Annotated in this window: 53 protein-coding genes and 2 pseudogenes (1 of these 55 only partly in view); 32 read left to right on the forward strand and 23 right to left on the reverse strand. The window is 59.9% G+C overall.

The window, feature by feature from the left end; all coding sequences use genetic code 11:
- Positions 1-885: 885 nt before the first annotated feature.
- From NKJ77_RS28110 to tnpC, 3 genes and pseudogenes are all read left to right on the forward strand, one after another.
- A complete protein-coding gene (locus tag NKJ77_RS28110) occupies positions 886-1,182 on the forward strand; it encodes a transposase (protein WP_352536081.1) in 297 nt (98 codons plus the stop codon).
- Between the two features lie 151 nt (positions 1,183-1,333).
- Positions 1,334-1,690 carry an IS66 family insertion sequence element accessory protein TnpB gene (tnpB, locus tag NKJ77_RS28115; protein ID WP_023709031.1) on the forward strand — a complete coding sequence of 119 codons (357 nt, stop codon included), beginning with the start codon at positions 1,334-1,336 and terminating at the stop codon, positions 1,688-1,690.
- A 69-nt stretch (positions 1,691-1,759) separates the two neighbouring features.
- Positions 1,760-3,292: pseudogene (gene tnpC, locus NKJ77_RS28120) on the forward strand (IS66 family transposase).
- Positions 3,293-3,677: 385 nt separating this feature from the next.
- Here tnpC and NKJ77_RS28125 read toward each other — a convergent pair.
- From NKJ77_RS28125 to NKJ77_RS28170, 10 genes are all read right to left on the reverse strand, one after another.
- Positions 3,678-3,893, reverse strand: a complete 216-nt coding sequence (locus tag NKJ77_RS28125) for a hypothetical protein (RefSeq protein ID WP_352536082.1) — start codon at positions 3,891-3,893, stop codon at positions 3,678-3,680.
- An 887-nt stretch (positions 3,894-4,780) separates the two neighbouring features.
- Positions 4,781-5,185: a phosphatase PAP2 family protein gene (locus tag NKJ77_RS28130; protein ID WP_352536083.1), complete on the reverse strand. Its 405-nt coding sequence runs from the start codon at positions 5,183-5,185 to the stop codon at positions 4,781-4,783.
- Positions 5,067-5,705 carry a phosphatase PAP2 family protein gene (locus NKJ77_RS28135; protein WP_352536084.1) on the reverse strand — a complete coding sequence of 213 codons (639 nt, stop codon included), beginning with the start codon at positions 5,703-5,705 and terminating at the stop codon, positions 5,067-5,069. Before NKJ77_RS28135 ends, NKJ77_RS28130 begins: the two co-directional genes overlap by 119 nt.
- A 69-nt stretch (positions 5,706-5,774) precedes the next feature.
- Entirely contained in the window at positions 5,775-6,461 is a 687-nt protein-coding gene (locus tag NKJ77_RS28140) for a methyltransferase family protein (protein WP_352536085.1), read from the reverse strand.
- Positions 6,433-7,230 carry a sterol desaturase family protein gene (locus NKJ77_RS28145; RefSeq protein WP_352536086.1) on the reverse strand — a complete coding sequence of 266 codons (798 nt, stop codon included), beginning with the start codon at positions 7,228-7,230 and terminating at the stop codon, positions 6,433-6,435. The genes NKJ77_RS28140 and NKJ77_RS28145 overlap by 29 nt, the downstream gene beginning before the upstream one ends.
- Before the next feature lie 143 nt (positions 7,231-7,373).
- Positions 7,374-7,898, reverse strand: a complete 525-nt coding sequence (locus NKJ77_RS28150; RefSeq protein ID WP_352536087.1) for a prepilin peptidase — start codon at positions 7,896-7,898, stop codon at positions 7,374-7,376.
- A 6-nt stretch (positions 7,899-7,904) separates the two neighbouring features.
- Entirely contained in the window at positions 7,905-8,450 is a 546-nt protein-coding gene (locus NKJ77_RS28155; protein WP_352536088.1) for a tetratricopeptide repeat protein, read from the reverse strand.
- Positions 8,451-8,502: 52 nt separating this feature from the next.
- Positions 8,503-9,459: a type II secretion system F family protein gene (locus tag NKJ77_RS28160; protein WP_352536089.1), complete on the reverse strand. Its 957-nt coding sequence runs from the start codon at positions 9,457-9,459 to the stop codon at positions 8,503-8,505.
- Positions 9,460-9,470: 11 nt separating this feature from the next.
- Entirely contained in the window at positions 9,471-10,442 is a 972-nt protein-coding gene (locus NKJ77_RS28165; protein ID WP_352536090.1) for a type II secretion system F family protein, read from the reverse strand.
- On the reverse strand, positions 10,442-11,827 hold the full coding sequence (locus tag NKJ77_RS28170) for a TadA family conjugal transfer-associated ATPase (protein WP_352536091.1): 1,386 nt from the start codon (positions 11,825-11,827) through the stop codon (positions 10,442-10,444). The genes NKJ77_RS28165 and NKJ77_RS28170 overlap by 1 nt, the downstream gene beginning before the upstream one ends.
- Before the next feature lie 519 nt (positions 11,828-12,346).
- On the opposite strand from NKJ77_RS28170, the gene NKJ77_RS28175 reads away from it, so the two are divergent.
- From NKJ77_RS28175 to NKJ77_RS28225, 11 genes are all read left to right on the forward strand, one after another.
- Entirely contained in the window at positions 12,347-12,520 is a 174-nt protein-coding gene (locus NKJ77_RS28175; protein ID WP_352536092.1) for a Flp family type IVb pilin, read from the forward strand.
- Positions 12,521-12,731: 211 nt separating this feature from the next.
- A complete protein-coding gene (locus NKJ77_RS28180; protein WP_352536093.1) occupies positions 12,732-12,905 on the forward strand; it encodes a Flp family type IVb pilin in 174 nt (57 codons plus the stop codon).
- Positions 12,906-12,976: 71 nt separating this feature from the next.
- A complete protein-coding gene (gene cpaB, locus NKJ77_RS28185) occupies positions 12,977-14,032 on the forward strand; it encodes a Flp pilus assembly protein CpaB (RefSeq protein WP_352536094.1) in 1,056 nt (351 codons plus the stop codon).
- Between the two features lie 54 nt (positions 14,033-14,086).
- Entirely contained in the window at positions 14,087-15,532 is a 1,446-nt protein-coding gene (locus NKJ77_RS28190) for a type II and III secretion system protein family protein (RefSeq protein WP_352536095.1), read from the forward strand.
- Positions 15,519-15,818 (forward strand): hypothetical protein, encoded by a 300-nt coding sequence (locus NKJ77_RS28195; protein ID WP_352536096.1) that lies wholly within the window; start codon positions 15,519-15,521, stop codon positions 15,816-15,818. The genes NKJ77_RS28190 and NKJ77_RS28195 overlap by 14 nt, the downstream gene beginning before the upstream one ends.
- 72 nt (positions 15,819-15,890) lie before the next feature.
- A complete protein-coding gene (locus NKJ77_RS28200) occupies positions 15,891-17,363 on the forward strand; it encodes a pilus assembly protein TadG-related protein (protein WP_352536097.1) in 1,473 nt (490 codons plus the stop codon).
- Between the two features lie 5 nt (positions 17,364-17,368).
- Complete coding sequence (locus NKJ77_RS28205) at positions 17,369-17,899, forward strand: TadE/TadG family type IV pilus assembly protein (protein WP_352536098.1); 531 nt, start codon at positions 17,369-17,371, stop codon at positions 17,897-17,899.
- 40 nt (positions 17,900-17,939) lie between these two features.
- The gene (locus NKJ77_RS28210) at positions 17,940-18,536 is read left to right on the forward strand and encodes a TadE/TadG family type IV pilus assembly protein (protein ID WP_352536099.1); all 597 of its coding nucleotides are present in this window, start codon (positions 17,940-17,942) and stop codon (positions 18,534-18,536) included.
- Positions 18,533-19,696 carry a CpaE/TadZ family protein gene (locus tag NKJ77_RS28215; RefSeq protein WP_352536100.1) on the forward strand — a complete coding sequence of 388 codons (1,164 nt, stop codon included), beginning with the start codon at positions 18,533-18,535 and terminating at the stop codon, positions 19,694-19,696. The genes NKJ77_RS28210 and NKJ77_RS28215 overlap by 4 nt, the downstream gene beginning before the upstream one ends.
- The gene (locus NKJ77_RS28220; RefSeq protein ID WP_352536101.1) at positions 19,680-20,279 is read left to right on the forward strand and encodes a L,D-transpeptidase; all 600 of its coding nucleotides are present in this window, start codon (positions 19,680-19,682) and stop codon (positions 20,277-20,279) included. The genes NKJ77_RS28215 and NKJ77_RS28220 overlap by 17 nt, the downstream gene beginning before the upstream one ends.
- Positions 20,276-20,869, forward strand: coding sequence for a hypothetical protein (locus tag NKJ77_RS28225; RefSeq protein WP_352536102.1), 594 nt, complete (start codon positions 20,276-20,278; stop codon positions 20,867-20,869). The genes NKJ77_RS28220 and NKJ77_RS28225 overlap by 4 nt, the downstream gene beginning before the upstream one ends.
- Before the next feature lie 20 nt (positions 20,870-20,889).
- Here the strand turns inward: NKJ77_RS28225 and NKJ77_RS28230 are convergent, their stop codons facing one another.
- Together NKJ77_RS28230 and NKJ77_RS28235 are read right to left on the reverse strand one after the other, a co-directional pair.
- Complete coding sequence (locus NKJ77_RS28230; RefSeq protein ID WP_352536103.1) at positions 20,890-21,429, reverse strand: hypothetical protein; 540 nt, start codon at positions 21,427-21,429, stop codon at positions 20,890-20,892.
- 128 nt (positions 21,430-21,557) lie between these two features.
- The gene (locus tag NKJ77_RS28235) at positions 21,558-22,034 is read right to left on the reverse strand and encodes a hypothetical protein (RefSeq protein ID WP_352536104.1); all 477 of its coding nucleotides are present in this window, start codon (positions 22,032-22,034) and stop codon (positions 21,558-21,560) included.
- A 264-nt stretch (positions 22,035-22,298) separates the two neighbouring features.
- On the opposite strand from NKJ77_RS28235, the gene NKJ77_RS28240 reads away from it, so the two are divergent.
- Entirely contained in the window at positions 22,299-22,673 is a 375-nt protein-coding gene (locus NKJ77_RS28240) for a hypothetical protein (protein WP_352536105.1), read from the forward strand.
- Between the two features lie 113 nt (positions 22,674-22,786).
- On the opposite strand, the gene NKJ77_RS28245 is transcribed toward NKJ77_RS28240, so the two are convergent.
- Positions 22,787-23,032 (reverse strand): hypothetical protein, encoded by a 246-nt coding sequence (locus tag NKJ77_RS28245; RefSeq protein ID WP_352536106.1) that lies wholly within the window; start codon positions 23,030-23,032, stop codon positions 22,787-22,789.
- A gap of 56 nt (positions 23,033-23,088) precedes the next feature.
- Here NKJ77_RS28245 and NKJ77_RS28250 point away from each other — a divergent pair, with 56 nt between their 5' ends.
- Both NKJ77_RS28250 and NKJ77_RS28255 read left to right on the forward strand, forming a co-directional pair.
- Positions 23,089-23,241 carry a hypothetical protein gene (locus NKJ77_RS28250; RefSeq protein ID WP_352536107.1) on the forward strand — a complete coding sequence of 51 codons (153 nt, stop codon included), beginning with the start codon at positions 23,089-23,091 and terminating at the stop codon, positions 23,239-23,241.
- A 306-nt stretch (positions 23,242-23,547) separates the two neighbouring features.
- The gene (locus tag NKJ77_RS28255) at positions 23,548-23,679 is read left to right on the forward strand and encodes a hypothetical protein (RefSeq protein ID WP_352536108.1); all 132 of its coding nucleotides are present in this window, start codon (positions 23,548-23,550) and stop codon (positions 23,677-23,679) included.
- A gap of 617 nt (positions 23,680-24,296) precedes the next feature.
- Here NKJ77_RS28255 and NKJ77_RS28260 read toward each other — a convergent pair.
- Both NKJ77_RS28260 and NKJ77_RS28265 read right to left on the reverse strand, forming a co-directional pair.
- Positions 24,297-24,503, reverse strand: coding sequence for a KTSC domain-containing protein (locus tag NKJ77_RS28260; protein WP_023697380.1), 207 nt, complete (start codon positions 24,501-24,503; stop codon positions 24,297-24,299).
- 23 nt (positions 24,504-24,526) lie between these two features.
- Entirely contained in the window at positions 24,527-24,727 is a 201-nt protein-coding gene (locus NKJ77_RS28265; protein WP_155923316.1) for a hypothetical protein, read from the reverse strand.
- A gap of 355 nt (positions 24,728-25,082) precedes the next feature.
- Between NKJ77_RS28265 and NKJ77_RS28270 the strand changes: the two genes are divergently transcribed.
- Positions 25,083-25,265, forward strand: coding sequence for a hypothetical protein (locus NKJ77_RS28270; protein WP_352536109.1), 183 nt, complete (start codon positions 25,083-25,085; stop codon positions 25,263-25,265).
- 75 nt (positions 25,266-25,340) lie between these two features.
- On the opposite strand, the gene NKJ77_RS28275 is transcribed toward NKJ77_RS28270, so the two are convergent.
- A complete protein-coding gene (locus NKJ77_RS28275) occupies positions 25,341-25,508 on the reverse strand; it encodes a hypothetical protein (RefSeq protein WP_352536110.1) in 168 nt (55 codons plus the stop codon).
- 284 nt (positions 25,509-25,792) lie between these two features.
- Between NKJ77_RS28275 and NKJ77_RS28280 the strand changes: the two are divergent.
- Positions 25,793-26,945, forward strand: a pseudogene (locus NKJ77_RS28280) (IS256 family transposase).
- Positions 26,946-27,480: 535 nt separating this feature from the next.
- On the opposite strand, the gene NKJ77_RS28285 reads toward NKJ77_RS28280, so the two are convergent.
- The 3 genes from NKJ77_RS28285 to NKJ77_RS28295 all read right to left on the reverse strand — a co-directional run bounded on the left by NKJ77_RS28285 (position 27,481) and on the right by NKJ77_RS28295 (position 31,331).
- The gene (locus tag NKJ77_RS28285) at positions 27,481-28,197 is read right to left on the reverse strand and encodes a Crp/Fnr family transcriptional regulator (RefSeq protein WP_023730090.1); all 717 of its coding nucleotides are present in this window, start codon (positions 28,195-28,197) and stop codon (positions 27,481-27,483) included.
- Between the two features lie 148 nt (positions 28,198-28,345).
- Positions 28,346-28,627, reverse strand: a complete 282-nt coding sequence (locus NKJ77_RS28290) for a hypothetical protein (RefSeq protein ID WP_352536111.1) — start codon at positions 28,625-28,627, stop codon at positions 28,346-28,348.
- Positions 28,628-29,063: 436 nt separating this feature from the next.
- Positions 29,064-31,331, reverse strand: a complete 2,268-nt coding sequence (locus NKJ77_RS28295) for an AGE family epimerase/isomerase (protein WP_502902128.1) — start codon at positions 31,329-31,331, stop codon at positions 29,064-29,066.
- Between the two features lie 725 nt (positions 31,332-32,056).
- On the opposite strand from NKJ77_RS28295, the gene NKJ77_RS28300 reads away from it, so the two are divergent.
- The 3 genes from NKJ77_RS28300 (at position 32,057) to NKJ77_RS28310 (ending at position 35,384) form a co-directional block, all read left to right on the forward strand.
- Positions 32,057-32,395 (forward strand): hypothetical protein, encoded by a 339-nt coding sequence (locus NKJ77_RS28300; protein WP_352536113.1) that lies wholly within the window; start codon positions 32,057-32,059, stop codon positions 32,393-32,395.
- Positions 32,396-32,573: 178 nt separating this feature from the next.
- Positions 32,574-34,430, forward strand: a complete 1,857-nt coding sequence (locus NKJ77_RS28305; protein WP_352536114.1) for a GumC family protein — start codon at positions 32,574-32,576, stop codon at positions 34,428-34,430.
- Positions 34,431-34,580: 150 nt separating this feature from the next.
- The gene (locus tag NKJ77_RS28310; protein ID WP_352536115.1) at positions 34,581-35,384 is read left to right on the forward strand and encodes a sugar transferase; all 804 of its coding nucleotides are present in this window, start codon (positions 34,581-34,583) and stop codon (positions 35,382-35,384) included.
- 568 nt (positions 35,385-35,952) lie between these two features.
- Here the strand turns inward: NKJ77_RS28310 and NKJ77_RS28315 are convergent.
- On the reverse strand, positions 35,953-37,263 hold the full coding sequence (locus NKJ77_RS28315; RefSeq protein ID WP_084569915.1) for a polysaccharide biosynthesis/export family protein: 1,311 nt from the start codon (positions 37,261-37,263) through the stop codon (positions 35,953-35,955).
- 14 nt (positions 37,264-37,277) lie between these two features.
- On the reverse strand, positions 37,278-38,150 hold the full coding sequence (locus NKJ77_RS28320) for a glycosyltransferase family 2 protein (RefSeq protein WP_352536116.1): 873 nt from the start codon (positions 38,148-38,150) through the stop codon (positions 37,278-37,280).
- A 246-nt stretch (positions 38,151-38,396) separates the two neighbouring features.
- Between NKJ77_RS28320 and NKJ77_RS28325 the strand changes: the two genes are divergently transcribed.
- The gene (locus NKJ77_RS28325) at positions 38,397-39,629 is read left to right on the forward strand and encodes a glycosyltransferase (protein ID WP_502902126.1); all 1,233 of its coding nucleotides are present in this window, start codon (positions 38,397-38,399) and stop codon (positions 39,627-39,629) included.
- On the opposite strand, the gene NKJ77_RS28330 is transcribed toward NKJ77_RS28325, so the two are convergent.
- Entirely contained in the window at positions 39,622-40,752 is a 1,131-nt protein-coding gene (locus tag NKJ77_RS28330) for a glycosyltransferase family 4 protein (RefSeq protein WP_352536117.1), read from the reverse strand. The genes NKJ77_RS28325 and NKJ77_RS28330 overlap by 8 nt on opposite strands.
- A gap of 409 nt (positions 40,753-41,161) precedes the next feature.
- On the opposite strand from NKJ77_RS28330, the gene NKJ77_RS28335 reads away from it, so the two are divergent.
- Positions 41,162-42,226, forward strand: coding sequence for a glycosyltransferase family 4 protein (locus NKJ77_RS28335; RefSeq protein ID WP_352536118.1), 1,065 nt, complete (start codon positions 41,162-41,164; stop codon positions 42,224-42,226).
- 135 nt (positions 42,227-42,361) lie between these two features.
- Entirely contained in the window at positions 42,362-43,507 is a 1,146-nt protein-coding gene (locus NKJ77_RS28340) for a glycosyltransferase (protein WP_352536119.1), read from the forward strand.
- 30 nt (positions 43,508-43,537) lie between these two features.
- Here the strand turns inward: NKJ77_RS28340 and NKJ77_RS28345 are convergent, their stop codons facing one another.
- On the reverse strand, positions 43,538-45,121 hold the full coding sequence (locus NKJ77_RS28345; RefSeq protein WP_352536120.1) for an oligosaccharide flippase family protein: 1,584 nt from the start codon (positions 45,119-45,121) through the stop codon (positions 43,538-43,540).
- A 239-nt stretch (positions 45,122-45,360) separates the two neighbouring features.
- Between NKJ77_RS28345 and NKJ77_RS28350 the strand changes: the two genes are divergently transcribed.
- The 7 genes from NKJ77_RS28350 to NKJ77_RS28380 form a co-directional block, all read left to right on the forward strand.
- A complete protein-coding gene (locus NKJ77_RS28350; RefSeq protein WP_352536121.1) occupies positions 45,361-46,809 on the forward strand; it encodes a DUF4214 domain-containing protein in 1,449 nt (482 codons plus the stop codon).
- Between the two features lie 60 nt (positions 46,810-46,869).
- Positions 46,870-48,180, forward strand: coding sequence for a glycoside hydrolase family 140 protein (locus NKJ77_RS28355; protein ID WP_352536122.1), 1,311 nt, complete (start codon positions 46,870-46,872; stop codon positions 48,178-48,180).
- A 176-nt stretch (positions 48,181-48,356) separates the two neighbouring features.
- On the forward strand, positions 48,357-49,475 hold the full coding sequence (locus tag NKJ77_RS28360) for a polysaccharide pyruvyl transferase family protein (protein WP_502904435.1): 1,119 nt from the start codon (positions 48,357-48,359) through the stop codon (positions 49,473-49,475).
- A gap of 242 nt (positions 49,476-49,717) precedes the next feature.
- Entirely contained in the window at positions 49,718-50,698 is a 981-nt protein-coding gene (locus tag NKJ77_RS28365; RefSeq protein WP_023781621.1) for a glycosyltransferase family 2 protein, read from the forward strand.
- Between the two features lie 49 nt (positions 50,699-50,747).
- Positions 50,748-51,764, forward strand: coding sequence for a glycosyltransferase family 8 protein (locus NKJ77_RS28370; RefSeq protein ID WP_352536124.1), 1,017 nt, complete (start codon positions 50,748-50,750; stop codon positions 51,762-51,764).
- 330 nt (positions 51,765-52,094) lie between these two features.
- Positions 52,095-55,469 (forward strand): GumC family protein, encoded by a 3,375-nt coding sequence (locus NKJ77_RS28375; protein ID WP_352536125.1) that lies wholly within the window; start codon positions 52,095-52,097, stop codon positions 55,467-55,469.
- 484 nt (positions 55,470-55,953) lie between these two features.
- Positions 55,954-56,928, forward strand: partial view of an outer membrane protein assembly factor BamB family protein gene (locus NKJ77_RS28380; protein WP_181171470.1) — the 5' portion only. It continues 918 nt past the right edge of the window; only the first 975 of its 1,893 coding nucleotides appear in the window; it begins with the start codon at positions 55,954-55,956; its stop codon lies beyond the right edge, outside the window.

The raw sequence follows: 56,928 nt of genomic DNA on the forward strand, positions 1-56,928 counted from the left end.
TCGACAACCGAGCGCTTGAAACTCTCGCCGTGTCTGGACATGCAAAACCCCCGAAGGTTGTGTCCAACTTTCGGGGGTCAGTTCAAAATTTGGGGGCTTTGTTATAGAACGGCAGCGAGTGGGTGTTCGCTGCTGGTCGAGGTCCCGCAAGACTCGGCCGGGCTCGCATCACCTCGCCGGTCGGTGCGAGCCCACAATCGCGGCCATCTGGCCCCCTGTTTGAGCTTGGGCTTCATCAGAATGAAGGGCGACATGGTTCATCCGAATGTAGAAAGTTGAGTCGGGGGGAGGTGAGAATGAGGCTACCAGGAAATGTGTTGGCTGGGAGAACGCCGAGGTGCAGTGCGGTCCGCGAAAGCGATCAATGAGGTTGAATGCGCAGAACGTGCCGCCAAGACAGCCAGGTTGAAATCGCTACGCTTGGCTCAGATCTTCCCAGAGGCCGACCCGCACTTTTCGTTCAACGAGGAACTCGACTGCTCGGTACTTGTCGCCGTGCTGGCTCGGGAACCGCATAATTATCCAAAGCGGCCCGAATCCCATTCTTTCCGGCGGCTGCCCCTGCGACGAGGCCTTTGATCTCCTCAAGCAGCGCCGTTAGGCTTTGTCAACAATCGGCTTTTTTCGCCGTGGCGACCCCACATGGCTCTCAACAACGCGCACGTGCTCGGCGTCGACAGTCACGAGTGGCCGGAGGCTGACGGTTACCTTGTCGCCGTCGATGCGCGTGACCGGGCCGACTAATTCCATATGCTCGCCGATCACGGCCTTCGAAGTCGAATCGACAAACGAATGCGCGTGATTGCCAATATGATTATATCTTAGGCAGAGGGGGCTCTATCTTCCCGCGCGGCGGCCCATTTCTATGGATGGTAGCGCTAGCTGATGCGTAAGCGATGTTCCGACGGCACCTTTCGGGGATCGGCGTGTTTGGAGCCGGTGCGCCGGTTCGAGGTGTTCACGGGCTCCGGCCGGCGACGCGAGTGGCCCCCAGAGGAGAAGGCGCGGATCGTTGCGGAGAGCTACGAGGCTGGTGAAACGGTTTGTGCTGTAGCTCGCCGATATGCGCTTTCCCCGCAGCAACTGTTTGCCTGGCGCCGAGCTGCGCGTCAGCCCTCGGCAGAGGCGACAGCATCAGAATCTCTGTTCGTTCCTGCGGTGGGTGCAGCGTCCTTGCCGTAACCGGTGGCGCAGCGCCCACGACCACGGAAGCAGAAGACGGTCCGCGACGCCGGCGTGATCGAGCTTGAGATCGACGGTGTCGCCATGCGCGTTGGCCGTGGCGCCGATACAAGACGGTGGCTGCGGTAATCCGCGCGCTTAAGGCAACGACGTGATCGGGCCGACGGGTGCGGTCAAGGTAATGGTGGCGACAAAGCCAGTCGACTTCCGCAAGGGTGCGGAGGGGCTGGCGGCGCTGGTGCGCGAGACAATGGGCGCCGATCCGTTCAGTGGGGCGGTTTACGTCTTCCGCGCCAAGCGGACGGACCGGATCAAGCTGATCTTCTGGGACGGCACTGGCGTCTGCCTCTATGCCAAGCGTTTGGAGGATGGGGAGTTCCGCTGGCCGAAGGTGCATGACGGCATGATGCGGCTGACGGCCGCGCAGCTCTCGGCGCTGCTCGAAGGTCTCGACTGGCGGCGCGTCCATGAGGCGCGCCGGACCCGTGTTCCAGCCCAGGCCGGCTGACCCGCGACGAAGTGAATCAGCCTGGATTCCGCTGTCGCGGGCTGTCGGCGAATATGGTCTGATCCGGTCATGGCGATGACGGCGGACCAGCTTCCCGACGATCCGGATGCGCTCAAGGCGATGGTCCTGGCGCGCGACGTCGAGAACGCCCGGCTGATCCAGATCATCAAGGAATTGCAGCGCCACCGCTTCGGCCGTCGTGCTGAGACGCTCCCCGAGGATCAATTGCTGCTGGGGCTCGAAGAGGCCGAGCAGATCGAGGCCGCCGGTGACGAAGAGCAGGCACAGACCGCTCATGGCGAACGTCAGGCGCGTGTCGCAAAGCGCCGAGCGAACCGGGGCGTGCTGCCATCCCATCTGCCGCGCGTGGAGATGGTGGTCGACATCGAGGACCATGCCTGCCCGTGCTGCCGCAATGACTTGCACCGGATCGGTGAGGACGTGAGCGAGCGGCTCGATATCGTTCCGGCGCAGCTGCGTGTGATCGTCGGGCGCCGGCCCAAATATGCCTGCCGCGCCTGTGAGGATGTGGTCATTCAGGCTCCCGCGCCGGCGCGGCTGATCGAGGGTGGTCTTCCGACCGAGGCAACGGTCGCCCAGGTGCTGGTCTCCAAATACGCCGATCACTTGCCGCTCTATCGTCAGGCGCAGATCCATGCCCGGCAAGGCATCAATCTCGATCGCTCCACGCTCGCCGACTGGGTCGGCCGCGCCGCCTGGCACCTGCGTCCGGTGCATGAGCGGCTGCTTGGCAAGCTGAAGACCTCACCAAAACTCTTCGCTGACGAGACCACGGCGCCGGTGCTCGATCCCGGCCGCGGCAAGACCAAGACTGGGCAGCTCTGGGCCTATGCCCGCGATGACCGACCATGGGAGAGGAGCGACCCGCCGGGCGTCGCCTATGTCTATGCGCCGGACCGAAAGGCCGAGCGGCCGATTGCTCATCTCGCAGGATTTGGCGGAATCTTGCAGGTCGACGGTTATGGCGGCTATCGCGTGCTGGCCGAGAAGAGCGGCGTGACGCTCGCCTTCTGCTGGGCACATGTGCGCCGGCGCTTCTATGAACTGGCGGCAGCCGGTCCCGCGCCGATCGCCAGCGAGATGCTCAGACGGATCGCTGAACTCTACAAAATCGAGGACAGCATCCATGGCCGATCGGCCGACGAGCGCCGCGCTGCGCGTCAGGAAAAGAGTACTCCAATCATCGCAGCACTCGACCCATGGCTGCGTGAGAAGCTCGGCCTGATCAGTCAGTAGACCAAGCTCGCAGAGGCAATCCGCTATACGCTCTCACGCTGGGAAGGCCTCTCGCGCTTCCTCGAAGACGGCCGCATCGAGATCGACAGCAACACCGTCGAGCGCTCCATCCGTCCGATCGCGCTAAACCGCAAGAATGCGCTCTTCGCAGGCTCTGACGGCGGCGCCGAACACTGGGCCGTCATCGCCTCGCTGATCGAAACCTGCAAGCTCAACAGCGTTGAGCCGCTCGGCTATGTCGCCGATGTCCTCACCAGGATCGTCAACGGCCATCCTAACAGCCAGATCGACGATCTCCTGCCCTGGGCCTACATCGACAAGCTCGAGCTCAAGGCCGTGGCCTGAGAACAGCGCTTACGCTGATGCGACATCATACTGCAGCGATATTTTAGAATGAGCTAATTGCCTGAAAGCCTTATCATTGATCCAGACGCGGAACTGGAGGACGGGTGCGTTGTGGTCGCTATGTTTGGAGGCGGTCATCCCCAAACCATGAGCTGGCGCAACAATCACGGGCGAGGCTATGCGGGTCGCTTTGCCGCCAAGGGAAGTCTGCACGAGACGTTCCTTCTCGATTCCCTGCTGTGCGGACGAGGGCCATCTTCTTGCATTCGCATCCTCGGCCGGGTGTTCGGCGACCGGCGGCGCTTCCCGCGCTACAGAACCTGGAACGATCCAGTTTAATTCTCGAATAATTTGGCTCGCTGCCTCTGGCGGGCTTTTTTGTTGCTCAGCCCCAACGTCTCGACGCCGGGCTGCGGAACGCAAACGTCGTGATGTCGTCACGGGAAATCCCGATGTCGCTGAGCATGTCGTCTGGTGACTCGCTCAACTCGTCCGTTGCCTTCAACAGCGCCTTCTGCTCGGCTCGATGACGGACCCAATCGGCAAGGGGACCAACTGCGACAAGAGGAAGATTCACAAGCCTAGGAAGGTTCAAAAGCATCGTACCACTCCCTTTACCGCTGCAGTAAACTGCACGTAGCCTACGCTGATACGTCGATGCGTCTGTTACAAACCTCACAGAACGATCCGAACGGGCAAAAACTGCCCGGATGCCTGACGGTGGCGGGCCTTTTAGATATTAGCAATGCATAAAATGCGAGAAGGTTCATGGCATGGTTGTTAGCAAACTCGCTGCTATCGTGCGACGCAGGGCTCGGTGGATGGTGTGCTGGAATGCGCGGGGCTGGATGGATCCGGGGTCTGATGGAAGCTGACGCTCGCGATCTGCGGGGCGAGATCAGTCGGCTCCAAATAGACTTGATCGCTGCCGCCAACTCTCAGGGTAAATCCAGGCTCCATGACGTCGCGCACACACTGCGATGCCAGAAGGCGCGGCTGGAACGTCTGGAGGAGTGCCTCGCTTCAATGACGTCGAATGTCCGGCCAGAGGCATCCGCAACCCCGCCCCATGAAGGCCGGCCGTAAAAGGCAGCTCATCATTTCCGAAAGAGAACCCGCTGCCTCACAGTGGCGGGCTTTTTATTGCTCAGCCCCTACGTCTCGACGCCGGGCTGCGGAACGCAAACGTCGTGATGTCGTCGAGCGCGATCCGTCCAATCCGGTCTGGTGCAGACCGTGCGCGGTATTGGGTAACGGCTCAGCGTGGAATAGGCGCGCCTTGGCCAGGACGTCACTTTTTGCGTGGTACCGACCGATACCAATCACGCTGAGCGTCGCTGACCTGGTGAACAACGGGAGGGCGAGCGGGCGCGGGCAGGTCGCCGAAGCCCCGTAGGTAGGTGGCGTTTGGCATTGCGAACGCGACGTACTTGTCCGTGGCAGATAGTCGGTGGGCGTAGCGATCGGAAAGCTTTTTCGGAGAGGCGATCAGCTTCGGCCCATAGGAATCGGTCGTTGCGGCGAGTTGGCACTCTGAATGGCCGGGCTGGTACGATAGGCGGCCGATCTCACAACGACGATAGAACCTCCCGCGACGGCTGCCCCGGCAATCAGGTCAACCAAGTGATGGCCACCTTCCGGCATCGTACTGACGATCATGGTGATTTCCAAAACGACGACCGGCCAAAAGACAATCCGGAAATATCGCATCGAATACGCGATCATAACACCAAGGCTCGTGTGGAAAGAAGGGAACGTCACGAGCGGTTGAGCCTCACTCAAAAGTAAGGCGAACGGTTCGCCGGATCGCAGCTTCAGCAAAGTCGGGTGGTGCCACATCCCGGCATGAGCGGTGAAATTGCAATGTGGTGGCTGGCGGATTGAAGAACGCATAGGCGCCCGCAGCCGGGGCCAATGCGACAACGACCCCTACGATCGTAAGGCAGACCGCGCTGACTACAAAGTATTCAAGCAGTCGATCCATCCGGTGCATGAAGGCGTGCACCACTGCGACAATAATCATTTGCAAGCCGATGGAATGGTACGACGCCACCAGGATGGCACTGGCAGCCGAGCTACGATTGGTCAATTCCAAGAAGGCAAGCCAGTCGAAACCGAGCGTTCGGTCAAGTGCCGCTAGGTTTCCATCAATCAGTGGCCTGCTGTTAGCTGAAGCGAGGCAGATGAAGACGGCGATGGCAATCCCGAAGGGTATCGCGAGAGCACACAGATGTAGCAACGCATATCCTGCCCCGACCAACGTTCGGATCAATCGGGCAGGACGAGAGTCATCGCCCCGGATGCGATGAGCGACTAGGGCTACAACTCCATATAAGACAACGACGAGACCTGTTACCTTCGCGACGATCCAGATGTTTGAAGGATCAAAATAGCGTTCGAATAGGGCAACCAAACTAATACGGGTCCTGCAACAAGAGCCGTCAAACTCAATGATAAAAAAACGAACCGCCGACCTTCCCCATTACAACGCACCTCGCCACCTACGAGGCAGCGATAAGAATGGAAGTAGCATTGGAGTCGTCCGCCGGTACACATCGTATTCGGGGAACGCAGCCCGCAAGACCTTCTCCTCATTGACCAGCCGCCGATATTGGAAGGCCAGGGCGATGGCGCCGATCGCAGCCGCTGTCCAGGTTGGATTACCGAGGACAAGGCCGACCAAAACGATCGCCTCGCAGGCATAGAGTGGGTGTCGCACGATCCGGTAGGGGCCTGCCGTGACAAGTCGCCTGGCCTGCGCAGTGATGCTGAACGATCTGCCGAGCCACCATAGGCACCAAATGCAAAGCGTGAAACCAACTATGGTGATGAAGTTGGCAACAAGCTGAACTTGGGGAAGCATCTGGGCGCGATGGGCGGCAATCAAAGTTACGGTGGCGAAGCATCCGATCAGCGCCGAGATTCGGGGTTCGATCCCTTGCGCCGTTTTCACAGGCGGAAGCCGCCCTACCGTGGTGGCAACAATGAGCACAAGAAAACCAAGGGCTGCAACGTCCGCAGCGACATCGACGGCCACCGCAAGCGTCCATTCCGCGTTACGCAGAAGTGAAATCAGAGCTCCGGCCTTCAAGGTGGCGCACATCGTGAAATAAAGTGTCATCACGGCACGCCCGATGAAATCACGCATCTCCGGCGGCAGGAGCGTCATTTGTTTTACCCTTCGGTATTAGTGGATAGGCGAGTTGCTCGACATAGGTTGGAGGTATCGCATCATCGATCCCGTAGCGCTCTGGCACCGTATTCCCAGGCAGGTACATCGTTCCAAAAAGCACGTCGATAAATGCAAGCTGACCTGCGAAATTCTTGTCGTATGCCGCGCGGTCATGAGCGTGATGCCAATGATGAAACTGGGGCGAGGCGATCAGCCACCGAAGCGGACCGACATTTAGCTTGACGTTGGCATGCAGCAACAGGCCGTGAGCGTGGAAAATGAACCCGAACAGGGCGATCGCAGGATTATTAAAGCCCAACAAGTAGATGGGTACGAACGACGCGCTTTTGGTGAGAGCCAAGTCGACGGGATGAATCCTGTGGGCGGCCAGCCAATCTAGCTCTTCAATGCTGTGATGGATTGCATGAAAGCGCCACAAGAATGGAACGGCATGAAAGGCACGGTGCACTGCGTAGAATCCGAAGTCCGCAATGACTATGATCTCTGCCACCTGCAGCCAAACCGGTTGTGATGACACAGCGCTGCCAACATAGGCCGGAATCAGTTGTCCCACAGTGCTCGTCGCCAGCGTAACAGCCGCTATCAAGCCAATGGTTGTCGGGATGCTGTTGAAGAGAGCGTAAATCAGGTCGTTGAAGAATGCTTTTCTCAGTATTTTTTGATCGCGTCGCAGCGCAAACAGCTGCTCGATCGGAACGAAGATCAGAACCGCAATCAAAAGCGCTTTGAGATTCAAAAGATACATGTGGCGCCCCGCCGGCAACGACCAAACCCAACCACTTCGCAGGCTTTAGCGCAAGCTAATGATTTACAAAGGGTTAATCCACCTCCCCAACCCTGCGCAAAGCCCTGACTGGGGCACCCCAAAGGCGTAGAGGCAGCCACCTGTCAGGCCAACAGACCGACTAGGATTATCAAGCTGTTGTAGATATGAAACGCCAATGTGCAGATCGAAGCGACCGAGATTGGAACGCCGAACGGCACCACCCCCTTGCGATCCAGATGCTCAACATAAAGGCGGAAGGCACCTTCGGGAAGCATGAACGGGTTCTTCACGATTAAAGCCGTCGCGAGGGCGAAAACCAGGAGCAGTGCGGAAAACACGATGAGATCGCTGCCGCCGATCAGGAACGGCGTAACCGCCATCAGTTTGACATCGCCCGCTCCAACTTTGCGCAGAGCCCAGAACGGGAAGAGCGCTATGAACAGCACGAGGCCAGCAAGCGCACTCAGGCCCATATTCCACCACGATCCTGATAGAAGCGACAGGAACTGCAGCGATCCCAGCCCGAGGCATAAAAGCAGCATCACATCCCGGTTGGATATTTTCTGGGTGGCGAAATCTACCCAAGCGATCCTTGCCAGCAGCGGGATCGCGAGCACCTTCAGCAGCAGCGATGCGGCGAGCAACATGCCGGCCTACCGCTCGATATTCTGCACACTGGACGACAGCAGCTTCAGATTGTTGGCAACTGTCGGATCGCTGGGCGCCAGTTCGTAGGCTTTGAGGAAATTGGTGCGAGCATCCTGCAGCTTGCCGCGAAGCAGATAGGAATAGCCGAGATTGTTGTAGTATTCGGGCGTACCGCCGATCAGCTTGAAGGCGCGGCTATACGCCAGATCAGCGAGGTCGAAACGGCGAATACGGTCGCAGGAGGCGGCAAGGCCAAGCCAGGCAATGCCGTCATTGGGCCCAAGTCGGGTGGCCTTGTAAAAAAGGGCGCCGGCATTGCCGTAGTTTTCAGAGCGAAACTGGGTCTTGGCCTCGGCGACGGCCTGGTCCGAAGCATAGTAGTCGACGTCGCTGATCGTCTTCAGGCCGTCGAACGTATCGCCAAAAGACGTGACGTCGCCTTTGGAGGGTTCGTTGGTGCGGACGACATCATCACTACCATTGGTCTGGCAACCAGCAAGCAGGACGAGCAGCACACCGGCTGCAGCGGCGAAGCGTATTTTCCCTGTCATTTCGTCCCCCAGGGCCCCCCCCACTTCAATTAGAACCAAAGCATATGATTGCTCAGAAGAAAATGCCTTTCATGCGGATTACCACCGGCAGCATGACTACCATCATCACAACTGGAAAAATGCAGAGCCCCAAAGGGATCATCATCTTGACCGGCAAAGAATTGGCCTTTTCCTCGGCACGCATGATTCTCTGGCCTCGCATTTCGTCGCTGTAGACGCGCAGGGCGTCCGTCAGGCTGGTGCCGAGTTCCTCGGATTGCCGAAACAGAACCGCCAGGGCCCGCGCCTCTTCAAGCCCGATGCGGTCAGCGAGCCCACGCAGCCCCTCGCGGAGCGGCTTGCCGGCGCGCAACTGCAAGGTCATGATCGCAAGCTGGATGCCGAGCCATTTGTGGGTTCCGGCCAGTTCGTTGCTGACGCGCTCGACCGCCGCCTCGAGACTCATGCCAGCATCGGCGCAAGTGATGATCATGTCCATGAAATCGGGAAAGCCGCGACGATAGATTTGCTTTTGCCCATTCTCGAACCGGTCAAGCGCGACACTTGGAATCACAAGGCAAGCCAGCCCAAGCAAGGCCGCGCCCCCAAACGCAACAAGACTGGGCAAATTGGGCGGCAAAACATTTGACAGCAGCGCGTAGGTCGCGGCAAAGCCGAGGCAGACCGCACCGAGCCGCGACAGAGTATAGATGAGGGGGGCGCTCGCTTGGTAGAAGCCTGCACGAAAGAGTTTTGCCTCAAGTGCATTCGGTTCGTCGCGTTCCTTTTCGATCGATCGAAAATAGGCGTCGACGGGTTGCTGCGCAGAGATCCTGGCCAGTTGTTCCTGGCCGACAAGCGAGCGGCGGTTGGGAATGCCCTCTGCCAGCAGGCTTTGCGCAACCAGTTTCCGAGTCTGCAACACCGGCATAAAGACAAGCGCACCTAACAGGAAAAGCGCCATGGCCGCCAGGAAAACGGCGATAGAAACCACAAAGCTGAGATCTTGGGGGAAGGAAAAAAGGTTCATAGCTCGCCCCGTCAAAAATCGAAATTGACCATGCGGTACATGATGAAGTCACCCAGCAGCGCCCATAAGCCAAAGACCGTAAAAACCGGCGTGATCAATGGACTGCCCCATACGTCGCCGTAGTAACTTGGGGCGAGGACCATGAGGATGGCGATCATGGCGAGGGGAAATAGGGAAATGATCCACGCGGAGACTCGCCCCTCGGCCGAGAGCGCCCTGATCTTCAACCTGAGTTTCTGTCTTTCCCGGAGCACCGAGGAGAGATTCGACAGGATCTCGGTCAGGTTGCCGCCAGTCTTGGCCTGGATCGATAGCGATACCGACAACAGCTGAAGGCCGTCGAATCCCACACGTTGCGAGAGTTTCCGCACAGCATTTTCGAGGCTAAGACCGAAGGTGATTTCGTCGGAAACAATGCCAAATTCGGTACCGAGCGGATCAGGCATTTCTCGGGCCACCAGCGCAATCGCCGCGGTCGTTGGATGCCCAGCCCGCAGTGAACGCACGATCATGTCGAGTGCGTCGGGAAGCTGGGCAGCGAATTTCTTGATTCGCCTGCGGCGCGCGCGATGAACAAACGCAAGCGGCAAGGCAAATCCAATCAAAACAAAAATTACAAGCGAGGATATGACTGAAAGGTGCAGCACAAAAGCTAATGATATCGCCAGTATCAATCCAGCAAGGATGAACGTCGTGACAAAGGACAATGGATTCCCGGTAATGCCTGACTGTGTATAAAGCCGGTTCAATCCGACTGCACTAAAAAGAAAATCGCCTGAGCTGGTCAGACCACGCTCGCGCAGCAGCCCTTGCAGGGTTTGTTCAGCAGGGGCCTCGTCGGCTAACCGCTTGAGCCGGCGGTTGATCGTGCCGACCGTGGAGCGCCGTTTACTATAGGAAACAAACACCGCCTCGGCCGCGAGGATAACAGACGCCGCAGCAAGCACGTAGATAAAGTATAGCAATGTCTGGCCGGTGGGCATCAGAGCGGAACCTGCGGGTTGAAAGCATCCTTAGCGAAGTGAAGACCGAGCGTGGCTGCGTCCTGGGCGAAGCGCGGTCGGATACCGGTGGCGCGGAAATCTCCGACGATCTTGCCTTCCGGCGTCACCTCGCGGCGAACGAAATGATAGATTTCTTGGAGTTGAACGACATTGCCTTCCATACCGGTCAGTTCCGATATGGAGACGACGCGCCGTCCGCCGTCGGAAAGGCGCTGTGTCTGCACGATGATATCGATGGCTGACGCGATCTGCGCGCGAATGGAATCGTTGGTCATCGGCATACCGGCCATGCCGACCATCTGTTCGAGGCGCGATATCGCGTCGCGAGGCGTATTGGCGTGGATGGTGGTCATCGAGCCTTCATGCCCGGTGTTCATCGCTTGCAGCATGTCGAAGGCTTCTTCGCCGCGAACCTCGCCGACGATAATGCGGTCCGGCCGCATGCGAAGCGCATTCTTCAGCAATTCACGCTGGCGCACTTCGCCCTTGCCCTCGACATTGGGCGGACGAGTCTCCAGCCGGCCGACATGCGGCTGCTGCAATTGCAGTTCGGCAGCATCCTCGATGGTGATCAGGCGCTCCCTAGCCGGGATGTAACTGGACAACGCGTTGAGCAAGGTCGTCTTGCCGCTGCCGGTGCCGCCTGAAACCAGGATCGACTTGCGTGCCTGCACCGCAATCCTCAGCAAATCGATCATCGGCTGACGGATCGAATTGAACGCCATCAAACGTTCGAGCGAATAGGGGTTCTTAGAGAACTTGCGGATCGATACCAGCGGACCGTCGACCGAGATCGGCCGCACCGCGATGTTGACGCGCGACCCGTCTGCCAGGCGAGCATCAACCATCGGCGCCGACTCGTCGACGCGCCGGCCGATGGCGGAGACGATCTTGTTAATGACACGCAGCAGATGCGCCTCGTCACGGAAACGGATCGAGGTCTCCTCGATCACGCCGCGCCGCTCGATGAAGACGCGGTTGTGGGTGTTGATCAGGATGTCGGCAATGGTGTCGTCCTTGAGTAGTGGCTCGATCGGCCCCAGCCCGAGCATCTCGTCGGCCGTGTCGCTGGTCAACTGGTCGAGCTCCCGTGCATTAAGTGGCACGCTACGGCCGCGCACGAATTCGCGCACGATCGGCCGAATCTCGTTGAGGATTTCGTCCTTGGAGGCGCTTTCAAGTGCAGTCAGGTTAAAGCGGTCGATGAGATGGCGATGAAGCTCGACCTTGAGTGTGAGAAAATCGTCGCCCTGCACTTCGACATCCGCGGCAGGGATTGTTGCCACTCCATTCAACGCAGGCACGTCAGGCGCCGGTTGCGCGGCCCGCGGCTCATTCGGTCCCTTGATAAAGCGGCCTAACATGTCGCCCAAGCTCCCTTAGAATCCCCAAGCCTGGAAACTAAACGTTAACCACGCATGACACAAGCGCCGAACGCGGGTGAGAGAGTCGAATACTTGCAACATAGTTAAGACCTCTCTACAAAAAAATCCTTTCATTTCGAGGCTGTAGGTCCAAGAGCACACCTAAACCCAACCATCACGAAACGTCTCGCCCTGCAATGTGCGACCCCCTCGCCAAAAAACTCCGATAAACTACTACATATAAAGGAGTATGCACATTCGCTAATATGATGTGGTCGTCCGAATGGGGCGAGTCGGATTATGAATGAATGGTTAAGAACGCTAAAAAAACAAATAAGATCAGACGCTTGCCAAATGTTAATAGGCCGTCGGCCTGGTATTCTAAGGTAAAGAAACTGTTAATCCCGTTTGACTCTGCTTTTTGTCGGGACTTAGATCGAGTCGACGGGGGATGCTTGGGTATGGGGTTCATCCTTAGCTCGTCTCGTCGGGTTCAACCTCCAAAGGGAGTTAATTGGCATGAAGAAGCTCATGACGATGACCCGGCAGTTCCGCGACGATGAAAACGGCGCTGCTATGGTCGAATACACGATCCTTCTTGGCATGATCACCGTGGCGGTCATCGCCACGATCATCCTCGTCGGCACCTGGGTTACCGGTCGCTGGACCGCGCTCAACGCCGCTCTGCCGTGATGTTCTGATCGGTATGATCGACGCCGGGAAATGTCCCGGCGTCGATTAGATGGCCAACACAATCTGGCGAGTTGTACAAGCGCTCACTATTGTGGCACTCGCGTGCGTGCATGGCTATTGGACTGAAGATGACGGGGATGCTCTGGTATGGATTTCATCCTAGGCTTGTCTCGTCGGGTTCAACCTCCAAACGGAGTAAGGAGTAATTGGCATGAAGTACCTCATGACAATGACCCGGCAGTTCCGCGACGATGAAAACGGCGCTGCTATGGTCGAATACACGATCCTGCTTGGCATGATCACCGTGGCGGTCATCGCCACGATCATCCTCGTTGGCGCCTGGGTTACCGGTCAGTGGACCACGCTGCAGGCGGCGTTGCCGTAACAACTTAACGTAGACGCCGCGGCCAGCCCCGGCGTCCACCAAATGGACGCCGGGCTAGCGGGGGAAAGAAAATGCGCGCAAACACTGTTATCATGATTGTCCTCGCCGGCGTGTTCGGCGTATTGGCGGTTGTGCTCGCGAATATCTGGTTGGCCAATCAGCGGAGCGCGATCGCACAGACAAGTGATGTCCCACGCGACACGGTCGTGGTGGCGGCAGTGGCGCTGAAATTTGGTGACACGCTGTCCGCCGACAAATTGCGCGAAGTCGCATGGCCATCTGGCGCGGTTCCGGCCGGCGCTTTCAAGACGACAGAAGAGCTTCTCACGAGAGACGTTCCGGCCGGCGGAGGCTTAAAGCAGGCCTTGCAGTCGATCGGCGTCAATGAGCCAGTTCTGGCCACCAAGATCACCGGGCCCGGCCAGCGTGCAACGCTTTCCGCGGTGCTTGCCGAAGGCATGAAGGCCGTTTCCATAAGGGTCAACGACGTCCTCGGCGTCGCGGGATTTGTTTACCCGGGCGACCGGGTTGATGTGCTGCTGACGCGCAAGATGCGGACTGCCGAGGGCGCGGACCAAAGTTTTGTCGACGTGCTGCTGCAGAGCATAAAGGTGCTCGCCGTCGACCAGGTAGCCGATGAAAGCAAAGACAGCCCGACCGTGGTGAAGTCGGTTACGCTTGAGGTCAACACCAAGGACGCCCAGAAACTTACGCTTGCGGCCGATGCCGGTCAGTTGTCGCTGGCGCTGCGCCAGGCCGCCGCCAGCAAGGGTGAAACGACGGAGCGTATTACGCTGTCGGACCTGACCGGCGACACGCCCGACGATGTGGCCAAAAGGCAGGCTGAACTAGCCAGGCAGGCAGCAGCCGACGCCGAGGCGGCAGCCGAGCGCAAGCGCGCCGACGAAAAGATTGCCGGACTGGCCCAGGCCGTCGAACGAGTAGGAAGCAAGCTCGACGATTTGAGCAAGGTCAAGCCGGCTCCGGCGGTGGCCTCAGCACCCGAAGTTCAGGAAGTCGTCAAGGAAGTGGTCAAGTATGTGACCCCCGAGCCACCGGCGCGGGCGACGGTCGGCGTATTTCGGGGTGTCAAGCTCGAGACATATGACGTGCCGCGACAACCATGATAAGGTACGACCAACAAAATAGGGCTGCGTCGGCAGCGAGTGGGGAGTTTGGGGATGCGGGGGGCTTGGTTAAAGATAGCGGCGGCCGCGTTGTGGTGTCTGGCCGCACTATTGCTATCGAGCCTTGCGGCTGATGCAGCAGACCGTTTCATCGATGTGTCAAACCCAAGCGTCCATCGGATTTTCCTGCCGATGTCACAGTCGGTGACGCTTCAGGTGAGCGCGAATCTCGGTGACATCGTCGTTGGCGACGAGAAGATCGCCGATGCCCAGCCGATGACCGACCGGACGCTTTACGTCATCGGCAAGAGCGCCGGCACCACCACGGTCAATCTCTTCTCCCCGGACAAGCGCTCGCTTGGTGTCATCCAGATCGAGGTCGGCGTCGACGTCAGCGACATGGCTCAGGCGATCCGCCAGGTGGCGCCCAGGGCGCGCATCGAAATCGGTTCGATCAACGGCAAGGTCAGGCTTGGCGGCCATGTCAAGGATGGCGCGACACTGGCGTCGATCCTTGAGGTCGCGCAGCAGTATGGCCCCGACGCCATCATCAATTCCGTCATCGTCGACGACAGCCAGCAGGTGAATCTCGAGGTCCGCGTGCTGGAGGCCAAGCGGAACGCCGGCCGCGACCTCGGCGTGTCGATCAGGAGCAGAAATGGCAGCGGCACAACCCGTACAGGGACAGGCGTTGCGGCCGTCGACGAAGATGATGTGGTGCTGGGACCTGGGAACCTGCTCACCGGCCTGCTGTCGGGCAGCAATCCGTTTGCAGCGCTGATCACCCGCGTTATCGACAGCAACATCAAGGTTGACCTGATTATCGAGGCACTCGAGAACAAGGGCGTTGTGCGCACGCTTGCAAATCCCAACTTGACAACGCTTTCCGGGGAACCTGCAAGCTTCAACGCCGGCGGCGAAGTGCCTATCCGTGTCATCGGCAATGATGGCCAGGTAACCATCACGTACAAGCAATTCGGCGTCAATCTGCTGTTCACGCCGGTCGTACTCGACGACGGCAAGATCCATATGAAGCTGGCGCCGGAAGTGAGTGACCTCAACGGTTTCACCACCGCCGGCGACCCGATCTTCACCAACCGCAAGCTGGAAACAGTCGTCGAACTGCGCGACGGCCAGAGTTTCGCTGTTGGCGGCTTGTTGTCCAGCAAGACCACCAAGCTGCAGAACCAGGTGCCATGGCTCGGCCAGGTGCCGGTCATCGGCACGCTGTTTCGAAATTCTAGCAATCAGAAGGAAGAGACCGAACTCGTCGTCATCGTCACGCCGCATATCGTGCGGCCGGTGAAGCCCAGCGAGCAACTCGCGACGCCGTTCGACAAGACACGGCCGGCCAACGATCCGGAATTCTTCGTGCTCGGCCAGCTCGAGGTGAACAAGGACATGATCCGCAAATATGAAACGGGCGATGGCGTGACCGGCCCCTATGGCCACATGCTGGACTTCAAATCGAAGGACAAGATGCTCTATGTCAAGAAATAGCGTCCTGATCCTCCTCTTGTGCGCCGGTGCACTATCGGGCTGCGCCGCCGATTATCTGAACAACTACGATTCGGTGACCCTGGCCGCCGGAGATACGCAGAAATACAATTCTCTGCTGCAGACCGTCGATCCGTTCAATCCGAACTCGAAGAACACACATATCGAAGGCGACGGCGCCCGGGCAGCCGCTGTTGCTCAGGGCTACAAATTTCCACCTCCACCGCCGCCACCGCCTGCGATCACGGTCAATGTCGGCGGGTCGGGTGTGACCAACGGAGCGAATTAAACAGAAGGATGCGGTTTCAGTGCGCCAGGCACAACGAGGGAACCTGGCGTCAGGGGAGCAAAGAGTAAGGCCATGCTGCGGACCATTCGCGCGTTCTGGCACGATCAGAGGGGAATAGCGCTGATTCTCGTCAGCGTCATGTTGCCGGCCATCATCGGTTTTTCGCTCTTGGCGATCGACATGAGCCGGGTCAACAATCTGCACAACGACCTGCAGAAGGGTGCCGACGCACTTTCGCTTGCGACTGCCGGAGAACTCGACGGTCAATCCGATAGTATCGTGCGAGGCGATCGCGCGCTGGCTACACTGGTGAGTAACAACTACAACTTCTCGACCGCCTTACCGCCCGGACCCAAGGCGTTGGCCGCTGCCGGCGTGACGCGGCGCTACCTAAGATCCATACCCGCCAACGACAGCCTTCCAATCGCAGCCGCCAATGCGATCACCGACGAGGTGGCCGATGCCCGTCTGGCGCGCTATGTGGAGATCACGGTTACGCCAGTCGGGTTTTCGGCAATCTTCCCTGCGTCCTTCCTGACTGGGAACTCTGCCAACAATGGCTTCAACGTAAGCGCCACCTCCGTTGCCGGCTTCAGGACATCGGTTTGCGACTATACGCCGGTCTTCATCTGCAACCCTTATGAGGCATTGCCCGGCGGCATTTCGCTTGAAATGGCCGCCAACAGTCAAGCCTACCGTCGCAAACAGATAAAACTGCGGGGCGATGGCTTCTATGGTCCCGGCAACTTCGCCTTTCTGGCTTCACCCGATGGCAACGGTGCCAACGCACTTGAGCAATCCCTCGCCAGGGTCAAGCCTGTCGGCTGTTACGCTCAGGACGGCGTCGACACCGAGCCCGGTCAAAATTCAGGACCAGTGAAAGACGGCCTAAACGCCCGGTTCGGCCTCACATCGACCTATGTCAACAGCGCCGGCCCTGCAAAGAACGTTCGCATGGGCATCAAGAACGTCGTGTGCAAGAACGGCGAGATCAAGTCGTTCGATTGGGAGACGACGCTTTCCCAAGGCACAGGTCTCAACAAAGACTCTTGTTTCCCGAATTGTACCACGCTCGACGGCGGGCGAAGTGACGCTGGCATGTTGGGCGACGGGATCTGGAACCCGTCCACCTACTGGACATATGCGCATGGGACGTCTTCAGAGCCGACGCTCCCGTCCGAACTGGGAACAAATCCCACGCGCTACGAGGTCTACAAATACGAGACGCAACACCCCGATCGGATCGCTGATGCTTCGGCGAACACCGAAACCGGCACCCCGGCCTGCGGGATGACACCAGTGACCACGGTCGACCGTCGCATACTCTACGGGGCAATCATCGACTGCAACGCGGTTAAGGCAGCGGGCATCAGTCTTTCTGGTCGGCAAAGCGATGTCCCCGTGCGGGCCTTCGGCAGTTTCTTCATGACCGAGCCGATCAAGGACGGCAAGGACATCTACGTCGAGCTGATCGACATCACCGGCAGAGGCGGCCGGGGAACGCTCGACAATTTCCTGCGCGACGAAGCACAGCTCTACCGGTGAGGGCAATGTTCAAGATGCTGTCCCGACACCTCGATCGATTTAGACGCGACCAACGCGGAGCCGTGCTTGTCGAGATGACATTGATCACGCCGCTGATGCTGTTCCTGTCGGCTGGCGTGTTCGAGTTCGGCAATCTGATCCATGACAAGCTGTTGATGGAGGCCGGGCTTTCGGACGGCGCTCGCTATGCAGCACGCTGCAACAGCCAGATGTATACCGACTATGCCGATGCGGGATTCACCGCGATCGACTGCGCCGACATCGCCGCGAACATAGCGGTGTTCGGCAATGCGGCGGGGGCATTGCCCGCGCGCGTCGCCGGCTGGGGGAAAACGGATGTGACGATAACCATCGGAACCTCTTGCCACAACGCCGTGGAACTCGGTGTCACCCAGTATCGCTCCACCACCGCACAAGTCTGCATCGTCAGGGCGGCAGGCACCTTTGCCTATAGCGGTGTCGGTATGCTGTCCTTGATTGGCGTCGGTCCAATCACCCTCACCGGCCTTCACGAGGAGCGGTTAATCCGGTTCTAATATGATCAGGCGTTTCGCAAGATCGGAGGACGGCGCGGCAATGGTCGAGACGACCATCGTCTCCACGTTGCTGTTTTCTCTCGTGCTTGGCTTTGTCGACTTTGGCTATGCCTTATACCAATGGAATGCAGCAACCAAGGCCGTGCAGATCGGTGCCCGGTTGGCGTCGATTTCCGATCCGGTTGCAAGCAATCTTACGGCTGCCGCTCCCACCGCTGTGCCAGGCGCTCCCGTTGTCGCCGGCGCCTATGGCCCCTTTGCCTGCTCATATACTGGAACCACAGGCTCCTGCACCAATGGCGGCACCTTCGACGCCACAAATTTCAGCCGAGTCTTTCGCGGCGACACGGCAGTCACCAACGACGACGCCTGCCCGACCACCACCGGGAGCCAGCGGCCGGGCATGTGTCATTTCTTTCCAGGCCTGCTGCGCAGCAACGTTGTCATCACCTATTCCGCCACCGGCCTCGGCTTCCAGACGCGGCTGGGCGGACCAGTGCCGACAATCAGCGTCAGCCTGCAGAACAGGACCTTCCAGTTCTTCTTCCTCAATGGGCTGATGGGGTTCGCGAACATCAACATGCCCTCCATGCTGAGCACGGTCACGGGTGAAGACTTGAAGAGTACCGCGTCATGAATGCCATCAACACCAAGGTTACGCCGACCAAGCGAAAGCAGGTCGCCCTGTTCTCGTCGGATGCGAATTTCAAGCGCGATGTGGCTACGCGCCTCGATGCTCTGGCGATCTACGACGTCAGGGTTTCCGAGACCGGCGACTTTCTCAAGGGTCCGCCCGCGGACACGCGCCCCGGCATCGTCATCCTCGACCTCGGCAATGGCGAGTTGCTCGGCAGGCTGGGGATCGTCGAGGCGCGCGCCCTGTGGGCGACCGTGCCGCTGATCGCGGTCTCCGACGAGCTGTCGTCGGAGCAGACGCGAGTGCTGGTGCGCATGAACGCTTCGGACTGGCTGCACAAGCCGCTCGACGGCAAGGAACTGCTGAACGCGGTGACCTTCCACGACACCGGCCACCAGGGAACGAAAAGCCGCATCATCACCTTCATCAGCGCCAGCGGCGGCGCCGGCGCGACGACGCTCGCTTTGTCGGCGGCCGAATTCCTGGCGTCGAAATCGAAGGGACGCGGGGCTTCCACCTGCCTGGTCGACCTCGATTTCCAGAGCGCCAATTGCGGCGCCTATCTCAACCAGTTCAACCAGTTCGACCTCGGCGGGATCATCGGCCAGCCGGAGAGGCTCGACGTCGAGCTGATGGACGTCATTAAGCTCTCGCGCCCGTCCGGGCTGACGCTCTATTCCTTCGAGAGGCCGCAATTGCCTTTTGAACCGCAGGGCAGTGATTTTGTCTTCCGGCTGCTGGATCTTGTGGCCTATCGGTTCGACGACATCGTCATCGACCTGCCGAACATCGAGACGCCTTGGCACAATTCCGTGCTGTCGACGAGCGATGAGATATTCATCGTCTTCGAACTCAACGTCGCCTCACTGCGGCAAGGCAAGCGGCTCTACAAAAAGATCCGCGAGTTGCGTGGCAATGCTGTCAGCATCACGCTGGTCGCCAACAAGCACAAGCGCAAATGGTTCGGCAACCACTTTTCGCGCAGCGAACTCGAAAAGATTTTCAAGGCGCCGCATATCAAATCGGTCGCGCTGGACAATGCGCTTCTCGCCGATGCGTTGAACCGTGCTATCCTGCCTGCCGAGGTGGATGGGCGTGCGCGCTTTAACAAGGACCTCAAGCGGATGTTCAAAGAGCGGCTCGATGACGCTGCCAAATAAGGGGCGGCCAAGTAGGTATCGGATTGGCCCGGGATTGGCCTACGTCATCGGCATTGCGCTGATGATGTTGGTCCAGGATTTTGCCAGCGCACGATCGGCACTTTCGGATCGGCCGCCGCTGCCGGCAATGGGACCCAGCCTGCGCAAGACTGTTGCCTTCGAGACGACAGAACAGCCCGGAACAATCGTTATCCGCAAGGGCGAGAAAGCGCTTTACCTGGTGACCCGACAAGGCCAGGCGCTTCGCTATCAGATCAGCGTCGGACGCGACGGATTTGGCTGGACCGGAGTCGTCGAGGTGGGGGCGAAGACCGAATGGCCGGAATGGCGCCCACCCCGCGAAATGCGCGCCCGCCAGCCGGACCTGCCGCAAATGGTGCCTGCCGGTCCCTACAATCCACTTGGCGCCAGGGCGCTTTATCTGCTTCGGAACGGGCGTGACACGCTCTATCGGATACACGGAACCAACGATCCCAAGGGTGTTGGCTTCGACGGAACATCGGGGTGTTTTCGCCTTACCAACACCGATGTGATCGATCTCTTCAGGCGCGTCGCGATCGGCGCAAAGGTGGTGGTTCAATGACGATGATCAGCGAACCGGACATGCCGGCAATCGAGATTGGGACAACAGCCCGCATTGGAGAGCAGACTGTCGTTGGGAAACCGAGCGACAAAAGCATTATCGGCGCGGTCATCATCGGCACGTCCCTGCTCACTCTGGTGAATATGGTAGCGGCGGTTTATCTCTACCGCGGCATCAGCGATATGCGGTTTTTGGAAGGGCGCCTGGAGGAACTCGGGACGTTCGAACAACGAATCGGCGGCCGGCTGGACACGGTCAACAACGGTTTTCAAAGCCGATTTGAAAAACTGGACAGTCAGCTGCAGAGCAGCTTTGGTGAAATCAACAGGAGCATAGCCCGACTGGAACAGAACCAGCCTCTTGCGCGTGACGAAGTCATGTCGAGCGCAGCGGAACCTTCCGTCGACACGACCAGCAGCATGGCGGAGGCGCCTGCTGTTCTCGATGGTGAAGACGCGACCGAGCCCAGCGCCGTCGATACACCGCGTCCGCCCAAAAGGAGGATTGCAGCTGCAGCGCCTGCCCCAAGCCCCGATTACCAGCGCATAGAGCAGGCCGATGGCAAGGTTTACTACCGGAAGATCAACTAACGCCGGAAAATGGGGCTGCCTTAGAGATCTCGCTGCAGAGCAACAAGCCTCGCGGCCAGCGCTCCGGATCGCTCTCGAGCTTCGCTGAGAAAGGCAACATGACAGTAGGCGCATGCTGTCAGACCCAGGACCAGCACAAGGCTGTTCTTCAAGGTAAAATCGACCATTAGCGAGAAGGGAAGCCCCCCGGGTACCGCGAATGAGGCGATCGTGCTTGCTGTTTCGGAATGGCTGGTGACGGCGATCATCAACCCGGCGAAAAGCAGGGCGACGTGATTGGCAAGGAAGAAGAAGGCAGCCGACTTTCTTGTGCGGCACGCCATCCAGCAAACGATCGATGCGGCAGCCAGGATGAAGGCATCGAGGACCATCGAAGCGCCCAGAAAGAGATCGACCTGTTGCCAGAACATCGTCGACAGCGGCCTTAGTTCAAGCCAGATCCGCCACATTGTAGGACTGGCCGGATAAGCTCCCAGCAAGAAGGTCGCCATGCGCTCACCTGCCAGGATCAGCAGGATCAGAGCCGGGAAGGCAAAGAGCATTATCGACTTGCGCTTCATGTCACCCTCGACAAACTGGCAACAAGATAGCTTGCAGAGATTGAGCGAGGCTTAACGGACCGTTGCGGGTGCTGCGGCAGCGCGGCCAGCTGCGAATGGCGGCTTTAAGTCAGAAAGAGCATGCGCCATTAGTTGTTTTGGCTGAGCACGAGCGTCACCACCTTCGGCTCGACCCGTTTCAAACATCGGTCAGGGATATTGGGCCACATCGCCTTGGCGCATCCTTCGTCGTCCTTTGACGTTGAGGCAATCCAGCGTTTTGAGCTACGGGCTTCCTCACTAGTCGTTAGGAAGACCTGTGTAAGCAGCGCGGTCGCCATGGATACCTGGACGAGGATAAGAGCGTAAGCGAAACTTCTGATCATCCGCTCGCAACGCTGAATTCGCGAACTGGTTCCAATGTCCTGCTCACCGGGTAACGACGATCGCGATTCTTGCTTCAGTGCCTTAGCAGTCGTCGAATTCTTATATAGCAAACCTTCGTCAATGTCCCTGCTCCTCGCCGGTACTGCGGAAACGGACGCGGTGGTTGTGGGCTCCACGTAGGTCTTGCCATTGCTGATCAGCGTGATTGCGCGCACGATCAACCTAGCAACGTCAGTCACGCTGGTTCTACGAACGTGCGCGCGTTAGCGACGAAAGCTTCCTGCGCAGGCGTTTGACTGCGGCGTCGGCGCTGGCGCACCGGAAGCTCGCTGGGAACATGGATTCGAACCAGGACTAACAGAGTCAGAGACACATTGTACCGTCGTTTTCCTAGCAAAACTTCGCCTCGTGTTGCAGTCGTGTTTCAATCTGCCGCTACAACAGCAGGCGGGCCTCGATCTCGGCAACTGCCGCCTGATCGGCGGCAACAGGCGGGCCGCTGCATGACGCAGGCCATAGAAGTCGTACTTGGCGATTTTGAGAGGATCGCCTTCGGGAGCGAGCCTTGTCGGGTGGAGCCGGAATATGCCGGCACCGACGAGCATCGGCGTCCAGACGCGCGCAAGGATGTTGTGATGGTCGAGCGGCGTTCCTTCGTCGGAGGGGAACACCAAGCCATCGGGACCGTTCGCAATGGCCAGGCGCTGCTGCTTCAGGGCGTTGATTGCCATCGGCGCCAGCGGCATGTCGCGCTCGCTGCCGAAGTCTTCGGAAGCCCGAAATTTGCGCCCACACGACCTTTCACCGTGAGGACGCCGCGCTTCAGGTCGACGGCGTTCCATCTGAGGCACGCAGTTCGGAGGCGCGCAAGCCGCTAAATAGCGCCGTGACTATCAGGGCGCGGTGCTTGCCTTGGGCGGCGTCAAGTACCGTCCGCAACTCGGGTTTGGTCGGATCTCGGGCCGCTTCAACTTGCGCCGATCGTTCGTCTTCACCTTGGCGTTCGACAGCGGATTGTCGCCGCCAAGCCACGCCGCCTTGCTTCAACGAAGATCGCGCCGAGCGAACGCTTGACCATGGCAAGCGATCGATCCTTCGCCAGTTCGTCAGCGAAGGCGTGGGCGTGCGGCGTGTTGAACTGCGAGAGCTTTCTGGCGCCGATCAGCGGCACGATGTGGATGTTGACGTGTAGGCGTAGGCATCGCGCGTAGAGCGCTCCAAGCCTTCGGCGTCGCATCTTTCCAGCCACAGCTTCGATGCCTCTTTGATCGTGATCGAGGTGCTGTCTGCGACATGAACGCCGAGCTGCAGGTCACGTCGCACCTTTACCAGATAGGCGTCGGCATCCTTGCGCTTGTCGAACTGCTTGGCGCGATTGCCGCCGGCATCGAAGTAGTCTGCCAGCCACCGAACTCACCGGAGGGCAGGGTGCGCTTGCGGACCTGAGCCATTCCTATTCCTCGCGGTACTTTGGATGCCGTTGCGTGGTGTGGGAGCGAGCTTGCCAGACCGGATAGCATTCCGCCTCTTTCGCCAACTCTCTATCATTTCTTTCCGCGACGCTCCGATGGCCTCGAAAACCTCTTGGCCAATGGGGACGTCTCCGGAGGCGTATTCATTCGCAAGCTTGATTGCTTCGCCCAACTTTGGCGCAAGTTCAACCAAAAGATTGAACAGGTTATCCAGACCGGAACATTAGCGCCGACTAACGGTTAATGTCGGCAGTGTCCCGAGTCATGATTGGCTGGAGCGATGGCGGTACTGGCGTCCGATCTTGTCTATTTTTCCGGCCTGACCCTAGGCGACCTGCTGGGCAGCGTCATTTCGTTGCTGGCGTGTTTGGTGCTCTACAACGCTTTGGCTACGGACCGCCCGAACCGATAGGTCGGGCCTAACCGGCGATCGCCATTCCAAAGCCAAGGCCCAGGCCAATTGCGACGCCAAGGAACAGCTTGCCGGCCATGTCGATGCGAAGGCGCATACAGGGCGCCATGCGTCTGTGCGGGCGCTCTGAGGCCGTTGCCGATGTCATCGAAGATCGTTTCCATCGGTCGAGTCTCCGAATCTGTGAATCCCCTGTTTGATCCGTCAAAGTCTAACGATCAGGGAAGCGCCATGGAAAGCACGTGCAGTAACGGTTGATTCAACCATTGCTGGTACAGGTGTGGGGTGGGTGGCGGCTCCGACAGCTCGGGGGTGGAACTGAGTGCCGAAGCCGCCTGCGCAGCCAAGGTTGGGGTTTGACCGCGCCGTCCTATTCTGGGACAGCGCGGTCAACGATTCGTTAAAATGATCCGGACATAATTAAGTCGGTGCTAATTGCGCCCTTCGGCCTTTTTGGGTCAGCCGGGAACATCCTCGCTCCGAGGCTGTTCGGTCACACCCGGCTCGCGTTCTCAGCGGTCCTGCCGGTGACCAAGATGGCCCCTCACTCATCATGGTCGGCCCGCGCTCGGAAGCAGGCGCGGGCCATCCCTGAACAAGCCCGGCGTTTCCAGATGTCAGCGCCCTGGCGCGAGCCGGACTGCATAACGATTGCGGATGTGGCTGTTAAAATAGACGCCCTTGGCAAAGGCAGCTTTGAACGCAGCAACGGCCTCAGCAGGTACGTCCAAAAACTCGTAATGCTTCCCGCTCGCTACAAACCAAACCGAGAGAACCCTAGTGTTGGGGTCATAGTCGAACTTGCGTATCGAGGTCGACGGCATGGTATGCCATTCAAAACACTCAGCTAGCCGAGTTGGCTAAAACTGTATTCGAATATGTGGCCGCGCTTTTCGTCGGCAACCCTGATCCAGATGGGCTCGCTGGTGCGCAGAGTGATGTCGCGATCCGTCGCTTCCCGCGCCGCCCTGATCGGCGTTGTCGCGTGGACGATGTGGGTAGCCGTCACGGTATCGCCGTCCATTTCCTCAACGTGGTATTTCGGCACTTTTGGTCCTAAGCGTCCAGTTCGAGCGGCTCGTGCTCCGGATCGGGATGATAAGTGACCTGGCGAAAATCGCGCATGTCGATCTGTTGCCCGCAAACAGGGCAAGGGAGGAAATGCGCGAGTTCGCTCGCGGGCGGGCCTTCATGTCGGTGCCCGATCAGTGGTCTGCCGAGATCAGATAGCCTGGTCATTGTTTCCGCAGCGCCTTGGCTACCCGCTCCAAAGTCTCGCGTTGGTTGCCGTGCTTCGCGATCAGCTATTTGACTGCTGGGGTGAGGCATGGTGTCGAAGCGGAAGGACAGCAAATACCGAAGCGGTCCGTCGACCAACTGCATTCGTCACCTTGAACCGGGAAATGCGCGAGAGGCTATGGAAACGCGTCCAGGAGCACTCAGGCACGGCGCCCAAGGGCATCATGAAGCGGCCGGCCACGCAATGGGTCAAGCCGGGGCTGATCGGCCGCGTGAAGCATCTGCGCGGCGAGGATGACCTGCGGCATGCATCGCTGCAGGATTTGCGCGAGGATGAGGATCAATAGGAATTTGCTTTTTTGGCGGAACTGAGGGTTTGATTCCGCGTTGCTGCAGACTTAAGTTCTATCTTGGGTAGGACCTTAGTCTGATTCGATGATTTCAAGAAAACTTGCCGCCAGTGCCAAATCGTCTCCTAAATCCAGCCGCAATAAACCTTGGTTGTTTAACGAGCCCTGTGCTGGATCGACAAGCGCGGCGTATCTGAATAGCACGCGAAAGTTCTGCTTCTCTTCTTTTTTCGTTCCCACGACAGTGTCGCCGATAGCCCTTTTCGGACGCTCTTTTGCCGACGATATTGACCGCTCCAACGCGGATGTCCGCCGTGACGGTCCGCGGTCCTCAAGGCATCCAATTCGCCCTTTTTGGGGTTTTTGGGGTCGTGTCCCATCAGGTGGTGTAGCTCGGCGGTAGCGAAGCCGCTCACGAGCGCGCCGTTATTAGCGCTGTAGCGAGCGAGCGGCGTGTGGGTGGTCATCGGCGCTTTCCGGTAGGGTTTGGTTGTTGACGCCAACCCATTTCGGAAGGACCACCGATGACCGACGACATGATGAACCTGCGCACGCTCGTGGAGAAGACCCCGGATGCCGATCTGCTGCGGGAGATGATCGGCTTTGCCGCCGAGCGACTGATGGAAATGGAGGTGGGCGCGGCCACCGGCGCCAGCTATCGCGAGAAGAACCCGCTGCGGCTCGCCCAGCGCAATGGCTACCGCGACCGGGACTGGGAGACGCGGGCCGGCACGGTCGAGCTGCGCATCCCGAAGCTCAGGAAGGGAAGCTACTTCCCAGGTTTCCTCGAACCGCGCCGCATGGCCGAGAAGGCGCTAATCGCCGTCATCCAGGAAGCTTATGTGCAAGGCATCTCGACCCGGTCGGTTGACGACCTGGTCAAGGCCATGGGTATGAGCGGCATATCCAAGAGCCAGGTCTCGCGGCTGTGCGAGGAGATCGACGGGAAGGTGAAGGCCTTCCTCGAGCGGCCGATCGAGGGCGATTGGCCATACCTGTGGATCGACGCCACTTACCTGAAGGTCCGCCGCGGTGGGCGGATCGTCTCGGTCGCCGTTATCTGGAGATTGGCACCTCGGAGGCCGAGCCGATCTGGACAGAGTTCCTGCGCAAGCTGACACTCGCGGCCTGCGCGGCGTCAAGCTCGTCGTCTCCGATGCTCACGAAGGCCTCAAGGCGGCCGTCACCAAGGTGCTGTGCGCGACATGGCAGAGGTGCCGCGTCCACTTCATGAGGAACGTGCTGGCCCATGCCGGCAAGAGCGGCCGCAGGGTCGTCTCAGCCTTCATCGCCACCGCTTTCGCCCAGGAAACGCCCGAGGCCGCGTCCGTACAATGGCGCGCCGTCGCCGACCAGATCCGGCCGAAGGTGCCGAAGCTGGCGACAATCATGGACGACGCCGAGCCCGACGTGCTGGCCTACATGACCTTCCCCAAGGAACATCGCGCCAAGCTCCACTCGACTAATCCGATCGAACGTCTCAACGGCGAGATCAAGCGGCGCACCGAGGTCGTCGGAATCTTCCCGAACGACGATGCGATCGTGCGCCTCGTCGGCGCAATCCTGCTCGAACAGAACGATGAATGGGCAGTGCAGCGGGCCAGATATATGACTCTGGAAACGATCAGCCAGATGAGCGATGATCCCCTGATCAGCCTGCCAGCCGTGGCGCGCTGATCAGCCCGGCCCATGCCGGAGAGCACGGCGACTAATGCCGCCAGCTACACCACGCCGCGGGACACGATGCTTTTGGGGTCGCGCCTCAGCCCGAATTTGCGTGTTCCTGTAGCCCAAACTGCGACATTGGAGATTCAGCATGAGCGATCGGATACTTCGGGTCGCTCATCAAGCTTGGCGGCGGCGACAGCAAGCATCGCCCGAGGCTCCCCGCGTGTTTCGGGTGCGCCGCGACGGTAAACGCGCTTTGCCCGCATGGGAGAGAGCTTTCCAATTCTTTTTCCGCAACCAGGCCGATTTCACAAGAAAGGGGGAGTCTCAACCAGCGGCGTTTCACGAAGGGCCTGGAGATCCGGAATCCTGCGGGAGGAACCTCAATGCCCCACCGCAACGGCCGGTGCGGACACTTACCCCAAACCGCACCGGCCATTTCCCAGGTCGTGACCCGTCAGGTGACGTACCTTGGCGGCGCAACTCTCAGCAATGCGCTCTTGCCCAGGACTTGGATCGCAGTCTCTCCTATAAACACAGATGCTCAATCGCGGATATATCGGGTTTCGAAGCCCGCGAATTTTGTGATGCTCAGCAGATCGAGCACGCGGACACGGCCTTGTCGGAATTCGAGAAACTTACGCTCGCGAAGTTCGCGGAGCATCCGGTTGACATGAATGGGAGTAAGGCCCAGGGCGTCCGCGAGATCGTACTGGGTCAGGGGGCACTCATAGCTGTTGTGGGTGACAGCGCCTATCAGTTCCAGACGGGTTCTCAGTTCGAGGAACAGATGCGCTGTGCGCGCTAACGCGCTGCGTCGTCCTACATTGGTGAGATGTTGAGCGATGACGGCTCCGTTGTGCCCAAGAGCTTCCACAACTAGGGAAAAAAGATGGGGTGATTTCATAGCCGCGAGAGTAAATGTCTTGGTTGACGCCACCAAGACGCACAGTTCAGTTTGAGCAACAAACGTTTCAAGAGCGCCACCCGTGTACGACCGGGACAGGACTATGTCGCCTCTCAGGGCAAAATCCAGAATCTGTCGCTGCCCGCCTGCGAGTTGGTGAGAAATGCAACCCCAGCCCGACTCGACTATGAATACGCGATCGTTGTCCTCGCCCTGACTGAAGATGACCGTCTCCGGAGAATAGCGCTTCGGCACGAACCCCAGCGTCTTTATGAGCGCCGCATCGTCATCGTTAAACCCGATGTATGAGGGCCGTTTCTCGTTTCCGCGCAAAGAATGTGTAGCGTTCGACATTCACAACCCGCCCAATGTCTTCCTTTCTGCCCCTTGGGGTCAAATGTACATCAAATTTGATGTGATGAGTACCTATTCTGCGTCGCCGGCAGGATCTGTAAACGTCTGCACGCGAAAGCAAAGAATGGAATCGCGCGAAAAACCCCGGCTACGTTTTATTTTTTGTAAAGTTTTCTCGTATGGACTCGACTATTTCGCTGGCGATGAAGCAGCTTCGGTTGTCCACTTGACCGGCGGCATTCCGCAAGGTCCTCGATGCATCCTTGAGCAATCCCCTGATCTGTGCTGAGGACAATAAATCCGATGCCTCAAGTTCAAGCAGCACCGATTCACTCACGTGAAGAGCAGCAAGGGCAACCGCTCGTGGCCTGGTGGCTAGTAGTTTCAAGAGATCACTGTTGGGCCTTGTGCGCGATTTCTTTTTTGCCATAGTACTTCTCAACTGTCCGGACAAGAAGGTTGTGTAGGTCAAAATCACCTCGCTTCGAGAACTTGATCGCGCCCGAGACGGGAGAGGTTGGAGGGCTCAATCGATGTGTGTCTTTAGACAAGTCTAATAACTAAGCTATCCCGCTTTGCAGCGACGACACAGAGGCAAAACATACCGAATTAGCCGTAGCTGGTACGTCAACCTTGGGACACCACAATGTCGCTATCGCGACGGACGTCGCATTCGCAAAAGGTCGAAAAGTTTCTATCTTGCAGAAATTCAGTCGCCTCTCTTGCCCAACTGGCGGGTGTCGCCGCTTGCCTTCCTGGATGGGTCTCTCCATCTTCAGATACGTAGGCTAGGGCATCGGTTCTGCCTCGGTCGAAGTTTCCCCAATCCTGGCCTGATGATGACGAAAAGTCGCACAGGTGTGGCACTAAGCTCGCGCCAGGACGCTCTTGCCCTCTTCCAAAGCTGACAGCCGGAAAGGTTCGATTTGGCCTTCGGTCTTGTCCAGATACTGCATCAGCGCCGTTACCAAGTGATAGAATATGCTAGCGGGAACCTCCGTTGCCTGTGACCTTCCGCGCTCGTCAATCCTGTCGATCCACAAGCCAAGAGGCGCGGGATCAATATGCCATCGAAAGAGGCGGGCGACACGAGCTTCGATCTCTGGTTTTAGATCAGGGCCGCCCATCTTGTCCAAGGCAATGGCAGCTTTGACGGCCTCACATTGTGGCCAACTGCGGGACAGCCGGTCGATGGGCATTCCTTGCCGCGACACAGCCGCATAAGCCAGACCGGTCGCACGATTCAATCCGCTGGCGATCGCTGACGAATAGAGCTTTCGTGCGTAATTGGCCAAATCTTTTTGCCCACTTGCTTGTGCGAAATCGATGAGGAGTGAGGCCCATTCGAAATGGTGGCCAGGTTCGGTCCGTTGTCCGCTTTCTCCAGGCAAAGGCAGCCAGTCGACGTCGAAATTTTCTCCTACAGTCCAGCTCTCCTGATCGAAGAAATGGCAGCGGAAGAGATCAACGACGCGTGCGGCCCGACGCAGATATGTCCGGTCGCCAGTAACGCCATGCCAGGCAAGGAAGGCTTCCAGCATGTGCATGTGAGGGTTCGAAAATCGCATACCATTCGAGCCGGAGGTCTCCAGAAAGCCGTTCAGACAATGGTCTTCGAGATGGGTGTCAATGAAGTGAAATGTCTCATTTGCCAGTTGCAAGGCGTCGGGATGGCCGCATCGGTGAGCGTGGGAAAGCGCTAGGAGTAAGCAGGAATGATCGTACGCGTCCTCCGCAGGGTCAGCCACGGTGCCATTGGCATTTAACGTGCGCACCCAGCCGCCGCGGTTGGTACGCCCATGTTTCGCAATGAACTCGATGCCATGGTTGATCAGTTTGTCGGCCGGTCCGGCCCATCCGCGTTCCTTGGCCACAGCAAAAGCGTAGATCTGGCGAGCCATCGTGCGCATGCGTTTGGGCCTGCCCAAAGGCCTCGTGTCTAAACCGAGAGCCTCGTGAAAGCCCCCGTACACATCATCGACCCCCGCGGTGGACCACAGCGGCAGGGTCTCATTGAAGAGCCAATGTTCGACCCGTTTGCGCCACGAACCGCTGATGATGACCCGGTCTTCTGATGCCGTGTACTTCGTCTCGAGCCGTCCGCTCTTTTCAAGCTGCTCTACGACCATCTTCACGTCCTGGCTGTGGCTGACGGGGGCGACGAATACCGCATCCGGTGTCGCTACTACCGCCACCCCCTTCATTCCGACGACCGTTAGCAGCCTTCCTTGGCTTCTAAGGTAGGAAGTGTCGCAATTCATGGCGACGACGTCGCCCATGACGACATTGCCGTCCCCGTCCGTCGGGCTGGCTTCGAGGAGCGATTGCCACGATCCAAGGTCGTTCCAGCGAAAGGAAGCCGTAACCATCGCGATATCGCGTGCATGCTCCATGACCGCATAGTCGATTGAAGTGGAGGGAACGGCCGAGTAAAAGCCGTGGGGCAGATAGATACCGGAGAGGTCGACCCGCGCGGTCTTGTGTGCCCGTTCCGCAGTGTTCCAGATGTCCGGTTGGAAATCCAGAAATGCCCGCCGCATCGCGTCAGCGCGAAACAGAAAAATGCCTGCGTTCCAGTAGAATCGTCCTGACGACACGTATCCGCGCGCTGTCTCGGCATTTGGCTTCTCGACGAAGCGCGAGACCGCAGCCACCCGATCGTCGTTTGCTGCAACCTCGATGTAGCCATATCCGGTTTCGGGATGCGTTGGCTTGATGCCGAAGACAACGATGCTTCCTGAATCGGCGGCAGAAACGCCCGCCTCGACGGTGTCCCAGAATTGCGCTTCGGTCGATATCTCATGGTCGGAGGGGACCACGAGCACAAGAGCGTCGCCGCCATGTTCCGAGATCGTCTGCAGGGTGGCTATGGCGACCGCCGCGGCGGTATTGCGACCGATAGGCTCGAAAATCGGTCTGCCGCCGTTCAGGCCGAGCGAAGCGACGTCTGAGATGACTCGATCGGCATGTCGTTCGGAAGCTATCAAGTAGATCGGTGTCTGATTCTCGGGCCGCGCCTTGAGACGCCGGACAGTCTTTGCGAGCATTGACCCGTCGCCCGAAAGGTCGTGGAATTGCTTGGGATTGTCTTCCCGTGAGAGCGGCCACAGGCGCGCGCCCACGCCCCCACTCATGACAAAACTCACCAGCTTGTATGCCACGATCCAGCTCCTTCTCAGAAATGCCTGGCTATAGGCTCCCGACCTCTTGATTTTTGCGCGGAAGCAGATTGAGAGCATCGAACATCTCGCACGGTCGTTTCAACGAGACGGAGCTTCGCAACAGGAATCGGCACGAAGCCGTGACCATGGTCACCGGTTGAGAATTGACAGCGAATTCGGCGAAGCAGGCATTGACAGAAAACGCCACTCCGACCTCTGAACACACAGCGCCGATCAGGCGCCATGTTGACGACCATGAGTTGGCTGCCAAAGTGATGGCCCGTGACGACGCTCGACCCCCAGCCCAGTTGGCAATCACGAAGCCAAACCCCATGCCAAGCGCCTGCGCGGCCATGAGATCGAGTCTTGAATCAGCACACGTGTTCCCGCGAACCGGTGAGATCGATGAGAGCATTGGTTGCGGAGACGAACGCTATTCGGTCTGACTTGGCTAACTTTTTTGAAGGGCACGTTCCGCTCCGAAAATTGCGCCGCGAGAATGATCGAAACCCTTAGCACGCTGTCGGTCGCCGGCTTCGTCAGGAATTCGGGTAGGCCCTGAGGCCCAGATACGCATGCCGTCATCCAATAGGCTATGCCAATCGACGGCCAAAAGGATGTATCGCGCCCAACCGCGGAGGCTTTGTATTCTGGAGCGTGCGTCCGACTCGGGCGCTGAATCAAGGCTGGGCTGCAAGATGCCGTTTACCGCATTCAGGTTGCCGTTCCGCGAATATGTCGGATATGTCGACGAAAGGCGTTTCGGACGCCTAGTTTGCCTTCTTGAAGACATTCAGGTCGAAGTCGTCCGGGAAGCGACGCACCTTCATCCATTAGGGAAAACGATGACGGACTGCGCCGCGTTCTCTCTGCAGGCGATGGAAAACGGCGAAAACCTCGAAAGGATGTCCGCGAGGATTGATACCCTCACACGCAGCGTGATGTTGAACCGCAGACGGCAGGTCTCGTTGGAACAGCAGATGTCATTTCTCGCAAAGACGCGAGCGGAACTGCAGTGCATCCTCGTTCCCTTATGACGTAGCCCCTACGCCAATTGGCGGCATTTACCTTCCCTCCCGCCGGCGTAGTCTTTTGCCGCAATCTGGGTTCGCGGGGCCTCAGCTTTTAATGCAGAAATCGGCCGGACATCGTGCTTCGCCTGTGTCAGGACGGCGGGCGCGCTCGAATTTCCCGCACGGCTGCAGGAGCAGTTGAATGGACCGCATGTTGCCGCACCAATGGCCCACTACAACGAACCAGCAGGTTTCGGTAGCCCAGGAGTTTATCGGCCTCGCTGATATAACCAGGTTTTTGACGCGTTACGTCGCAACGATCATTGCCTGCCTCGGCATCGCGCTCTTGGTAGCCTGGTTCTACAACTCGACCTCTGATCCGGTTTTTACCGCCAGCGCGCAGATCCTGATCGAGCCGAAATTGCCCCAACATCTACAGGAGGGCGGAGAAGTAAATCTATCATTGGACACCGCGCAGGTGGAAAGCCAGATCGCGGTAATGCAGTCGGAAAAAATAGCCGCGATGGTCATCGACCAGCTGAAACTCGCGGAAGACCCCAACTTCAATCGTCCACACGCTCCGATCTTGCCGGAGAGATTCAGAAAGCTAAAAACCGTCCTGGTTGAGGCTTTCGGAGTCCAGAAAAGCGCCAGGGTCACGTCGCTCTTGGATTATTTCGGCTTCGGCATGCCAGAACCCACCGCGTCACTGACCGACTACCAAAAATTCCGGCGCACAATGGCGACCTTCCGCGACAGCCTCGATATCCGCAGGGTCGGTGTTTCCTACGCGATAGACATTTCATTCACGTCTGTTGATCCCGAGGGTGCATCCAATATTGCGAACGCCACCGCCGATGCCTTTGTGCGTGAACAGATCGAAACCAAGGCTGACGGCGCAAGAGAAGGTGGTGCGTGGCTCGAGAAGCGTCTTCAGCAACTTCGTGCTCAGATGAACGCGGCGATGGCGAAGGCTCAGGAATTCCGTTCTCGGCACGACTACAGCGTCGTCAACGAAGCCAAAAGCGAAGAAGGCAATTCGATTGACGGGGTCAACGCTGAGCCGACTCTTGAAGAGCTCGAGGTGACCGCCGAAACCTATCAGAAGATGTACGAAAGCTTCCTCCAGGCCTACACCAATTCGGTCAGCCAGCAATCGTATCCGGTCGCCGACGCGAGGGTGATCACGGCCGCGACAGCGCCGCTTTTTCCGAGCGCTCCAAGGCCGAAACTGGTGCTCGCCTTTGCCGCGATCGCCGGAACCATTTTCGGCATCGGGGTTTCGCTTGTGAGGCAGATGCTTGATTGGACCATCCGATCGCCACGACACATCCGGGATAACCTGGGTATCGAATGCATCGGAGAGTTGCCGTTGACGAGCAGGCGGATGGGTTCCAGTCACGTTGACGAGGTGCAAAGACGTCCCCACTCACGATACAGCCAGTGCCTCAGGAAAGCACGGACCGAAATCAGCCTTGCGGAGACCAACCATCAAGTCAAATTCCTCGGGTTAACTGCCGTGTCCAACGCCAGCCCCAAGAGCTCCGTCGCCAGCAATCTCGCCACGCTTTACTCGATGTCGGGCCTGAAGACATTGGTGATTGACGCCGATGTTCGCCGGTCGGCCACGACCATGCGGCTGCTAGGCCGTTCGATTGCGTACGACAAACAGAGCCAGGACCCAATTCGACTCAATATCGTGCGCGCTCCTGGGCGGCCGTTCGACATGCTTCCCAGTTCGGTGGTGGACGGCGGAAATCTGTTGATCCCACGCAATATGGAGGCATTCCTCTCGGAGCTTACAGCTTTTGATCTCGCCAATTGCGAACTTGCCGCCTATGACGTCGTCATCGTTGATCTGCCGACACTAGCCTCGGGAGCCGACGAACTGATTGTCGGATCCGTTCTGGACGGTGTCGTCATCGTCGCCGAATGGGGCAAGACACACGTGGAGACGCTGCGCGAACTGGTCCGGACGTTGCAGGCCAGCAGGACGCATGTGCTTGGTGCGCTTCTGGCGAACGCTCGGGCGATGACATCCATTCACCACAAGGCTTGACAGGGGGACCGCCTTCGACGGCTGGCAAAGCGAGAGGGTCACTCCTCGGCATTAGTGGTAGTGTGGGGAGAGTGTGGCGCTACCTCCTTTGCCTTTCTTGCCGACAGCCTCCGAGATTGGGAAAGTGTCAGAGTCGAGCAAATCAAAACAATGATCGTCATGACAAACGCCTTAGAAAAGCAGTCACATCTCGCGCCCCCGATTTGGAGCCAGCCATCGATGCCGATGGCAGTCGACCACCGGCCGGTCATGCATGTTGTTTCCGCTCCAGACCATGAAAATGGCGGGGCGTTGTGGATGGATCTGCCGCCCACCCTTAGGGCAGGCTCGACTAATCCTCCTGTCGGAGGTCTCTTGAAGCGAATGCTCGATTTGATTATAGCGGTCACGGCGCTTGTCGGGGCCGCGCCGGTGATGATCGTCGTTGCTATGTTAATCAGGATGACGACAGGAGGCCCGGCGGTGTTCTCGCACAGCCGGGTCGGCTTCGGCGGGAAGCCGTTCAATTGCTACAAATTCCGTTCGATGGTCGCCGATTCGGAAGACGTTCTGAAAGCCTATCTCGAAGCCAATCCTCATATGAGAATGGAGTGGGAGAAGACCCACAAGATAAAGGACGACCCCCGCGTGACATTCCTCGGGCGAATGCTGCGAAAGTCGAGCCTCGATGAACTCCCACAGCTCTATAACATCATTCGCGGCGATATGAGCTGCGTGGGGCCAAGGCCCATCGTGAAGGAGGAACTCGAGCGTTACGGCGACCACGTAGGTGAATATCTTCGCATGAGGCCGGGACTGACCGGTTTGTGGCAGGTGAGCGGAAGAAGCAGCGTGGATTATGCCACGCGCGTAGCGCTGGATAGCCAGTATGTTCGCAACTGGTCGGTCTGGTTCGACATCGTGATCCTGTTCAGGACTGTCTTCGCGGTGATGCGCTTCGACAGGGCTTGCTGAAGTCCGGACATGTCACCCCCCGGTTTGCGTCCAACGGACGGACAGAAACAGCCCTACTGTGTATGCGCCTGCCAATACAAATGCCAGGATCAGGAATTTCAAGACGGTCACATGGCCCGGAAATCCAAATCCGTTCCAGGCGAAGCTTCCAACGAGGAGCAGTGCGGTCGCCGCGATAAGGGCGGGAGCCTTGAACCACAGCCCCATCAGAACGCCTGCAGCCGCTAGGGCTATTATAGTCATGAGCACCGAAATCTCCAGGGCACCCGCAGGACGGATCAGCTCACTGCGGCAGAGGGTTCCGTCCGGGGCCTCAGGGCCCAGGGTGCTCACTGATATGCGGCCTCAAAGATCATGGCAAGTGGCCGGATGGCGTTGCGTAGATGGTCAGCTTATGGGTTGAGCCTTGCCTCTGCCTCTTGTTCGGGAACGGTTTCGGCGAGCCAAGATTACAGTGCCCAAAACCGCATGCCATCATGCGTCCGCGATCGGGAGCGTCGAGCATTGATTTCGGGGTTGATTTGATCAGCGAGCCGGATCAGTAGACCTGGCGCAATCGGAGACTTGATCAATTGATGCCCTGGATCGGGACCGTTTCGGCCTGAAGGCCACCGCCTGCCGGGAGGATAGCCAAACCTGACTCCGGCGACGGGATCTCGACTTTCACTGTGTCGCCGGGTTCGATTGGTGTCGTTTCCTCGGCCGGGAGTTCCGCAGTGCTGCTATCCGTCGTCCTAACGATCTTGAAGACAGGCTTGGCACTTTCGGAGCGTTGCCTGAGGGCGAGCAAGGCGGGGACTGCTATCTCGGTTTCGTGGAGCAACTGCACCGCGGTATCGGCTTTGCTGGTTACTTCATTGAGCTGCATCTGCGTCTCCCGCAAACTTTCAGCGACTTCACTGGCATGACGGTTGCCGAGGTCGAGAATCTCTATGTCCGTCTTGCTAATCTCCTGCCTCACGCGCAAGAGCGAGGTCTCGGCAGCCAGTCTGTCCCCCTGCATTTGCGCAACCGTCCCCTCCAGGGAAAGCTCGCGCGGTGCAACTGCCAGCCCCTTCGCGACAAGCGTCGAAACGCTCGCGAGTTCCTTCTGAACCAACTCGATCTGTTTGTCGTGGAACGTCAGTTGCTGCCCAAGGGAGTCCAGTTCCTTTTCCAGAAACTCTCTGAGATCGTTCAGCGAGCGGAGCTGTGTGGTCAGCGCATCCTTGCGGATGGCAAAAATCCTCCGCTCCTGGTCCATTGTCGACGCGACTGTTTGGTTGGAAGCCCTAACCTTTAATTCCGCAGGAAAAGAGATTTCGTCGCTGCTGGCCAGTTCGGCCTCAAGGCGCGCCTTGCGGCCAAGAAGGCTGACGTTGTTCAGCGCCAGTAGGCCCACCTCGCCCTGGCCCGAGATGACTTCCCGCCCGAGCCTCGATATGTCGTCCTCGCGTATTGGCAAACCGCCCGCGATCCCCACCGCCTGCAGCACGGTCAGCCCTGGCCGATAAGGAAATTCCCCAGGGGCCTTGACATTGCCGACGATGTAAAACGGTCTGTACTGCACGATCTCGACGGCGACATCCGGCTGGCGGCCGAGACCCATCTTCTGCATCAACCGATCGCCGATGGCGCGGGCGAGATCACCGGGAGCGGTGCCCTGCGCGCGTATCTGCCCGACAAACGGAAGGAACAGGGTCCCGTCGGCGCCCACCACGAAAGCGTCGTTGAGAGATGTCCATTCGAAAATCACATCACGTGATGCTCGCCATTCATAAACCTTGAGCCTGACCTTGTCTTGAGGTCCGAGGAGATACTCGGCCGCCGCCGAAGGCTGGAGGCCGGCGGTCGCCGCAGCGAGTGAAGCAGACGCCATCGTCAAAAACCATCTGCGCATTGTCTTTCCCGTCGTCAAAGTTTCAAGATGTACTCGGGTTCGATTCGTCCAATGGCCGCGTGCAGGATGGCGAGCAGGTTACCCCTGAGCCTGCCCCGTCGGTCGACATACGGCTCGGGCCAAGGGCTATTTGCCACGTTGGCCGCAATATTCCTGAGCATAAGGGGAAGCGCGAAAGAGGCCGGCACGGACCCCTTCCTGATCAGATAGATCGCATTCGCAACCTGGGAGTAGCCTAATCGGGTTCCGCTGACGCGACCTGTCTTGATACCGAGATGGACTCCCGTGATCGAGGTGACGCAGACGACACGCCCTTTGGATCTCATTTGGCTGGTGAAGTCGATGTCTTCCTGCCAGCCATATAGCACGAGGCGCTCGTCGAAACGCAAATCACCCACAAGCGAGGAACGGAGGGACATGTTGCATCCGTAAGCACCCACATGGTCAACCACAGAGGGTCCAACATCCCTGATGCCCTCGGCTGCCCGCAAAGCGGCTTCGGCATCTTCCCAGGTGAGGCCAGCATTGGTGGCCCCATCTCTGACGACCCTGCCCATCACCACCGCCCATCCGTCATTTGCCATAAAAGATTCTTCGATCTGCTTCAGGTATTCGGCCGATGGGACGAAATCGTCGTCGAAGAACGTGATGATGTCGAAACGCGCCAGCGACGGTGCAAGAGCCGTGTTGCGCTGGGCGGCCAGCCCTTTCGGCCCGAAAACGAGTGACACGGGGAAGGGACAGCTTTCCGGCAGTTCGACATGCGTGGCGTCGGGCGCCGACAACACGACCTCGTCGGGAAGTCTCGTCTGGCCGCTCAGATAGCTGAGCAGGCGCGCGACCTGTTCGTTGCGGCCGAGGGTCGGGATGATCACGATGAGTTTCATGGCCGGTCCATCTTCGGTCCAGCTGACCCTAGACCGGTGACGGGGTCGAAACAGCCTGCATAAAAGGAGACGGAGGGAGCCTGGCTTACCCCCCCTGGCACCGGCTTTCGGAGTATCCCCGGCGAACGGCCGCAGCCATAAGTATTAGCCGAACATGCGCCCGGAGCAGCCTGTAGCCGATCGGAGAACTTGCCGGGGTCGTTGCGAGGAATGGAGACTGCTGGCCTGCCGAGGCAAGGGGGAACCATGCTCCACGAACGCGCTTCCGATCTGGCCCTTGCGGCCAGGGTCGATATGCCCATCGAGGAGGTGCCGGCCGCGCCGAGGCTCGACGTCGACAGAAATGCGAGGATAGCCGTCGTTCATGACTGGTGCCCGAATTTCCGGGGTGGTGAACGGGTGCTGGCGCAGATCTGCAAGCAGCTCCCCAATGCCGAAGTCTTCACGCTTTTCGATTTCCTGCCGGCCGACGTGAAGGAGCAATATTTCCACGACGTGGAATTCCATACGTCCGCGGCCAACCGGATCCCGATGGTGCAGAAATTCTATCGGTCGCTTTTCTTCTTTTGTCCCTTCCTGATCGAACAGTTCGACGTGACGGGCTACGACGCGGTGATCTCGTCTTCGGCGGCATTTTCGCGCGGCGTGATCACCAGGCCGGACCAGCCGCATCTTTGTTATGTGCACAGCCCGGTCCGTTACGCCTGGGACGAGCAGTTTTCCTATCTTCAGCAGGGTCGGCTTGGCTTCGGCCCCAAGGGAATGCTCTATCGCTACATGCTCCATCGCCTGAGGACGTGGGATACCAGAACCGCGCATGGCCCGGACCTCATGCTGGCCAACTCCAACTATGTCCGCTCGCGGATCCAGCACATCTACGGACGCGAGGCGCGCGTCGTTTTCCCTCCGGTCTCGCTGAAGGAACTGCCCTGCGTGGAGGACAAGGACGACTACTATGTCTCGGCGTCCTTCCTCGCCCCCTACAAGCGCACCGACCTCGTCATCCGGGCCTTCAACGAGATGCCGTCGCGGCGCCTGGTCATCGTCGGCGAAGGCCAGCAATCGGCCAGCCTGCGGGCACTTGCCGGCCCGAACGTCACTTTTTCCGGATACCTGCCCCGGCAGGATTATGTGGACACCCTGGCGCGGGCAAAGGCGATGGTCTTCGCCGGCTGCGAGGACTTCGGCATCGCCCTGGCCGAGGCACAGGCCTGCGGAACGCCGCTGATCGCTTTCGGCCGCGGCGGAGCGGTCGACATCGTGCAGCGCCTTGGGTCGTCTCCCGAGCCCACCGGCGTGCTGTTCAAGGCCCAGACGGTGGATCACCTCAAGGAGGCGGTCGAACGGTTCGAAGAGAACAGCCACGCCATGACGCCCCGCGCCTGCGCCAGGAATGCGGGACGCTTTTCCGAAGAGAACTTCGATCGCGCCATCCTGGAATCGCTCGGGGCCGTCCAGGCGCTTCACGCGATCATGTGAGTTCGCGTATTCGGACGACCTTCGTTTGCGTGTCGACGCCGTCGGCTGCAGCCATCGCCTCGAGATAGCGCAAGGCCGTCGCTTGCCAACCAAATGCTGAGGCTCTCGCTCGTCCCCGGCGTATCATCTGCGTCCGCTTGTCCTCGCAATCGCGCAGCTGCATGAAACGGTCGAACCATGCTTCCGGGTCGTCGGGCGGCGCAAAAAGCGCCGCGTCTGCGCAGACCTCGGGCAGGCTGGCGCGGTCCGACACCACCACGGGGCAGCCGACCGCCATCGCCTCGAGGGCGGGAAGGCCGAAGCCCTCGGTGAGCGAGGGGAAAGCCAGGCAGAGCGAATCCCCAAGGAGAGCCGCCAGCTCCCCGTCGGAAATACGGCCGAGCCAGTGGATGTTTTGCGCTTTGGCCTTGGCGGATCCCGACCTGAAGACGCGCGCGTCCGACATGCCGACGATTGCGATGCTGAGGCCGGCCGCGGCAAGGCGCTCGGCCATGTTCAGGATGAGTTCCACATTCTTGTGGGGGGCGGCGCTGCCGATCATGACAATGGTTTCCGGCGAGGCCGCCAGCCGGGTTGCCGGGGAATGTTCAGGCATCCATCGCAGGACATGCTCATGGCCGTTCGGGGCTACGAAGGCCCGGTGGGCGGGGACGACGCCGCGGCGGACCAGCTCGCCCAGCGAATAGTCGGAAACGGTCGAAATGCCCCACGCGGTTCTGCCGAGACCGGGCAGCAAGGTTCGGTACAAGCTCCTGAAGGCAAGGGAATAGCTCTGCGGAGCATTCCAGACGTTCGCGTCATGGATGCAGACGATATGCTTGCGGGAAAGCAGCGGTCCCGTGTTGCAGAGGCTGAGCAGTCCGCCGCCGCCGAGGGATGAGGGGAGTTGCGTCTGCTCCCAGACGTGGCCGCTCGTGCGGCCGACTTCGACGCGTTCGATGAAAGCGAGCGGGATCTCCTGCGACCCGGGCGGGCAGTGCAGGCGAACGTCGAGACCGCGGGCGAGGGCCCCATGTTCTGCGAGCAAAGCGTCGAGCGAACGGACGACCTCGCGCGCATAACGCTGGACGCCTGTTGTCGGCTGGGAAAGAAAACGCCCATTGATTGTCCAACGCCGCGCCATGCCGTCCCCCTTTGAACTTCCAGTGTGGGGCCTCCAAGGCGGCGGGTCACCATGGCCATCGGGTCATCCGGGTAACCCGGAAATCATCCGGATAGGCGAGGTTTGGCAGTCTGCCTACCTCAAACGTTCGAGGACCTTCGTGCCTCGCGCGATGCTAGTCTGGTCCAGGGCGCCGAGAGGGCCGGGGGAGGCGGAGATGGGTAAAATCGAGTTCGACACGACAGAATCGCCACCGGCACGATCGGCCAGGCGCTTGAATGGACACCGCTCCAGGACACCGCTGGCGACCTCGCTTGCCGGGGACGCCGGATCGCTGATCGGGCATTCGGCATGGACGTGGTCGGACCGGGAAGCGCCGAGGCGGCGCTGGACGATAAACGGGGACTTCACGACACTTCGGCCGACCGGAGTGGCCCGCTACGCCAGCGAAGTGACCATGGCCCTCGACGCTCTCATTTCGGAAGGGCATCCGCTTGGCCGCGACCTGGAGATCGATCTTGTGGTGCCGCGTCCGCTTCCCGAAACCTTCCGCCTCGATGCCATCCCTGTCCGGGTCGTGCCTGAATTCAGCAAGCCGCGTCTCCCCCAATTCTGGGTGCAGGCGCAGTTGCCCTGGCATGTACCGGGAGGATTGCTGAGCTTCTGCAACCTCGCTCCCGTCGCATTGAGGCGCCAGATCGCGTGTATCCACGATATGCATACCAGGCTCATGCCGTCGAGCTACGGGCGGGGTTTCCGATGGGCGCACCGCCTTATCCTGCCGGCGCTCGGCAGGCGGGCCGCCCGCATCACCACCGTCTCGCAGCTCTCGCGCAGCCACCTGTTGGCGTTCGGCATCGCGCCGGAGGAAAACATCGTGGTCACCTACAATGGCAGCGACCATGCGAAGAGATGGGATGCGGCGAGATCGTCCCTGACCGTCGACCGCGGCAGACCCTATGTTCTCTGTCTCGGAAGGCGGGACCAGGAGTACAAGAACATGGCGCTTCTCGCCAGGCTTGCCCCGCTCCTCGACGCCATGGGTCTCGATCTCTGGATGCCAGGCGATGTCGACGAGGAAACGATCCTGCGATACCTACCGGAAATGCCCGGGAACATAGTCTTCCTCGGGCGAATAGGGGACGACGACTTCAAGAAGGCGCTCGAAGGCGCCCTGTGCTTTCTGTTCCCGTCGCGCATCGAGGGGTTTGGGCTGCCCGCCGTCGAGGCGATGGCCTCGGGCTGCCCGGTCGTGGCCTCGACCTCGCCCTGTCTGCCCGAAATCTGTGGGGATTCGGCTCTCTATGCCGATCCCGACGACATCCAATCCTGGGCCGAAACCGTCCGCCTGCTGATGCTCACCCCGGATTTGCGGGAGCGGTTGGTCGCCAAGGGATACGCCAGGGCAAGCAGTTACTCCTGGCGATGGATCGCATGGAAATACCTCGAGCTCATGGTTCAAGTCGACGCCGACTTCGGGGAGTTCAGCGGGTAACCGGCCCGGCAGGGACCGACCTTGCCGGGATAGTCGAAGCGGCGAGAGCGGACGGCTGGCTATGCATGCGCGGGAGCGGAACTATAGCTGGAGCGGCATAGCTCCCTGTCAGATCGCAGTGTGAAGAGGGGCACGATGAACAAACGGATCGATCCGCGCGCATTACGCGCCCCAGGCGGACTGGCGTCCGCCGGCACGCTTCTCTTCGACAACTCGCTGTCGATCCTGAACAGGACCGGGGCCTATCACATCGCCAAGGACCTGACCCGGGAATTCGTCCCCGGCAGGGCAGGGATCCGGTATTGGCGGCTGGGTTCCTTCGCTCCCGAGGGCCTGGTCCGCAAGATTGTCGCCCGGCTGATGATGCTGGAGATCAACTGGCTCCAGGACAGCGAAATCTTCCTGATCCGTGACAAGGTCGACGAACGCGGCACCCGGCTGTTCCTGGACCCGCTCTACGTCCTGAGGTCACGCCTGAGCGAGAACGACATTGTCCTTTGCCACGATGTTGGCCCGCTGACGCATCGCGAACTCTACGACGAACGGACCTGCGCCAACTATCGTCTTGCCTACGAGAAGATCCGGCGCGTTGGGCCAGGCGTCGTTTTCGTCAGCAATTTCTCGGCGCACCACTTCGAGATCCTTTTCGGGTCCGGCTTCCGGTTCCTGAAGACAATCCCGCTTTATCTGCGCACCGAACTGTTCGATGGTCCGGCGGAGGCGGTCCCTGGTGTAAACGGTCCGTTGTTTCTCACCGTCGGCGCGTTCGAAACCCGCAAGAACCAGGTCGCCGCCCTGAAGGCGTATCGAGACGGCGGCTTCCATCGCCAGGGGGTCGGATACGTCTTGTGCGGAACGCGCGGCGACGGCTATGCGGGGATAGCGGAACTCGCGGGCGCCGTCCCGGGTGTGAGGCTCATGGGATATGTTCCCGACGCGCAGTTGCGCTGGCTCTACGCAAATGCCGAGGCATTCGTGCTGCCAAGCCTTCTCGAAGGTTTCGGCATGCCGGCGCTGGAGGCCGCCTATATGGGACTGCTGCCGATCGTGTCCGCCGGAAGTGCCCTCGTGGAGGCCGTCGGGGGCGTTTGCTCGCAGGTGCAGCCGGATAATCCCGCCGCGATCGCGGAAGTGATGGGGAGAGCGCTTTCGCGAAGCGCCGCGGAGAAAACACAAACAAGCCGCGCGCTGCGCGACACCGCGTCAGCTGCAACCAAGGATCGGTTCCTGCAGCAATGGAGCGACGTGCTGGCTGCGGGGGCAATTCCAGGAAAGGCGTGAAACGGCCTTCCGCTGCAATGGCGCCGACAATTATGTCGGAGCAACTGCATTGCGGAAAATTCGACCGGCATTGACTATTTCGTCGAACAAGGGGTGGCCGGTCACGAACACTCCGACCAGCCAGGCGGCCGCGGCAAGACACCCGGCGAATATCGCCTGTCCCAACGACAGGTCGAAGCTGAAGCCGCCGGCAACGACCATGGCCAGCGGGCCGAGTGTGGTCAACGCGGCGACGACGCCGCTCTTTCGGACGGCGACAGCTATCTCGTCCCACCGCAGCGAAAGCCTGCGACGCACGAAACTCAAGGACACAAAGGCCTGGAACGGCACAATGAACATCAGGCTCAGCGCCGCGCCCATAAGTCCGGCAAGCAGGACCGCGGTCGTCATGACAACCGCCGAGACGGGGACGACGATCAGCGACCTTACGAACATGTCCCTGATCGAGCCCATCGCCATCATCACGGGATGGTTCAGCTCGAAGCTGAAGGTGAAAAGAGACGCCAGCGCGATGACTTGCACCAGCGGTGCAACCGCCCGCCATTGGTGGCCGAGCGCGATGTCCACGACGGGATAGGACAGCGCGGCGACGGCCAGCAATGCCGGCCAGTGAAGCCCGGTGATGATTTCAATGGCATGTAGGTAGGATCGTTTAAGGTCCCCGCCCTGCCTGGCCGAGGCGGAAAAAGCCGGAAGCACGACCGCCATGGCTCCGCCAAGGATCAGTTTGTCGGGTATCTGGCACACCGTCAGCCCGCGGCTGAAGAGCGCCGCCGCATGTGGCGACAGGACACGGCCGAGCAACAGGAGGGGCAAGGCCTCATAGGCCCTGTATAGGAACACGATGGCGCCATTGTACCCGCCGAACGCGGCTATCCTGCGCCATTGCTTGAACGTCGGCTTGAACATCCAGAAATCCGGGCGCAGCGCCAGGGCCAACACGCCGGTGACCGTGCTGCTCGCCAGCCAGGCCCAGGCAAAGCTCATATAGCTGAACCCGGTCAGCGCCAGCGCGACGGTAGCAGCTCCGCCTGTCGCCGCCCCGGCAACGTTGATCATGGCGACCTTTCCGAAAGCCATTTCACGGCGCATCAGCGTGACGACCTGGATGGGCACCAATTCGACGAACAGGCACACCGACATCAGCCGAAGATAAGGCACCAGTTTTTCTTCGTGGAAGGAGGACGCGAGCGCCGGAGCGGCCACAACCAGAAAGGCTGCGATTGCCGCCGTGAGGGCGAGCATCAGGCTGAAGGTCCCGCGGATGTCCTCCCTGCTCAGGACCGGACGCTGGATCATGAAACTCGAGCTGGCGAATTCCCGCCCCGACAGCGCGATGCCGAGGATTGCCAGGCTGATCACCGAGATGCCGATCTCCTCGGGGGTCAGGACGCGGGAAACGGCGGCGACTGTGACAAAGTTCAAGCCGATCACGATGTAACGATCGCCCGTGCTCAGCAGAAGTGCGCGTTTGACGCTCATGAGGATCCTGGATGCCGGCTGCGAGTGAACAAGCGCCGGACGATGACGTCTGGTCTGCCCGCCTCCCAAGGCAGGAGAACATAGGCCGGCGGTCCGAAGTAGAAGCCAAAAGGAAGTAGGTCCGTCCCACATTCGGTTGAGATCGAAGGGCGCGCGCCTGAGGCCGCTTCTGCGGCAGCAAGGCCCTGCATCGCGAGAAGGTCCCGAAGCGGTCGCCCGTACTGGGGTGCCGCCGTCGCCCATAGCGGCCGAAAGGCTATGAGCCGCATTCTAAAGACGTAAGGCGGATGAAGCCGGTCTCCCAATAGTCAGATTGTTGCGACCCGCGACGAGGATAGTGTTGCAGCCTCGCGAGAACCGGGACACTGAAAATGTTGAAATGTGCGTTGATCGGGGCGGCTTGCCTGCTCGCCATGGCCTCGTCGGCCTCCGGCGACATTCTCTGGGGGGCTAACGGCCACCCGATTACGGCCTATCCAGGCATCTCGGTCGAGCGTCAGTTCGACTACCTCGAAGACCTGGGGATGAAGTCCTACCGCGTGAACATTTCCGACCTTTCCTCGGCGGACAGGCTGGCGGAAATGGTGGCGGAGGGCAAGAAGCACGGCATCGAGGTGCTGCCCGTCATCACCCCCGGCAATGTCGACCTTGATAAAGACAACACCGACGAGCTCTACGCCAAGACGCGCGCTCTGGCGGTCGCATTGGGATCCCGGTTTAAGGATGACATCCGCGCCTGGGAACTGGGCAACGAGACGGAGAACTACGCCATCATCAAAGCTTGCGAGAAGCGCGATGACGGCACCACATATCCCTGCGAATGGGGTCCGGCCGGCGGCACCGGAGTGCTGGACTATTTCGGCCCGCGCTGGGCCAAGGTCAGCGCCGTCCTGAAGGGATTGTCCGACGGCATGAGCGAAGTCGACCCGGGCATTCGCAAGGCGATGGGCACTGCGGGGTGGGGCCACACCGGGGCAATCGAACGAATGAAGCAGGACGGCATCAAATGGGACATCTCGGTCTGGCATATGTATGGCCAGGATCCCGAGCCCGCCTTCAAGGTGCTCGCCAGCTACGGGAAGCCGATCTGGGTCACCGAATTCAACAATCCTTACGGAAGCCGGCAAAGCGAAAGACAGCAGGCCGAAGGACTGATGCAGTCCATGCTGCGGCTGCGCCAGCTGCAGGCCAAGTACAACGTGGAAGCCGCTCACATCTATGAGCTTCTGGATGAAACCTATTGGGCGCCCGACTTCGAAGCATCGATGGGGTTGGTCAGGCTTGTCGGCTCGGCGGAGCGCGGCTGGAGCCCGGCAGGGCCTAAGGCCGCATACATTGCGGTGAGGGACTTGATACTCGGCCCGCGGCCGCTGCCGAGGCCGGAGCGCGGCTGCGATTTCGCGGACAGCGGCAAGATCGTGACCGCCACCATGCGCCAGGCGAGTTTTAGTCATTGCCTGATACTGGGGCGCAAGGCCAGCGATGAAGATATCGAACGGTGGTCCGCTGCCCTGGACGACGGCTCGGCCGATGTCCCCAAAATGATGATCGACCTGCTGCATTCGCGGGAATTCTTGAGGAAGTATTCCATCATCGGCCTGAGCGACCGTGCCTATGTCGGCTTCCTCTACCGGCTGCTCATGGACAGGGACGGCGACGGGTACGGGCTGGACGTCTATTCCAAACAGCTGCGGGACGGCTCGATGTCGAGGGATTCCATAGCCCGCGGCATGATCACCTCCAGCGAATTCACCGACAAGTATGCCGTCCACCTCGCCGCGACCGCGAAAACGGCCCCCGCCGCCGAAATGGCAAACTAGCCTGCGGCTGAAGAGGTCTGGACCGTCATGGATCTGCGCTTCTGTGGTCTCGCATTTTGCATGCTGGCTGCGACGACCCTGGTCGGCCATGCCTGCGAAGCGCCCATGGCGGCCCAGCAGCCGTTCCCTCTGCGCGTGGAACCCGGCAAGCGATATCTGGAAGACGCTGCCGGCTGTGCCTTTCTGATCAATGGCGACGCCGCGTGGTCGCTGATCGCCGATTTGACCCGCGAGGATGCGGATGTCTACCTTCGTGACCGGCGGGCACGCGGGTTCAACACGGTGCTGATCAACCTCATCGAGCATCGCTTTGCCCGCAACGCTCCCGCCAATGCCTATGGCGACCGCCCTTTCCTTCGCGATGGCGACTTCAGCGCCCCCAACGAAGCCTATTTCAGGCATGCCGACTGGGTCTTGCGCAGGGCGCGCGATCTCGGTTTCGTGGTGCTGCTCGTTCCTTCCTATCTCGGCTATGGCGGAGGGGACCAGGGCTGGTACCAGGAGATGGCCGCCGGCGGCGAGAAAAGCCTGCGAGCCTACGGCCGATTCGTCGGACAGCGCTATGGCGGCCTCGGAAACATCATCTGGGTGGAGGGCGGCGACTACAATCCGCCGGACAAGAGCCTGGTCAGGGCGGTCGCGGAAGGGATCCGGGAAATCGACCCGAATGCCTTGCAAACCGTGCACAACGCGCCCGAAACGGCGGCTCTGGATTACTGGCGGGGCGAACCGTGGCTTTCCGTGGACAATGTCTACACCTACGAGCCCGTCCACGCGGCGGCGCTTGTCCAGCACGCCTCGGGCGAGATGCCGTATTTCCTGATGGAGAGCGCCTACGAAAACGAGTTCGGCGCGGACGCGCACCGCGTGCGGGTGCAGGCCTACCAGGCGGTTCTTTCCGGCGCTTCGGGACAAATATTCGGCAACAACCCGATCTGGCACTTCGGCGGTCCGGGCCTCTGGCCGGCGGACACGACCTGGCAGCAGGCGCTCGACAGTCCGGGGGCCAGGAGCATGCAGGTTCTCCATCAATATTTTTCGTCGATCAGATGGTGGGAACTCGAACCTGATACGGGAAACGACTTCCTCATCGCGGGACAGGGCAGCTACCACGCCCGGACGATGTCGGCGCGGAGCAAGGATGGGTCGTTCGCACTCGTCTACCTTCCCAACGGGAGGGGCATTACCCTCGACCTTGAAAAGCTCGCCGGGCCGCAAGTCTCGGCTCGCTGGATCGATCCTTCCACGGGAGGGAGCGAGGCGGCTCCCGGGTCACCGTTTTCCATGAATGTCCGGTATTTCGGGCCGCCAAAAGGCGATCACACCGATTGGATGCTGGAACTCCGTACGCAACCGGTACAAAGCCAATGACCGCCAGGAACGACGCCGCAGACAGCTTTGACAGCCTGGCGAGCACCGGTGCGATCGGAGCGGCGTCCCGTCAGCCAAGCGGCCACCGCACGGAGGTGCTCCGGGCGCCGCGAAGAATAACATTGTTCGGGCTCTTCGGCTCCGGCAATTTCGGCAATGAAGGTTCGCTAGAAGCAATGGTCGGGTTTCTGAGGAGAGAGAGGCCCGAGGCGGACCTTTCATGCGTCTGCGGCGAACCCGAGGTGGTCAAACGGACTTTTGGGATCGAGACCTCGCCGATCCGGCGGAACGGGCCTGCGGCGGGCCTGTCCGGACGCATCAACCGGCTGCTCCTGAAAATCCCCGGAAAACTTGCCGATTTCGCGCAGACGGTTAGCCGCATCCGCAAGTCCGACGTGATGATCTTCCCAGGCACCGGAATCCTGGACGATTTCGGGGAGAGGCCGGCGGGCATGCCTTACGACATCCTCAAATGGTGTCTCGCCGCTCGCCTCGTCGGCACGCGCATCGCCTTTGTCAGCATCGGGGCCGGCCCGATCAGGAACCGGCTGAGCCGCTTGCTGATGACGTCGGCGGCCCGCCTGGCTCATTACCGGTCCTACCGCGACCTGCAATCCAGGGAATTCATGGAAAGCGTCGGCTTCGACACCCGTGGAGACGCGATCTATCCAGACCTCGCCTTCAGCCTGCCCGCGCCAATTCGATCTCCTCGGACTCGGCCGGAGGCGCTGAAGGTGGGCGTCGGCATCATGGCCTATCGCGGCTGGTACGGCTTTGCCGAAGGCGGTCAGTCGATCCTTACCGGATATATCGGCAAACTGGCGCGTTTCGTCGTCCACCTCCTCGACAGCGGCCACGATGTCCGGCTTCTCATAGGCGACGAAGAAGACAGCATCGCCGTCGACGCGCTCCGGGCGGCCGTGGGTGACCTGCGGCCCGGCTCGAGGCTGGCGCACGAACAGGTCCATTCGCTGGGCGACGTCATGGGGCAGATGGCGCTGACCGACATCGTCGTCGCCACGCGGTTCCACAACATCGTCTGCGCATTGATGATGCGCAGGCCGACCATCTCGCTGAGCTACGCGAGGAAGAACGATGTGCTGATGGAAGAAATGGGCCTGGGCGAGTACTGCCAGCATGTCGAGACCTTCAATGTCGAAACGTTGATCGCGCAGTTTTCGCAGCTGGCGGCTGCCAGGGAAAAGCACGAACAGGCAATTGGCGAGCGTCTCGTCGAGTTCAGGGAGCAGGTCGACAGGCAGGACGCCTGCCTCCTCTCCGGCGTGATCGGTTGAAGCGCATGGTGTTGATCGCCCGCATTGCGCCTCCAGGCAATGCGCAACCGGCGTTCATCCGAAAGTTGCGGACCAGGAGTAGGGGCTACATCCATCGTCTGAAGGTCAACAATGACGTCGAAATGCTAGTCTGTTGCGGTCTCACTCGTGCGAGCAACATCATCGATGGAAACAATGCTGAAGAAGCCTATAAGGACGCCAGCGAGCCTGGCAATCCTCATCCTCATCGGAGGTTCTGATTGATGGCCAGCGTCGACATTGTGATCCCTTGCTACAATTATGCGCACTTCCTGCCGCAATGCGTTCAAAGCGTGCTTGTCCAGGGAGTCGAGGATGTCAGGATCGTCATCATCGACAACGCCTCCACCGACGACAGCGTCGAGGTGGCGCATCGGCTGGCGGCGACGGATGACAGGATCGAGGCCATCTGGCATCCGGTGAATGTCGGTTCCCATGCTTCGTTCAACGAAGGCGTGGATTTGGCCCGCGCCGATTATTTCATGATCCTCTGCGCCGATGACTTGCTCATGCCGGGAGCTCTTCGCCTTGGGATGGCGCTCCTCGACCGCTTCAAGGAGGTATCGTTCGTGCTGGGCAAGCACATGGCGCCATGGGTCGGGAACGACCTTCCCACCCTGTCTGCGCAGGCCGACGGCTGGACCCTGACGGATGGCAACCGGCTGATCGAGACCTGCTGCCGGAAGATGAAATTCAACCTGACCGCCCATGCCATGCTCGTGCGGACATCGGTGCAGAAGGCAGTCGGCCACTATCGGCCGTCGGTCCCTCTGCTCGACGACCTGGAGATGGCTCTGCGCCTGGCCCGCTTCGGATCCGTTGCGGAGCTGTCCGTGCCGCTGGCGATAACGCGCGAACACACGACCAATATCTCTCAAGTCATGTGGCAGGACGGGCTCCGCAGACTGCAGGAGTATGAAACCGTGCTGGAGAGCTTCTTTGCTCACGAAGGCAGCACCATGCCCAACGCGCCGGCGCTTCATCGCATGGTCCGGCGCCATCTGGCGGCGGCCGCTTACTGGTCGGCACTATCGCATCTGATAAGGGGCAAGCGCGCGGCCGGCGCCAAACTTTTCAAATTCGGCCGGAGGCTTGACCCGGCCTCCATGTTTCTGCCGCCCATCGGTCATCTGTTCACGGCGGACGGCTCCCTCAAACGTGCGAGACGGGTCATCTTGGAGGTTCTTGGAGCGACGCGCCCTTAGCCGTGTTTCTCGGAATTTTGCAAAGCGCTCAACATCGATTGGGCAATAGATGTCGGATCTGATCGTGACCTTGCCATTTGCCCAACAGAACCAACGCGAAAAAACCCCCGGCAAGGCAGCGGTGGTTCTGGTCACGGACCAGAACTACTTTCTTCCGACGTTCGCAACGGCATTGTCCGCCGATGCCCATACTGGCGGCGACATCTCCATTTATCTGTTCGTCGTCAATGCGAAACAGGCGTGGTTACAGCAATTCGGCGCGGCTGTTTCCGGGACGAAGATATCAATCAAGGCGGCGAGCTTCCCGCAGCTGGCTGAACTCTCCCGATTTCACCGTGACGTCGTTCCCCCGATAGCGCTGGCACGGTTGTGGATCGGCTCGTTGTTGGAAGAGGATATTGGGCGCCTTCTGTACATCGACGGCGACACCATGGTGGACGACGAGCTCGACAGCCTGTTGGCAATTTCGCCGCCCGAGCACGGTCTGATGGCGGTACCGGACTTCATGAGAATTTACATTGATGAAATGAGCCTGTCTAAAGGGAAAGACATAGCCCATCTGAGAGATTTGGGCTGCAGTCCGACGGCATATTTCAATTCAGGCGTAATATATGCATCGAAAAATGCGTGGAATTCCATAGCATCGTCGGCCATCAAGTTTCTGCGTGAGCATCCGGACCGCTGCATCGCGTCCGATCAAAGCGCGCTCAATCACGCGGCGCAGGGAAACGTCTACTTTCTGCCTCTTCGCTACAATTATCAGAGCGAATACATGATGGCGTTGGATCCGCGCGAGCTGGGATTCAAGCCAACGATCTGGCACTTCGTCGGCGCGCCCAAGCCGTGGGACGCACCCGGCTGGCCCTGGGATGAGTATTTCAACAAATTCTATCGCCAGGCGGAGTCGGTGCTGCGAAACTGCAGCGTCACGCTTCCGGTCCCTCCAAAGGCGCAGATAGTTGCGGGTCTTTCCCATCGGGAGCGCAACAGATTTCGCATGAAGTGGGTGTATCCTTGGCGCAGATACACACGCAGGCGAAAGATACTGTCCTTGCTTTCGCAGTGACGCGGCGGCCGTGAACCCGGAGCCGGACGGCGCCATGTCGTCGAAGTAGGTCCATACGATCCGAAAAGAGCCGATGGATAGGCTTATGGAGGTATGGCAATACGGCAAAAGGATAGTGCGCTCAACCTTGTCGCCGCCTCCTACTCCCATTGCCACGCTTGCCGGCCAGGCGTTGTTTCCCGAAAAGTCAGGCATCGGCGCCGCGCCCGGACCGGGACTTTATCGCGGGTGGCCAGCCCAGGAAACTATGACATGCGTGCCGATGCGCGGGGAGCCAGCCATATGAAGGAAACGCAGGGCTGCGGCCGGCTCGGGCGGGCTTGACGACAGATGCAGATCTCGCCTGCCGGTCTCGTTGTCTGCGTGGCGGTGCTGCTGCTGGCCTACTACTACCGGGCGCCTCTGATCGTAGGGCTTATCGCATCGCTGGCTTTCGGCTCAACGGCCCTGATGACGCTCAGTTCGCTGGGCGGATCGTCGCCGCTTATCTACACCTTCTTCGGCGCTCTTCTGCTGATGGGGGTCGCCGCCAGGAGGCGGATCTGGCAGGACCTCGGCGATGTGTTCGGCAAGATCCGGCCCGTATGGGTTCTCATTGGTCTTATGTTTTATGCGGCGGCCGGAGCGTGGCTTTTCCCGCGCCTGTTCGCGGGACAGACCAGCGCGTTCGTCCAATCCACCACGCGCCACGGCGTCGTAGTAGAGGCCTCGCTCGGGCCGGTCTCGTCCAACATCTCGCAAACCGGATATTTCATTCTTGGTGGCCTCACGGTCATCGCCCTCTGCGTCCTGCTCCTCAACAAGGACAGGACAGACGAGATCCGGCGCGGTTTTTTCGTCTGGTGCGTCCTCCATGTGACCATGGGACTGCTCGATTTGGCGGGCAAGTTCGCGGGAGCCGGGGACCTTCTGCTGGTGATCCGGACCGCCAGCTACGCGATGCTCACGGACCAGATCCAGTCGGGTTTCTTCCGCCTTGCCGGAGCGTATTCCGAAGCATCGGCCTTCGGCGGCGCGTCCCTGGCGTGCCTGTCGTTTTGCTACGTCTACTGGCGCAAGACAGGCTCTCGGCTGGCCAGCTGGCTGTCGGCGGCCATGCTGCTGCTGCTGCTGCTTTCCACGTCGTCGACGGCATATGTCGGCTTGGCCGCGCTGAGCCTTCCCGTTGCCTTTTCCCTCGCACGTTCGTTTCTGGCCGGTCGTGTCACTGCCGATGAAATCCTGATCGTCGCGCTCCTGACGATCGGGGTCTGCGCGGTGATGGCGATCATCGTCTACGATGAACGGATCCTCGATCCGGTTATCGACCTCATCGACTCGACCATCATCAGCAAGGGCAGCACGGACTCCGGTCACGAACGGACTTACTGGAACGTCAAGAGCCTCCAGTCCTTCGCCGACACCAGCGGCCTGGGCGTCGGGTTCGGCAGCTCGCGCGCTTCCAGCTGGCCGATTGCCGTCGTCTCGCAGCTCGGCTTCGTCGGCAGCCTGATGATGGCGACGCTCCTGGGCGTGCTGATCCGTGGACTGGGAGGACTGAGGCCCTACGTCGATCGCGAAACGGACGCGGTGGTATCGTCCGTCCGGGCATGCGCCCTGGCAGGAATCGTCGCCGCCTCCATTTCGGGCGGGAGCGCGGATCCCGGCATCGTTTTCTTCATCGCACTCGCCGTCGTCGCCTCGGCCAGGGCGCTCGCCCGCAGGAACAGGCATGCCCGCGAACGGTCGTTGCAGGGATACCAATCCCCGGAACTGATCCATGATCCGGCTGTCGCCAGACATGCGGCGATATCCGGGCAGTGGCCGCCCGCGTCCGGCTGGGAGAATCCCATCGACCGCGAATTCATCGGCCTTTCTGACATTACTGGCTTCCTGAAGCTGTACGCGCGCTCCATCACGGGTTGCCTGGCGGCAGGCATCCTCGCGGCGGGGTTCTACGTCGTGACCACGGACCCGACCTACACGGCGAGCACCCAGATCCTCATCGAGCCGAACCTCGCCAAGCTGCTCCAGCAGCAGCCGCGCGAAGCCAACGTGTCCCTGGATACAGCGCAGATCGAAAGTCGGATCGCCCTCATGAGGTCGGAAAGGACCGCGATGATGGTCATCGACTCACTCAACCTGCGGGACGACGCGACGTTCAATCGGCCGCAAAGTCTTACCTTGGCCGAACGATTTGACCAATTCGGCGCGCTTGTGCTGAAAACGCTGGGCTTGCGGACAAGAGCGGCTGCCGGTGGGTCTGAATCCGCCGGCGCTGGACAACCGCCTTCGGGCAGCGCCGACGGCACGGCGTCCGAGATCGCGGAATTCAGGCGCACTCGCCATACGATGCAGGCCTTTCAGAACGGACTCGACATCCGTCAGCTGGGTGGCTCCTACGCGATCGAAATCTCCTTCAGCTCCCACGACCCCGAATTGTCGGCCAGGGTAGCCAACACCACCGCGAACGCCCTCGTGCTCGAACAGCTGGGGGCCAAGGGAGCGGTGGCCCATGAGGATGGCGCGTGGCTCGATAAACGTCTCGAGGAATTGCGGAGCCAAATGAACAACGCCACGCAGATGGCCCAGGAGTTCCGCGCCCGGCACGACTACAGCGTCGGCAGACCGTCGGGCGACGCGGCGGTCCAGGACAAGGCGATGGAGAATGCGAGCGGCGAGATGCATGAGTCTACGCTCGAAGAACTCGATCTTACCGCGGACATCTACCGCAAGATGTACCGCGACTTCTTGCAGGCGCACACCAGTTCGCTCAACCAGGAAACATATCCGATTGCCGACCTGCGGGTAATCACGCCTGCTTCGCCATCGCCGTCAGCCAGCCATCCGCGACGTTCGCTGATGCTGGCTTTCGGCGCTCTCTTCGGCATCATGGTCGGAGTGGCCCAAGCCTTCATCCGGAACATGTTCGACAAGACCATTCGTTCGCCGCGGCAAGTCCGTGAGGGGCTTGGGCTGGAATGCATGGGCGAGTTGCCGCCGTTCGGACGGAGAGGACGTGGCGGCCGAACGGACGAGGTGACGAATTCTCCATATTCGCCCCTCAGCCACAGCCTAAGACGGGTCAAGACCGCGATCAGCCTCGCCGGCGGCACCCATCCCATGAAATGGCTGGGCATCACATCGACGGCGGAGGACGAGGACAAATGCTTGACGGCGATCAACCTCGCTTCGCTCTACTCGATGTCCGGCAAGCGCGTGCTGCTCCTCGATGCGAACTCCTCTCGTCCGGATCTGACCAGGATGCTGCTGACGGCTTTGCCTGCCGCTGGCGAGCGGGCGGCAGGCCCCATCACGTCGAGCATAGTGTCTGTGCCGAACCGGAAGTTCGATCTGCTTCCATGCTTGTCTTCTAGCGCCGGTGAACTGCTTGTCCCGCAGGCGATGCACGGCGCCCTCGCCGAATTGCAAACGTACGATATTGTCATCGTGGTCCTCCCCTCGTTCGCTTCGGGATCTTCCAAATTGGCGGTCAACCCGGTTCTCGATGGCACAATCCTGGTCGCCGGATGGGGCAGAACCTCCATGGACGTGCTGAATGACCTCGTGCGGTCGATGCGTGCGGGCAGGGCACCGATAGCCGGCGTGTTGATCACCGGGGCTCCCGCAGGGTCTCGAAAGCATCTCGCCGCCTACGGATTGCCCTCGGCAAGCCGGCTTTTCCTGCGCGAACTACCACTCTTGTTGCGTAGGCAATGCGGCTAGGAGCCCATTCGTAGGGCTTAGGGATTACGTCTTCGTGCGGCTACTCCTTTTGCATTTCTTGCGGGCGGGCCCCGCTTGCTGGGAAAGTCCCTTGACATGCACCATCCGTCGACCAACCGTATCGGGACGATAAGGGTGTCTGTCCCTTGACTCCTGTCGGTGGCTGACTGGAAAGGGGTCTCGATGTGACCGCTTCGCTCGCGTGATAACAAGCAAGACAGTAAATGCGCGGCAGACAGGAAAAATGCCGAGATAGATGGCACATTCCGCCAAGAGAAGATGGAAGTTACGATTTTTGTACGCTGCGATGATTTCTGTTTTCATCGCAGTGGTGGGTGGATTTGTGTTATACAATAATATGCCTAAGCCCGAAGATGAGGCGAAAAGTACAAAGATATGGCATTCACTAACCTGGAGAGTCCAGCTCTATACGCGTAAGGTGTTTGGGGGAGTTCCGGACTTGTCCTGGTCGGAGCTTCTTCAGATGACGAACCCTTCGAGCGGGTTCGTTTTGACCACGACGGTGACGGAAGGGCGCTCCCTGGATGCCGCCGTCAGCAATCCTTTTGTCAGTGCGGAGGATCGCGCCAGCGGCGCCGATATATTTCGCAGGAACTGCGCGGCCTGCCACGATGGATCGGGGACACACGCTCCGCTTCTCGACCGGCCACTCAGACACGGCGACAGCGACCTGGCCATCTACAAGGTCGTGCGCGACGGTATTCCCGCAACCTCCATGGCGTCCCACGCCGATCTCCCGTTCGACGACCGTTGGAAGGTCGTAAGCTATATCAGATCGCTCCAGGCCAGGACTTCGGCCACGAGCGACGACAACGCGCCCCATCTTGATATCCGCGTGAAGGGCGACGATCTGATTGCTCCGAATTCGGGCCAATGGTTGACCTATTCGGGTTCGCTGGACGGTCGGCGCTATTCGCCGCTCTCCGAAATCACAAAGGACAATGTGCCCCGGCTTCGTGTCCGCTGGATCAGCCAGCTCGACACCGATGACCGTGTTCTAGAGGCGACGCCGCTTGTCATCGGCGGAGCGCTCTTCACCAGCGTGCCTCCTGCCGGCATCGTTGCCTTCGACACCATATCGGGCAAGGTGATCTGGAAGTACGACAGGCCTTTGCCCGATAATCTGCCGATGTGCTGCGGCAGGGTAAACAGAGGCGTTGCCGTTCTCGGCAGCACGCTGTTCCTGGGCACTTTGGACGGCGTCCTCGTCGCGGTGGATGCCAACACCGGCAAGGAGGTGTGGGAAACCCAGGTAGCCAAGCCCTCCGAAGGTTTCACGATGACCGGGGCGCCTCTGGCCACAAGCAATGCCGTCGTGGTCGGCGTTGCCGGCGGCGAGTTCGGCATTCGCGGATTTCTGGCGGCCTACGATCCCGCGAGCGGCAAGCAGCTGTGGAAATTCAACACCATCCCCGGTCCTGGCGAACCGGGGCACGAG

Origin of the sequence: Mesorhizobium sp. M0052 (assembly GCF_040323255.1) — a bacterium.
Lineage (GTDB): Bacteria > Pseudomonadota > Alphaproteobacteria > Rhizobiales > Rhizobiaceae > Mesorhizobium.

What these genes read in the sequence shown, in the direction of transcription:
- NKJ77_RS28150 (WP_352536087.1), bottom strand. Translation starts at nt 7,898, where the DNA reads ATGTTGCTCGCCGCATCGCTGCTGCTGAAGGTGCTCGCGATCCCGCTG.
- NKJ77_RS28125 (WP_352536082.1), bottom strand. Translation starts at nt 3,893, where the DNA reads ATGCTTTTGAACCTTCCTAGGCTTGTGAATCTTCCTCTTGTCGCAGTT.
- NKJ77_RS28330 (WP_352536117.1), bottom strand. Translation starts at nt 40,752, where the DNA reads ATGGCGCGGCGTTGGACAATCAATGGGCGTTTTCTTTCCCAGCCGACA.
- NKJ77_RS28320 (WP_352536116.1), bottom strand. Translation starts at nt 38,150, where the DNA reads ATGAAACTCATCGTGATCATCCCGACCCTCGGCCGCAACGAACAGGTC.
- NKJ77_RS28110 (WP_352536081.1), top strand. Translation starts at nt 886, where the DNA reads ATGCGTAAGCGATGTTCCGACGGCACCTTTCGGGGATCGGCGTGTTTG.
- NKJ77_RS28225 (WP_352536102.1), top strand. Translation starts at nt 20,276, where the DNA reads ATGACGATGATCAGCGAACCGGACATGCCGGCAATCGAGATTGGGACA.
- NKJ77_RS28245 (WP_352536106.1), bottom strand. Translation starts at nt 23,032, where the DNA reads ATGCGACGCCGAAGGCTTGGAGCGCTCTACGCGCGATGCCTACGCCTA.
- NKJ77_RS28300 (WP_352536113.1), top strand. Translation starts at nt 32,057, where the DNA reads ATGCCGTTTACCGCATTCAGGTTGCCGTTCCGCGAATATGTCGGATAT.
- NKJ77_RS28365 (WP_023781621.1), top strand. Translation starts at nt 49,718, where the DNA reads ATGGCCAGCGTCGACATTGTGATCCCTTGCTACAATTATGCGCACTTC.
- NKJ77_RS28130 (WP_352536083.1), bottom strand. Translation starts at nt 5,185, where the DNA reads ATGCGTTCTTCAATCCGCCAGCCACCACATTGCAATTTCACCGCTCAT.
- NKJ77_RS28315 (WP_084569915.1), bottom strand. Translation starts at nt 37,263, where the DNA reads ATGCGCAGATGGTTTTTGACGATGGCGTCTGCTTCACTCGCTGCGGCG.
- NKJ77_RS28180 (WP_352536093.1), top strand. Translation starts at nt 12,732, where the DNA reads ATGAAGTACCTCATGACAATGACCCGGCAGTTCCGCGACGATGAAAAC.
- NKJ77_RS28370 (WP_352536124.1), top strand. Translation starts at nt 50,748, where the DNA reads ATGTCGGATCTGATCGTGACCTTGCCATTTGCCCAACAGAACCAACGC.
- NKJ77_RS28310 (WP_352536115.1), top strand. Translation starts at nt 34,581, where the DNA reads ATGATCGTCATGACAAACGCCTTAGAAAAGCAGTCACATCTCGCGCCC.
- NKJ77_RS28350 (WP_352536121.1), top strand. Translation starts at nt 45,361, where the DNA reads ATGTTGAAATGTGCGTTGATCGGGGCGGCTTGCCTGCTCGCCATGGCC.
- NKJ77_RS28285 (WP_023730090.1), bottom strand. Translation starts at nt 28,197, where the DNA reads ATGTCGAACGCTACACATTCTTTGCGCGGAAACGAGAAACGGCCCTCA.
- NKJ77_RS28345 (WP_352536120.1), bottom strand. Translation starts at nt 45,121, where the DNA reads ATGTGGGACGGACCTACTTCCTTTTGGCTTCTACTTCGGACCGCCGGC.
- NKJ77_RS28355 (WP_352536122.1), top strand. Translation starts at nt 46,870, where the DNA reads ATGCTGGCTGCGACGACCCTGGTCGGCCATGCCTGCGAAGCGCCCATG.
- NKJ77_RS28175 (WP_352536092.1), top strand. Translation starts at nt 12,347, where the DNA reads ATGAAGAAGCTCATGACGATGACCCGGCAGTTCCGCGACGATGAAAAC.
- NKJ77_RS28240 (WP_352536105.1), top strand. Translation starts at nt 22,299, where the DNA reads ATGACGCAGGCCATAGAAGTCGTACTTGGCGATTTTGAGAGGATCGCC.
- NKJ77_RS28195 (WP_352536096.1), top strand. Translation starts at nt 15,519, where the DNA reads ATGTCAAGAAATAGCGTCCTGATCCTCCTCTTGTGCGCCGGTGCACTA.
- NKJ77_RS28190 (WP_352536095.1), top strand. Translation starts at nt 14,087, where the DNA reads ATGCGGGGGGCTTGGTTAAAGATAGCGGCGGCCGCGTTGTGGTGTCTG.
- NKJ77_RS28205 (WP_352536098.1), top strand. Translation starts at nt 17,369, where the DNA reads ATGTTCAAGATGCTGTCCCGACACCTCGATCGATTTAGACGCGACCAA.
- NKJ77_RS28255 (WP_352536108.1), top strand. Translation starts at nt 23,548, where the DNA reads ATGGCGGTACTGGCGTCCGATCTTGTCTATTTTTCCGGCCTGACCCTA.
- NKJ77_RS28360 (WP_502904435.1), top strand. Translation starts at nt 48,357, where the DNA reads ATGGTCGGGTTTCTGAGGAGAGAGAGGCCCGAGGCGGACCTTTCATGC.
- NKJ77_RS28220 (WP_352536101.1), top strand. Translation starts at nt 19,680, where the DNA reads ATGACGCTGCCAAATAAGGGGCGGCCAAGTAGGTATCGGATTGGCCCG.
- cpaB (WP_352536094.1), top strand. Translation starts at nt 12,977, where the DNA reads ATGCGCGCAAACACTGTTATCATGATTGTCCTCGCCGGCGTGTTCGGC.
- NKJ77_RS28375 (WP_352536125.1), top strand. Translation starts at nt 52,095, where the DNA reads ATGCAGATCTCGCCTGCCGGTCTCGTTGTCTGCGTGGCGGTGCTGCTG.
- NKJ77_RS28250 (WP_352536107.1), top strand. Translation starts at nt 23,089, where the DNA reads ATGAACGCCGAGCTGCAGGTCACGTCGCACCTTTACCAGATAGGCGTC.
- NKJ77_RS28305 (WP_352536114.1), top strand. Translation starts at nt 32,574, where the DNA reads ATGGACCGCATGTTGCCGCACCAATGGCCCACTACAACGAACCAGCAG.
- NKJ77_RS28200 (WP_352536097.1), top strand. Translation starts at nt 15,891, where the DNA reads ATGCTGCGGACCATTCGCGCGTTCTGGCACGATCAGAGGGGAATAGCG.
- NKJ77_RS28170 (WP_352536091.1), bottom strand. Translation starts at nt 11,827, where the DNA reads ATGTTAGGCCGCTTTATCAAGGGACCGAATGAGCCGCGGGCCGCGCAA.
- NKJ77_RS28295 (WP_502902128.1), bottom strand. Translation starts at nt 31,331, where the DNA reads ATGAGTGGGGGCGTGGGCGCGCGCCTGTGGCCGCTCTCACGGGAAGAC.
- NKJ77_RS28260 (WP_023697380.1), bottom strand. Translation starts at nt 24,503, where the DNA reads ATGCCGTCGACCTCGATACGCAAGTTCGACTATGACCCCAACACTAGG.
- NKJ77_RS28340 (WP_352536119.1), top strand. Translation starts at nt 42,362, where the DNA reads ATGAACAAACGGATCGATCCGCGCGCATTACGCGCCCCAGGCGGACTG.
- NKJ77_RS28160 (WP_352536089.1), bottom strand. Translation starts at nt 9,459, where the DNA reads ATGAACCTTTTTTCCTTCCCCCAAGATCTCAGCTTTGTGGTTTCTATC.
- NKJ77_RS28140 (WP_352536085.1), bottom strand. Translation starts at nt 6,461, where the DNA reads ATGACGCTCCTGCCGCCGGAGATGCGTGATTTCATCGGGCGTGCCGTG.
- NKJ77_RS28215 (WP_352536100.1), top strand. Translation starts at nt 18,533, where the DNA reads ATGAATGCCATCAACACCAAGGTTACGCCGACCAAGCGAAAGCAGGTC.
- NKJ77_RS28155 (WP_352536088.1), bottom strand. Translation starts at nt 8,450, where the DNA reads ATGACAGGGAAAATACGCTTCGCCGCTGCAGCCGGTGTGCTGCTCGTC.
- NKJ77_RS28290 (WP_352536111.1), bottom strand. Translation starts at nt 28,627, where the DNA reads ATGGCAAAAAAGAAATCGCGCACAAGGCCCAACAGTGATCTCTTGAAA.
- NKJ77_RS28165 (WP_352536090.1), bottom strand. Translation starts at nt 10,442, where the DNA reads ATGCCCACCGGCCAGACATTGCTATACTTTATCTACGTGCTTGCTGCG.
- NKJ77_RS28270 (WP_352536109.1), top strand. Translation starts at nt 25,083, where the DNA reads ATGCGCGAGAGGCTATGGAAACGCGTCCAGGAGCACTCAGGCACGGCG.
- NKJ77_RS28210 (WP_352536099.1), top strand. Translation starts at nt 17,940, where the DNA reads ATGGTCGAGACGACCATCGTCTCCACGTTGCTGTTTTCTCTCGTGCTT.
- NKJ77_RS28230 (WP_352536103.1), bottom strand. Translation starts at nt 21,429, where the DNA reads ATGAAGCGCAAGTCGATAATGCTCTTTGCCTTCCCGGCTCTGATCCTG.
- NKJ77_RS28145 (WP_352536086.1), bottom strand. Translation starts at nt 7,230, where the DNA reads ATGTATCTTTTGAATCTCAAAGCGCTTTTGATTGCGGTTCTGATCTTC.
- NKJ77_RS28325 (WP_502902126.1), top strand. Translation starts at nt 38,397, where the DNA reads ATGCTCCACGAACGCGCTTCCGATCTGGCCCTTGCGGCCAGGGTCGAT.